Genomic DNA, 57,671 nt, shown 5'->3' on the forward strand with positions numbered 1-57,671 from the left:
TTTTTTATTTCGCATACTTCGTATGCTCAACTGACTTAAGTCTATATGTTCAAATAATATAATGAAAACGAAGGGAATTTTTCCTTCGTTTTCATTATATTTTTTATAATATTTCTATCAAATCATTCTATTATATAATTATTCTTAACACTAAATTTATAAGAAAATCAATAATTTATACAGCTTTATCAAACTGACTATTATAAAGCTCTGCATAGAAACCACCACGACTTAATAAATCTTCATGATTTCCACTTTCAATAATATCACCATCTTTCATTACTAGAATTAAATCTGCGTTTTTAATTGTTGAAAGACGATGCGCAATAACAAAGGAAGTTCGTCCCTCCATTAATTCATCCATGGCCTTTTGAATCTGTAACTCTGTTCTAGTATCTACTGAACTAGTAGCTTCATCAAGAATCAACATTGGTTTATCAGCAATCATCGCTCGAGCAATCGTCAACTGTTGTTTTTGTCCTTGTGATAAATTTACTTGATCATTAAGTACCGTATCATAACCATATGGAAGTGTTCTGATAAAATGATCTAAGCCTACTGCTTTACATGCTTCTTCAATTATCTGATTAGATATATTTTTAGTATTATAAACCAAATTCTCACGCACTGTTCCTTCAAAAAGCCACGTATCTTGAAGAACCATACAGAATTGTCCGTGGACATCTTCTCGACGTAAATCTTTAGTTGGAATATTATCAATTCTAATTTCGCCACGATCAACTTCGTAAAAACGCATCAATAAGTTGATTATCGTTGTTTTACCAGCTCCAGTTGGCCCAACAATAGCAATCTTTTGACCAGGTTCAGCACGAGCAGAAAAATCATTAATAATAATCTTATTGCTATCATAACCAAAATGAACATGTCTAAATTCTACTCCACCTTTGGCTTTGGACAAGCGTTTTACTTTATGACTCTCATCAGCCATTTCTTGAGCTTCTAAAAATTCAAATACACGCTCTCCTGCTGCAGCCGCTGACTGTAATGATTGAGCTGCTTGAGCTAACTGTGATAATGGCTGAGTAAAATATCTAATATACATCATAAATGCTACAATTACTCCAAATGATATATCTCCACTCATTGCTAATGCAGCGCCAATAATGCATACTGCTATGTATCCAAAGTTACCAATAAAACTCATGATTGGCATCATTAATCCAGATAAGCATTGGGCCTTAAAACCACTATTACGTAAATTATTATTCTGTCTTGTAAAAGCTTCTTTTGCCTTAACTTCATCATTATAAGCCTTAACAATCGTATGACCAGTATAAATTTCTTCAACATATCCATTGATTTCACCAAGATGTTTTTGCTGGCGAGCAAAATATTTTTGCGATTTAGACATAATTACCAGCATTAAAGCAAAACCTATAACCGTTGCTAGAACTGCAGTAAAAGTCATAATGAGATTAGTTTTTAACATCATTATAAGTGAACCAGCTAATAAAGTGACTGATGAAACTAATGTTCCAACACTCTGATTTAATGATTGTCCAATCATATCAATATCGTTGGTAACTCTCGATAATATATCACCAGTTGAAGTATGATTATAAAAACTAATTGGCAAGCGATTAATTTTACGCGAAATATCTCTTCTTAAATTTTTAGTAACCCACTGAGTTACTGTTGCCATGACAAATCCCTGAAATAAAGAAAAAAAAGCACTAGTAACATAAAATCCGACTAATGTAAGACCAATTTTACCAATCCTTGTCATATCAATTCCCGTCATTATTCCATTTGTAATTAAATCTGTTAATTCTGATAATCTGTCTGGACCTATCAAGGTTAATATTGTTCCAAATATGGCACTGATAATTGCCATAACCATTACAATCCAATACTTTCTACAATATTTTAACAATTTTAACCATGTTTCCTTAAAATCTTTAGATTTTTCTTTACTACCCATATTAACCCCAGGAGCTTTTAAATCATTTTTCTCTAAATACTTTCCTTCTGCCATTATTCTAATTCCTCCTTTGATAACTGTGAACGAGCTATTTGTTGGTAAACTTGACAATTCTTCATTAAGTCTTCATGTGTTCCCATCCCTACAATAACCCCTTCATCAAGAACAATAATTTTATCAGCATCTCGAATCGTACCAATTCGTTGAGCAACGATCAATTTGGTAGCATCGCAACAATCTTTCTTTAAAGCTTCTCGAAGTTTTTGATCTGTTTTATAGTCTAGTGCAGAAAACGAATCATCAAAAATCATAATTTCGGGTTGACGACATATTGCCCGGGCAATAGAAATCCGTTGCTTTTGCCCACCTGAGTAATTAGAACCGCCTTGGGCAACATAGCTATTATATCGGCGTGGTGAAGCCTCAACAAAATCAGAAGCTTGAGCTGTATAAATGGCATCAATGACATTGTTTTGAAGATTATTATTTCTACCATTATCACCATAGGCAACATTAGATTCAATAGTTCCACTAAAAAGAACTGCTTTTTGGGATACATAACCGATTTTGTTATGTAAGGCATATTGTGTATAAGCTTTAACATTAATCCCATCTACGAGTACTTCACCTTCTGTTACATCATAAAAACGTGGAACTAGATTAATCACTGTACTTTTACCGCATCCAGTTGAACCGATAAAAGCAACTGTTTCTCCTTGAGCAACAGTAAAAGTAATATTTTGTAAAACATAATCTTCAGCATCAGGATATTTAAAACTGACATTTTTAAATTCAATTTGTCCTTTAATACCCGGTTTAGCGACAGTTACTGTACCATCATTAATTATTGGTACTGTTTCTAATACTTCCATGATTCGCTTTGATGAAACCGATGCTCTTGGAAACATTATAAAAATCATAACAAGCATCATAAAAGCCATAACTACTTGCATTGCATATGTAGAAAATACCACCATATCTGAAAATAAGTTTAGTTTATCCATCATAGCAGCATTTTCAATCAGAATGGCTCCAATCCAATAAATGGCCAATGTCAGACCACTCATAATTCCTTGAATTCCTGGACTCATGATTGCCATAACTCGGTTTGCAAACAAGTTTGCTGAGGTTAACTCCTGATTGGCATTTTCAAATTTATTCTCTTGATAATTCTCAGCATTATAAGCCCGAACAACACTTATTCCCGTTAAATTTTCACGAGTAACCCGATTCAAATCATCTGTCAACTGTTGTAATTTTTTAAATTTTGGTAATGCAAAAATCATGCAACTTCCTACAATAACTAATAAAACGATTACAGCTACACCCGTTGAAGCTGTCCATTGCCAGCTTTTACCAGCAATCTTGAAAATTGCCCAAACAGCCATAATCGGTGCCTTAATAATAGCTTGTAATCCCATTACAACAAGTGTTTGAATTTGTGAAATATCATTAGTTGAACGTGTAATCAGACTTGCTGTTGAGAAACTACCAATTTCTTCCATTGAAAAAGCTTGTACTTTATCAAACAATCGCTCTCTTAAATTAGCAGCAAAATTTGTAGCTACCCTTGCTGCAAAGATTGCTACAACTACCGATGAAGCTAAACTTCCTAATGCACATCCTAACATCTTTACACCTGACTCAATTATTTCATCCATTGTACTTCCTGTTGTTTGGACTAGCATTGTTATTTTTGACATATAATCTGGGAGTTTAAGATCTAACCATACTTGTAAAATAATAAATGCTAGACAGATAATAATTAAGCTCCAATCTTTTTTAGTAAAGTTTTTAAATATTTTTATCATTCAAAATCTCCTTTCGCTTTATAAGTCCATCTTAAACAATAAAAATAAACCAAAACTAAACTAAAAGAACTAACTTTAATCTCGTTAGTTCTTTGCATATATATTTGTATTACAAATTGAGAGGCAATGTTACAATAAAAGTTGTTTCATTTTTATTGCTATCAACATCGATAGTACCACTATGAAGACTAACAATTTTCTTAACGATAGCAAGCCCGATTCCTGTTCCCTCAGTAGCATGTGAAGTATCTCCTTGATAAAATTTATTATAAAGATATTTTTTCTCTTCATCAGTAATTTTAGGTCCATTATTGCTAATTAAGATTTGATAATCACTTTGATTATGAATAATTTTAATTCCTAATTTACCATCTCTTGGGGCAAACTTAATTGCATTATCAAGTAAATTAATCCATACTTGATACAATAACTCTTGATTCCCAGCTATTTGATGTTCATCAAAATCAATAATTAGATTCAAATTTTTATTAGACCATTTCTTTTCTAATAAAAGAAGGCAATTACGAATTTGCTCCGATAAATTGAAACTAGTAATGTTACTTAGTATTGTCTGTTTTTCAATCTTATTTAGATTTAATACATTAGTAGCCATATCTGCTAAACGACTAGATTCAGTTTCAATAATTTGTAAATATTTATCATGCGTTTTTTGATCAAGATTATCTTTTTGTAATAATTTGGCAAATCCTTTAATTGATACAATCGGTGTCTTAAATTCATGTGAAAAATCATTAATAAAATTAGTTCGTAACATTTCAGTATTTTCTAGTTCCTCAGCCATTGTATTAAAACTGTCTGTTAATTCCTGTGAAATACGGTGCTTCCCTAAATTAATGCGAATATCATATTTTCCATGAGCTAACTGATTCATTGCTTCAATTAATGTATTTAATGGTCTGAGTGGAAAGTGACTCCCAAGTGCTGCAACTATTGTCCCAATAACAATACTTGTCATTGCAAAGATAATAATTTGAAAATGAATTGGAGCCGATGCAGTTTGTGATATTCCTAATACACCGATTTGTGTTAAGAAAAATATTACACATCCAACGATTATCATAGTAACTACTAAAATTATAAATACTACAATCGTAAATATTAAAGTTAGTAATGCTCGTGGCGGTGCTTTTTTACGATTCATCATTTCTTACCGCCTTATAGCCAAGTCCTCTAACTGAGATAATTTCAAACTCTGGCCAATCTTCAAATCGTTTTCGCAATCGAGCGACATGAACCGTGACAGTTTCCCATCCAGTATCGCTATCAACACCCCATATTTCATCCATTAATTGTATTCGCGTGAAAATTTTACCCGGATATGAAAGCAGCTTATATAAAAGCATAAATTCTTTTTGGGGTAATTCCTGACAGGTATTTTTTCGCTTCACTGTTAGTGAATCATAATCTAAAATAACTTCACCAATTATAATTCGATGCTCATTTACAATCTTAGCCCGCCGTAATAATGCCTTAACACGTAAGAGTAATTCCTCTTCGTCAAACGGCTTGGTCATAAAATCATCTGTTCCAACTATAAATCCCTTATTTCGATCAGCAGGTAATTGTTTTGCTGAAACCATTAAAATAGGTAGTTCATTTTGTACTCTACGTAATATTTCAGTAAACTCATAACCATCCATTTTGGGCATCATTACATCTAAAATTACCAAATCAATATGACTTCTATCCAAAACCTTTAAAGCATCTTCGCCATCAGTTGCACCTATAACAATATAATTTTCTGTTTCTAAAACAGCCTTGATCAATTGGCGAGTATTTTTATCGTCATCAACAACAAGAATATGAAACATAGCCTATCACCTCACTACTATATAGTATATCAGTTTTATAAACTCTAACTAAACTAAATTATATTGTATAAAAAAGTAATCTTATTTTGCCATCTCTAATTACATTATTTAAAAGTAATTTGAATAAAAGAGCCAATCAACTAATTTTAGTTAACTGACTCTTTTTCTTATTGTCTAGATTTTTTTCTAAACAATGATTTCAACCCTCGCTTGATTACTTGAAAAAAACTAAGTGATCGAACTAAATTTTCTGAGGGAATATATTTATTAATAGCACGTAATAATGCTTTATTATCGCGTGATGAGAAAGTAAAATTCCCATTATTTTTGGTAACAACGGCAAAGCGAGGAATCCATTTTCCTTTAAACATAACTGAAGCCATTACACAATTAACTTCTTCCCATGGAATTTGAATATAATCTCTAATATTTTTTTCATTATAGAATTCAAATGCTTTATCGCCTATCATGACTTCTCCGTAATTAGCAAGACCAAGATAAGAAGTTGCTTTGACTGTTAAATCTACTTTAGTATTTAAAGATTGTACCATATATTTCCTCCTTTACAGCTGCCATGTATTTTCTTTATTATATTACATTATTCCACCAAGACGTGCAAGAATTCCGATAATGAATAAAGCAACGATAATAACGATTGGTGATACTTTCTTTTTCAATAGCCAACAGCATAATAATGTTAATAATAATGCTGATAAACCTGGAATAAGTTGATCTAAATTTTGTTGTAGGGTCGTAACTTTCTCAACATTTAAACCATTAGATCCTAATGATGCAAACTGTTCTAATGCTGATTTGATCCCGTCTACACCAGAAGGCAAACTATTCCAATCAATATATGCGCCCTTTGACTGCGTAACAGTTGATACAACCGGAGTAAAAGTAATACTTACCCAACGTTGTACTAATGATCCGATAATGAACATCCCAAGAATTGAAGCACCTTGAGTAATTTTACCTAATAATCCACCAGATAAGTCTTGTGCAATTGAAGTACCAACTTTATATCCAAATTCCTGTGTATACCACAAAAATGCGATACGAATGATATTCCATGCAAAGAAAAAGATTAATGGACCAATAATATTACCACTTAATGCTAGAGAAGCACCTAATGCTCCTAAAATTGGTCTAAGAGTAAACCAGAAGACAGGATCTCCAACCCCAGCTAAAGGACCCATCATCCCAACTTTTACACCTTGGATTGCAGTATCATTGATTTCTGCTCCATTAGCACGTTCCTCTTCTAACGCTAATGTAACACCCATGACTGGTGCTGATACATATGGATGAGTATTGTAAAATTCCATATGTCTTTTTAAAGCCGCTACTTTATCTTCCTTATTTGGATATAATTTTTTGATTGCTGGGATAATTGAATAACACCAACCACCATTTTGCATACGTTCATAGTTCCAAGAACCTTGAAGGAACTGATGACGCCAAGCAACAGACATACGATCTTTTTTTGATAATTTAATTTTTTCTGCCATAATTTCTTTCCTCCTTCAAGATTTTAATAGTCATTTAAGATATCGCCTAATGGATCTCCAGAACCTGTTGAACCGCCACCATTAGAGCCACTGTTTTCTTTTAATCCTAAATAGATGATTGCTAAAGCAACACCAATTGCTCCTAATGCGATCAATGTTAATTCACCGATTGCAGCAAGAACAAAACCTAATGCAAAGAATGGCCATGTTTCTTTAGTAGACATCATATTGATTACCATTGCATAACCAACTGCCGCTACCATTCCACCACCAACAGTCATTCCGCCAGATAGCCATGGTGGCATTTGATTTAATGCATCAGTTACAACTGCCGCAGGAACAACACAAAGTGCTGCAGCAGGAATTGCAATTCGAATTCCTTGTAATAAGATTGCTAAAATTTGCCACATGTCGATTGCACGCATATTTCCTTGTTCGGCTGCCCCATCCATAAAGTGAACAATTGGGATTGTAAGAGTACGACAGATCATTGTTAAGAATAAACCTGCTACTGATAAAGGGATTGCAACTGCGATTGCAGTAGAAATAGCTGTTTGCACATCAGTTGCTCCACCTTCTAAACCTAATACCATAATAATTGATGAAGCTACAGAAGCTAATGCTGCATCTGGTGCTACAGCAGCTCCTACATTGGCCCACCCTAATGCAATCATTTGAAGCGAACCACCTAGAATAATCCCTTCAGTTAAGTGACCACTTACTAAACCGATTAAAGTACATGCCACTAACGGTTGGTGAAATTGGAACTCATCCAGAATTCCTTCCATCCCCGCTAGTAAGGCAATTATAATAATTAAGATTATTGTAATTAAAGACATTATAATTCCTCCCTACATTTTATTTTTAAACATTTTTCAATTCTGCTTTTGCTTTCTTTAAAAGCGTATCAATATTTTCATTTGAATCACTTGGTACTTTACGAACATTAAAAGTAATTCCTTTAGCTTTAATTTTTTCAATTGTTTCAATATCTTCCGGCCCCATTGCAATAGCTTTATTTACTACCACTTTACCAATTGAATGAGCCATTGAACCAATATTTAATTCTTTAATATCTACACCGCCTTCGATTGCCCGTAATGCATCTTGAGGTGTTTCAAATAATAACATTGCTTTGGTATTACCAAAACGTGGATCTTTAGCCACTTGAATCATTTTATCAATTGGAACAACATTAGCCTTAACTCCTGGTGGCGCGGCTTGTTCAATCATCTGTTTCCGTAATTTATCTTTTGAAACAGCATCAGAAACAACGATGATTCGATTTGGTTGTGTTGTTTTAGTCCAAGTAGTTGCAACTTGACCATGCAATAAACGCGTGTCAATTCGTGCCAGAACATATTTAATATGTCCATCCCCTAATACAGTTCCCTCAGGAATAGCTCCTTGTGACTGTGTATTAATAGCTTGAGCCGCTACTTTCGTTTCTGGTTCTAATTCTTCAGGTTTTACTTTTACCCCTTCTCTAGCAACTTCAGTAACATGTTTAGCAATTTCATGCGCTGTTTCCATCGTCATTCTAGAAGCATAAGTCTCAATCAGCATTGGTAAATTTAAACCCGTAACGATTGCCCACTTATCTTCATGACCAGCAATTAATCCATTAGCCTGATTAAATGGTGTACCACCCCATAAATCAACTAAAAATAGTACTTCGTCTTGGTTTTCAAAAGTAGCTATTGCCGCTTCCATTTTTGCTTTAAGATCATCAGGTCCTTCACTTGGTTGCAAAGTAACTGCTTTTACATCGACTTGATCTCCAAAGATCATTGCCCCGGATTGTAGAATCCCGTTAGCAAACTCACCATGACTAGCAAGAATAATTCCTACCATTATAAATTCCTCCCTTTCTTTTAAATACTTTATAACGCAAAAAAACAGGCAAACTATTATTAAAAGATACAAAAATACCATCTTTGTTCTTTTTTTAAATAGTTAATGCCTGCTTTATCAGTTACACACTATAAAATATTCAATTTATGAAACAATATTATCATTGTAAGCCTTTTCTGTCAAGAAATCATTTAAAAATTATTATTTCAAAATAATATATTTTTAAATACTTGACAATATTCTTTCCAAATGTAATGCCAGATATCCTACTTCTGTCTCTGGTAATTTCTTTTTTAAAACCTTTGATAATGCTTCACACATGTTACTTGCCTGTTCATATGCAAAAGGAAACTTATCTTTAGTAAATTCACTTATATCCATCTGCAATTCTTCATTTTTATTTAATCTTAAAATTAAAAATTTAATATGATTCATTAATCGAGCATATGAAACTGATTGAATATCAATAACAATATTAAGATCATTTTCTAATTTAATAATACTTTCATGAATAATTCGTGTTGCCTCCATTGACTCAGCAACTTGATTAGAAGAAATTGCTGAATGAATATGTAGTGTAATAAAGCCAACTTCATCATCATTGATCATTCGTGATATAAACTTATTAATTACTTCCCGTCCTTCTAATGCAACCTCATATTCATCAGGAAACAGCAAACGAATATCATTGATAAATGGATTTAAAGGCATTATATTTTCATCCATTCGCTTTATTGCAAAATAGATATGATCCGCTAATGGTAATAAGATATCATTATCAATTTTTCCAAATTTCTCTATTATCAGTCTAATAATCTCTGATGCTATTTCTAAATAAACTGGATCAATATAATTGATTATATCATTTGAACCACTTTTAGCTTTATATCCCTTTTGCATAAGAAATTTTTTAGCATTCCGTGGTACTTCAAAATAATCATCCACTTTCTTTGAAAATCCAATTCCTTTATACATAATAATAACTTCTTCAGTCTCATTACAAGCTAAAATAGTATTATTATTTAATACTTTAATGATCTTATACATATTTATTTTCCCTCTCCTAGTTGCAAATCTTCATAATTGTACTCCCGCTCTTTATTTTACCATATTCTTTTTCAATCTTTAAATCATTTGATAGATTTGTAAATATTAACAAAATACTTTCATCTAAAGCATTTTCTTTAATATACTCTAAATCTGCATTCCAAATTAAATCACCTTTTTGCACTCTTTGATTTAATTTAACTAATATTTCAAAACCAGTTCCATTTAAATTAACTGTATCAGTTCCAAAATGAATCAACAATTCATATCCGTTATCTAATTTCATTCCAATTGCATGTTTTGTTGGATAGATCATTGTTATCTCACCATCACAAGGGGCAACGATCAAACCGTGAAATGGCTTGATCATAACCCCATCACCTAACAGCTTATGTGAAAAAATTTGATCTGGAGCCTGTTCAATTGGCAAAACCTCACCATCAACAATATTGCCTAATTCAAGATTAGTATGATCAGTCTCTTTTTCCAGTTGATAATCATCTAATTCATCAGGAATATTTATTAAATACTCGTCCAGCTTTGATTTGATCGATGATGCTTTAGGACCATAAATTATCTGAACTCCATTTCCTTGCATAACAACTGCCGCTGCCCCTGATTGTTTCAATAAACCTTCATTTACTAATTGATTATCACTAACTGTTGCTCGTAATCTGGTAATACAACAATCTAAGTCAGTAAAATTATCACGACCACCTAGCCCTCGAACAATCAATTGTGACTGTTTGTCAATTTCAATTCCTTTATTTAACAATTTTCGATGACTTGCTTTAGGGTTCTTAAAGATAGATAACTTCATATTATCTATCTCTCTACCTGGAGTCTTCAAATCAAATTTTTTAATTAGATATTTAAAACTAAAATAATAGAGCATGAAATAAATTATTCCAATAGGGATAAGCAATACCCAGCTAGTCTTACTATTACCTTGCAATACACCAAAAACAATAAAGTCAAATAAACCTCCAGAAAAGGTCAATCCCACGGCAATATTAAAAATATGAGCAACCATATAAGCACTTCCTGCTAAGATAACTTGTACCCCAAATAACAGTGGAGCAGCAAACAAAAAAGTAAATTCGATTGGTTCCGTTATTCCCGTTAAGATGCTTGTTAAAGCCGCTGAGAACAACAAACTTCCAATCGCTTTTTTATTTTCCGGCTTAGCAGTCTGATACATTGCCAATGCTGCTCCCGGTAAACCAAAAATCATAAAAATAAATTCACCAGTAAAATATTTTGTAGCCTCGCTACTAAAATGCACAATATTTGGATCAGCTAACTGTGCGAAGAAAATATTCTGACCACCATAAATTACCGCCCCATTGACGACCATTGAACCTCCAATTGCAGTTTGCCAAAATGGTAAATAAAATACATGATGTAAGCCAAAAGGAACCAGTAACCGTTTAATTACACCGTAAACAAAGGTTCCAAAATAGCCTGAGGTTGAGATAAGTTTACCTAATTCATATATACCATTTTGAAAGAATGGCCAAACATAAAACATTACGATTCCCACAAACAAAAAAGTTATTGTTGAAATTATCGGAATAAACCGTTCTCCTTCAAAAAAAGATAACGCTCTTGGTAATTCAATTTGATAAAAGCGATTATGTATATAACTAACGCCAAGACCGACGATTATTCCACCAAATACCCCCATTTCCAATGACATGATCCCACAAACCGCTGTAATCGTTCCATCTAAAACATCAGGATTAATTATTTGATTATCTAAAATACTTCCATTTAATGAAAGCATCCCGCTAATTGTTGTATGCATAACAAAAAAAGCAATAATTGAAGATAAAACGGCTACTTCTTTCGCCTTTTTCGCCATTCCCAACGCTACTGCAGCAGCAAAAATAAGTGGAAGATTGTTAAAAAGGCCACTCCCCACTTTAGTTAAGATTATTAAAAAGTCATGTAAAAAAGTCCCGTTTCCTAAAACTCCCTCTAAATGTAGTGAAGAAATAGTTGTTTCATTAGTCAATGAACTACCAATTCCCAGAAATAAACCCGCAATTGGCAATACTGCAATCGGCAGCATAAAACTGCGACCAATCCTTTGTAAAATCCCAAAAACTCTAGTCTTCATAATCCCTCCGTTATTCCAACATAATTTATTATAACTAAATCGTTCGATCAAAAATTCTTTTTATAATTAAGACCATGATACTTATAATAATCATGATAAAGACTATCTGTCAACAAGAATAATTACTTATTTATACGATATTTACTACTTTTTTTGTCAATTTAAAGAGAAATAATTAAAAAAATAGAATTCTATTTTAATATGCTCCGCTTAAGTAAACAAGGAACATATCATTTTGAATTCTATTTCTTTAATTAAATCAGTTTCTAACATATGCTTTTAATACTTTTATTTCATTTTTATCAAACGGTTCAATAGTAAACTCACCTACTTGAGCTGGTACAATAAAAGTTTCCGCATAATGCACTGTATATGGCTCAAACTTATTTTTAGGACTTTTAATTACTGCACTTTCCCCAGCAACTAAATTCATCATTACCACACTTTTATTAGTTTGTTGATAAATCTTTTGTTTAGTTGTAATAACTCGTGTTTCAATAAATTCTAATTCATGTAATCCGGTTTTAACTTCTGTATATTCATCACTCTTTTCAATTTCTGTAAAATTATTTACCAAATTGGATTCTACCCAAGTAGTTGTTCTTTGATAATCAATTACCTTCTTTCCATCTTCAACATGAATCGGGCGTGGTTTACCATCTAATCCTACACGATCCCAATCCCATAATTTAAAAGTAAAAATATATGGTGTAGCACTTACTTCCAAGACTACACAATTAGCCGAAGAACAATGAATTGTTCCTGCTGGAATTAAGAAATGATCATGCTTTTTTGCTGGAAAAAAATTAATATACTTATCGGCATCAAAACTTTGATTACCCTCATTAGCTCTTTCTAAATCGTTAATAAATTCGTCTGAATTAATATTCTCTTTTAAACCTAAATATACTCCACCTCCATCACAATCAAGGATATAGTAGCTTTCATCTTGCGTATAAGGCATTCCAAAATGGCTCTTGATATATTCAGTTGTTGGGTGTACTTGTAAGCTTAAATTTCCTCCACCCATTGTATCAAGAAGATCAAATCTAATTGGAAACTCTGCCCCAAAACGAGCATAATTTTTTGCTCCTAAAAGCTCTATAGCTTGATACATAACAACATTTAAAGCTGGGGTTGCAATAACAATATCGCCAAACTTCAAATTAATACTATTCTCCTCTGGAACCCCATCAAAACTCCAAGCATAATTAGATTTACTTTTATCTAAATTACAAACCTCTTTCATCCATTGTCCTCCCCAAACCCCTGGATCAAAATATGGTACTAGACGAAATGGTTGATTGCAAACACTTTTTAATGCATTTCGAAACGCAATACCAGTAATCATTTTAGGTTTATTACTGCAATTAGTGTCTAGATATAAATCAATATCTTCAAAAATCTCTCGTTTATGCTTATCGGCAATTCGCCACTCAATAAAATAACCACGCTTATTTTTTATTAGAGGATCTTCATCATAATTACTTTGTTTAAAATTAGGTAATCCAGCCCGATATCTTAATTGAATTTCCCATCGTGTTAGGTCTGCATATATTAATAAATCACCTTTAGTAATTAGACTTGCCCCAAAACCGTATACAAGAACTATTCCTTCTTTATTTTTAACAAACTTTTGTATCTTAGCCAGCTTAGCTTCATCAACATAATCTCTAATAGTTCCATAATACATTACTCCCCTGACACGATCTTTAGTTAGATTCACCTGCATCATTTCTGTCAATTTTTTACCATCATAAAAGATATCTTCACTTAAAATTACGTGTGCTGGAGTCAATTTTTTTATCAATACATTTAATAATTCACGATCATTAATTCCCAAATAACAATCTACAACAACTATCTTTTTATTTCCTAAAGATTCTTTAATTTTCTTATCAATCTGCGCATATCCAGAATATGCATCGTTGTCATAGCCATTTATTTTGATATAGGGGCTATTATCATAATTACTCATTTGCTTTTTGCCTCCTACTCAATCTTATTTATACTCAGGTTCTGTATCTTCAGCTTCAAAACATCGTGTTCTCATTAATTCTTTTACCCAATCGCCTGATTTTTTAATTCTCCGATTCCGATTATTTTCCATATCAATTTCCACAAACCCATAACGATTTCTAAATGCATTAACAGGTGAAAGATTATCTGTAAACGTCCAATTCAAATAGCCCCGACAATCACAACCTTCGTCAATTGCTTTTAACATCCAAGCCATATGGTCACTTAAAAATTCAATTCGATAGCTGTCCTGAATTTGCCCGCTAGCATCCTTAAACTTATCTTCACCCATTACTCCCATACCATTTTCAGTAATCCAACATTCAATATTTCGATAATCATTTTGAATGATCTTCAGCATATTATAAATTCCTTTAGGATAAATTTCCCATCCTCTTGAAAAATTCATTTTAATTCCTCGTGGACTATATGTTTCATAATATGCAGTTGGAATAAATGGTTTATCTGGATTCCATGCCGTTTCTCTTTGTCGAACCCGTAACGGCTGATAATAGTTGATTCCAACAACTTCTATTTTATTATCATCAATCTTTTCAAAATCACCTTTAACATATTCAAACATACACTCATGTTTTTTTAATAATTCAAAATATGCTTCATCAAACTTTCCATTTATCAAAGGGTCAGTATATTGTTTAAATTAAAAAAAAGGCAGCTCAGTGCTATTCACTTTAACTACCTAATTTAGATTACGCTTTTATCGCCGGTTTACCATATTTTTTACAATATATATATCCTGCAATTCCAACGATTACAAAAACAATGGAAACTAATTGTGCCGTCCGTAGACCCATTACATATAAGCTATCAGTACGAAGTCCTTCAATAAAGAATCTAAAGATTCCATACCAAATAAAATAACTAAAGAATTGTACACCTTGTTTTGTTTGGATCTTCCTAATCACAAAATAGATTAATAAAAATCCTACGATATTAGCAATAGACTCATATAAAAAGGTTGGATGATAGTAATATCCATTGATATGCATTCCTTCAATAATAAAGTTTGGTAAATGCAATGATTTAAGGAAATCTAGACTAACCATTCCACCATATGCTTCCTGGTTGAAAAAGTTTCCCCACCGTCCCAGTGCCTGAGCAATTAAAACACCTGGCATAATTGCATCAGCTGCAACCATGAAATCAATTTTATGTTTCTTAAAATACCACCAGCTAAAAATCAAGCCAACAAAAATCCCACCTTGAATCGCTAAACCACCATGACGAAACATAATGATCTCAAGTGGATTTTCAGCATATAATTCGTTCCACATAAAGATTACATACCATAATCGAGCTCCTAAAACTCCAGTAATCATTAAACCAAAGAAATAGTCTGAAAGAATCTCTTTATTATAACCGATTTTTTTGAAATTATATTGTCCTAGTTTATATGCAATAAAAGCTCCGGTAATAATACAAATTGCATACCAAGCAATGGAAAAAGAACCGATTTGAACGAATGTCTTACCATCTGGAAAAAAAGTCATAACTTACCCCTTATTCTTATCGATATTCTTCAAAATACGATCAACGAATTCTTTGCTAGAATCAACACCGTATTCACGTAAACGCATATTCATTACGGCAGCTTCGATAATTACTGACATACTACGTCCACTTGATACAGGTACAACAATTTTAGGAATCTTAACACCTAAGATTTCTTCAGTTGAATCATTTTCTTCAACCCCTACTCGTGTATATTCACGAGATGGTACCCAACGATCTAATTGAATAATTAAATCAACTTTATCTTTATCGAGAATTGAGCTAATTCCAAACATCTTTGATACATCAATAACACCAATTCCACGAATTTCTAATAAATTAGTTAATACTTCTGGGGCTTTCCCCACAATACTTTGTCCTAAATGATATAATTCAACAGCATCATCAGCAACTAATAAATGTCCTCTTTTTACTAATTCTAGAGCAATCTCAGATTTACCGATACCACTATCACCTTTGATAATAACACCTTTACCGTAAATATTCAAAAAGACTCCATGAATCAGTGTTTCCGGTGCCAGTGCTTCGTCAAGAATATTTGTTAATTCAATTGAAACACGTCCTGTTGCTGATTCGGTAATAAAAATTGGAAAATCTTTTTTTCGAGCAATCTCAATTAAGATTGCTGGACATTCATTTCCTTTAGCAACAATGATACATGGTACTTCATCGTTAATTAAGAAAGGGAATATTTCACGTTGTCTTTCTTCCGACATCTCATTAATAAATGCAGACTCTTTATCTCCAAAAATTATAATTCGTCGAAAATCGCTGTGTTTAAAAAATCCTGCTAATTCAAATCCAGGTCGATTGATCTCAGCCACATAAATTGGCCGCTCTAAAGATTTCTCATCTCCAGTTACCTGAACATAATGCTCATTGTTTAATAATTCACCTACTGTAATTGACTTTGGCATCATTGTTTCCTCCCTATAACATCTTCTTTAAAAAACTTCCAGTATAACTTGCTTCACATTTAGCGACTTTTTCTGGTGTTCCAGCTACAACGATCGTACCACCACCATCGCCACCTTCAGGACCTAAATCAACAATATAATCAGCTACCTTAATAACGTCAAGATTATGTTCAATTATAATGACTGTATCCCCTTGATCAACAATTCTTTGTAATACCTCTATTAATTTAGCAACATCATTGCTATGTAGACCAGTTGTTGGTTCATCTAAAATATAAACTGTTTTCCCAGTTGCTTTTTTTTGTAATTCACTTGCTAGCTTAACCCGCTGAGCTTCCCCACCAGATAAAGTTGTTGCACTTTGACCAAGCTTAATATAGCCTAGTCCAACATCATTTAAAGTCTGTAATTTAGTTTTGATCTTTGGCAAGTTTCCAAAGAACTCCACTGCATCTTCAATAGTCATCTCTAAAACATCATAAATATTCTTATCTTTATAAGTAACTTGCAATGTTTCTTCATTATAGCGTTTACCGCCACATTGTTCACAAGGAACATAAACATCTGGTAAAAAGTGCATTGAAATACGTTTTAACCCATCACCTTGACAAGCTTCACACCGTCCACCTTTAACATTGAAACTAAAACGTCCTTTATCGTAGCCACGCATTTTAGCCTCATTTGTTTGGGCAAATAAATCACGGATATCATCAAACACTCCTGTATAAGTTACCGGATTGGAACGTGGTGTTCTCCCAATTGGATCTTGGCTCACCTCAATAACTTTATCAATATTTTCTAATCCTAAAATATCCTTATGTTTACCGGGCTTTTCTTTCGAGCGATAAATTCTTGCCATCATTGCTTTACCCATGATTTCATTTACAAGAGTACTTTTACCACTACCAGAAACCCCTGTAACCACAGACATACACCCTAACGGAAACTTAACATTGATATTCTTTAAGTTATTTGCAGCAGCACCTTTTACTTGAATAAAATTACCATTTCCTTTACGGCGTTTTTTAGGCACATCAATCTTTAAACGACCTGATAAATACTGCCCCGTAATTGACTTTTTACAATCCATTACTTCTTGTGGCGTTCCAGCTACAATTACTTCACCACCATGCACTCCTGCACCCGGTCCAATATCAACAATAAAATCACTTGCTCGCATCGTGTCTTCATCATGTTCAACAACTAGAACACTATTACCTAAATCACGAATATTTTGTAAAGTGGCAATTAACTTATCATTATCCCGCTGATGGAGTCCAATAGAGGGTTCATCTAGAACATATAAAACCCCAGTTAATCTTGAACCAATTTGTGTCGCTAAACGAATTCTTTGTGCTTCTCCACCAGATAATCCACCCGCTTTACGAGATAATGTTAAATATCCTAATCCAACATCATTTAAGAAACCTAAACGGTCTTTAATTTCTTTTAAAACAAGATTAGCAATCTTCGCTTCATATTCATTTAATTTTAATTCATCAACGAATTTTAAAGCTTTTTCAATTGACATATCGGTAAATTCACTGATATTTAAGCCACCTACTCGTACGCTTAAAACCTGATCATTTAATCTGCGTCCTCCACAAGTTGGACACGTATGTTCAGCCATAAATGAAGCATACCATTCTTTTGACCAAGAAGAAGTCGTTTCTTCAAAACGACGTTTAATCAATGTTTTAACACCTTCAATAGGACGATTAGTTTTAGAAACATTACCACTACTAGAAACAATCTCATAAGAAATTGGTTTATCTGAGCCTTCTAAGATAATTCTTAATTCTTTTTTAGTAAAGTCTTTCAATGGTTTATCTAAATCAATCTTATATGTTTTACATAGGATCAAAAAGCGCTGCCATTCAATTCGGTCAGTTCCTACTGAAGTTTTAAAATATCTAATTCCACCTTGATTTATGCTCAAATCCCAATTAGGAATCAATAAATCATCATCAACTTCATTTTTTATTCCCAAACCGCGACAATCAGGACAAGCTCCTAGTGGATTATTAAATGAGAATAATCTTGGTTCTAGTTTAGGAACACTAAAACCACACTCTGGACAAGCTAAATGCTCAGAAAATAAAGCTTCACTGCCATCACTTAAATTAGCTACAACTACTTCTCCACCTGTTAGTTTTAAACCTACTTCAAGTGAATCAATCAAACGACTACGATAACCTTCTTTTTTGATAATTCGGTCAATTACGACATCAATGTTATGTTTCTTATTTTTATCAAGTTCAATTCCTTCATCTAATAGTTTAACTTCACCATCAACTTGAACTCGAATATAACCATCTTTCAATAAATCCTCAAATAAATCCTTAAAAGTACCTTTTTGATTCTTTACTACTCGTGCTAATACTTGTAATTTACTACCATCTGGATATTTATCAATTGTATCAGCCATTTGTTTGATTGTCTGCGATTCAATCACGATTCCATGCTCTGGACAGTATGCCTTACCAATACGCGCATAAAGTAATCTTAAATAGTCAAAAATTTCAGTAACCGTCCCTACCGTTGAACGCGGATTATTTGATGTTGTTTTTTGATCAATTGCAATTGCCGGTGACAAACCTTCAATACTATCAACATCCGGTTTTTCCATGTTTCCTAAGAACTGGCGTGCATAAGCACTTAACGATTCCACATAACGCCGCTGTCCTTCGGCATAGATTGTATCAAATGCCAGCGATGTTTTTCCTGAACCAGATAATCCCGTCATAATAACTAATTTATTTTTTGGAATCTCGATATCAATATTTTTTAAGTTATTCTCTCTAGCCCCTTTAATGACTAGTTTATCATGTTCCATATTTTACCTACCTTCTACCATCTTTAAGATTGCTGCTTTACTGTGCCCCCGTAATTGAAGATCATAAGCCCAATCTAATAGCTCGCTATACTTGGATGACGGTTCAATCCCTAACGCCTTTAAATCATATCCGTCAACTAATGGCAACTGAGCTTTGGTTGATAGCCGTGCCATCTTTTCTTTCATAACATAATCAAAGCGATTAATATTTTCATGTTCATCTTTGTATCTACCAAGTTTATCACATTTTGTGATTAAAATTAAGTCTTCAATCGTAACTATTCCATCAATTCCTTTAAGAATTTTAAAATAGCTATAATCCTTTGCTTCATTTCTGACCATATTCATTAAATGCATATGATAGAAAATCATTGTTTTAATATATTTTTGTAACTGTTTATCTGGGATAAATGCTTTTACTTCTTGATTAAAAATCTTTACCCCCGCTTCATTATGACCCGGAGCATGACCGTCTTTAGTTGTTACTGTAGCTTTACCAATATCATGTAATAAAGCACTCCACATAAAACCTAATGGATTACTTGTTTTATGGCAGCATAAAGCCGCTAAATCAGTTACTAATAAAGTATGCCGCCATACATCTCCTTCAGGGTGGTAATCAAGCCGTTGCATAGTTTTCGATAATACATCTAAACATGGCCACAAAGCCTTGATCTCCTTTAAAAAAGTTAACCCAATTGAAGGCTGCTGGCTTAAGAGGAGCTTACTATATTCTTGAAATACCCGCTCTTTACTTAGTTTATCCAAACTTTTATTTTGAACCATTTTTTTACACATTAATTTAGTCGCCGTCTCAATACAGAAATCAAGACGTGAAGCAAATTGTGCTGTTCTCAAGACTCTTAACGGATCTTCAATAAAAGTTGTTTCACTAACCATTCGTAATGTTCTTTTTTCAATATCTTCTTGACCATGAAAAAAATCATAGATTTTTCCTGTCTTTATTTCATACATCAACGCATTGATTGTTAGATCACGTCGTGATGCCGCAACTTTTAAATCTAAATTTTGATTTACTGTAACATCAAAATCCTGATGACTCTCACCTGTCTTTATTTCCGTTCTCGGCAAAGCAAAATCAAAATTTGGTAAAACATCTAATTTTAAAATTCCGAATGATTTACCAATACTATTGACATTGCCATAATTAGCTAATAATTCTTCCAATTCATCGACACTAAGCCCATATACCTCAACATCTACATCATGATAATCAACCCTATTGTAGATCAACATATCCCGAACGATTCCTCCAACTAGAAAAGCTCTACCATGGTGCTCGTCTATATCCTTAAAGATCTTTTTAGCAAGTGGACTGAAAGTATACCTATTTTTCACCTTGAAGCTCCATGATGATATCGCGAAGTTCCATCGCACGTTCAAAGTCAAGTACCTTCGCTGCATCTTTCATTTGTTTTTCTAATTCTTGAATCATAACTTGTTTATCTTTCTTGCTTGCTTTCTTACCTTTTTTAACTAGACTTGCAGCATCATCGATGACCTCTTGACCACGAATTGCATCACGAATTTCCTTATGAATAGTTGTTGGGGTAATATTATGTTCTTTATTATAAGCATCTTGGATCTTACGACGACGATTAGTTTCTTCAATCGCATAAGCCATTGAATCAGTAATCTTATCACCATACATGATTACTTCACCATTACTGTTACGGGCAGCCCGACCAATCGTTTGAATCAATGAACGGTTACTTCTTAAGAACCCTTCTTTATCAGCATCAAGAATACATACTAAACTTACTTCTGGTAAATCTAAACCTTCTCGTAATAAATTAATTCCGACTAAAACATCATACTTGCCAAGTCGTAGATCCCTTAGTATCTCGGTTCGTTCCAAAGTCTTTGTGTCACTATGTAGATAAGCTACCTTGATTCCAAGTTCTTTCAAATAAGCACTTAAATCCTCAGCCATTCGTTTAGTCAATGTTGTTATTAGAACTCTCTCATTACGATCTTGACGAATTTTGATTTCACTGATAATATCATCAATTTGATCCTTTGTTGGTCGTACTTCAATAACCGGATCAAGTAGTCCAGTTGGCCTAATAATTTGTTCAACTACTTTATTTTCAACATGTTCTAACTCATAATCCCCAGGTGTTGCTGATACATAAATGACTTGATTTATAATTTTTTCAAACTCTTCGAAGCGTAATGGGCGGTTATCAAGCGCGCTTGGTAATCTAAAACCATATTCAACTAATGTCTCTTTACGTGAACGATCCCCATTATACATTCCTCGAACCTGAGGCAACATAACGTGACTTTCATCGACGATCATTAAAAAATCTTTAGGAAAATAATCAATCAACGTATAAGGGCGTTGTCCTTCATCACGACCATCAATATGCCGTGAATAGTTTTCAATTCCAGGACACATCCCCACTTCCCGCAGCATCTCAACATCATGGCGCGTTCGTTGTTCCAAACGTTCATGTTCTAGTAATTTAGTTTCTGCTTTGAATGTTTCTAAACGATTCTCTAATTCTGCCGTAATCGTATCACAAGCCTTTAAAATTTGTTCTTTTTTCGTTACATATCCATAAGCTGGATAGATCGTATATGTATTGTATACGCCCAAGACATGCCCAGTCAGAGGATCCACTTCACTGATTCTTTCAACTGTATCACCAAATAATTCAATTCTAATTAACCAGCTTTCAGTATGTCCTGGAACTATTTCAATGACATCCCCACGAACTCTAAATGTTCCTTTAGTCTGTTCAATATCATTGCGTTGATATTGCCGATCAACTAAATATGTTAGTAACTCTTTACGATCAATGTCTTGATCGACCCGCAGTGAAAAGATCATTTCTTTGTACTGTTCAGGATTTCCTAATCCATAAATTGAAGCAACTGAAGCAACAACAATGACATCTTCCCGTTCTATTAACGAATTCATTGCCGCACTGCGCAGCATCTCAATTTCATAGTTTGTTTTAGCATTTTTATCAATATATAAATCTCGCCCAGGAATATAAGCTTCCGGTTGATAGAAATCGAAGTTTGAAATAAAATATTCAACTCTATTTTCAGGAAAAAATTCTTTTAATTCCGAATATAATTGTCCTGCCAATGTTTTATTGTGAGCCAAGACAAGTGTCGGTTTATTCACAGCAGCAATAACATTAGAAACAGTGAAGGTTTTCCCAGTACCGGTCCCTCCCAGTAAGACCTGTTCTTTTTTTCCTTCTTTAATTCCTGCAACTAATTGTTTAATTGCTTCCTCTTGATCTCCCATTGGAGAAAACGGAGAAACAAGCTTAAATTTTTGCATTGTAACACCTCCTATAAGTCCTTTCTATTATACCAAGAAAACAGCGAAGTTAAAAGAATTATGCCCATGATGAAAATAACTATGCCAGGCATAGTTATTTTATCAATTCCATTAATTTTTTATACTGATAATCATTATTTTCACTATTAGCATACATGATTACCGCAGCCTCTAATTTCTGCCGATCACTATTAGTATAAATACCATCAACAGTTAAATTATTAGCTTGTTCAAATTGTTTTAAGGCTTCCACTGACTGTTGTGAAAAATATCCATCATTACGTCCACAGTCATAACCTAAAATACTTAACATTTTTTGCATTGAGGCAATTGCTGTACCAACACTATCATATCCCATATCAGTTTCCAGTGCTTTGGTATAAATACCACTTGTATCCGTATTACTTACAGAATAATCAGGTGTCAATCCTTTTCCATTTATCCATGTACCACTTGGTAATAACCATTTTGCATAAGTATATTTTAAGACTGATCCATCACTGAGCTGTTTTTGCGTCTGCGCCGTTCCCTTACCATAAGTTTGATCCCCAACTAATTTATAATTCATTTTTTCTTGTAATGCTCCTGCAACAACTTCTGATGCTGATGCAGTATTTCCATTTACAAGAATATATCCATTTATAAAATTATATTTTTGACAATCTTTAGCCTTATATTTCTCGATTGCACCGTTTTTAGTTTCCATTTGAAAAAGCAGTTTATCTTCTTTCATAAATAAACTTAATACATCAGTGGCAGCTGTAAGATATCCTCCGCCATTATCTCGCAGATCTAAGACCAAAGTATCAATTTTTTCAGCAGTAAAAGTCTGTAAAGCTGCTTCAATATCATCAGCTGTAGTACTTCCAAAAGTATTAATTTTTACATAACCAAATTTTTTACCATCATTATCTCTTATTTCACTAGTTACCGCACTATCTACATTGGCTCGCTCTACTTCAACTTCTTGTTGTTCAGTATTACGTATAATTGTCAACTTAACTTTAGTATTCGCTTCACCACGAATTAAATCAGAAATTTCATCAGCACTCTTACCAGCAACACTATTCCCGTCAACGCCTGTAATAATATCTCCAACTTGTAAACCACTTTTTTCTGCTGGCGAATTTTTATACACCTGCATTACCATTGTACCTTCACTAACAGTTCGCTGTGCTACACCAATACCTTCATAGTTCCCATCAACACTTTGGTTATATGTCTTAGATTCTTCATATGTAAAATATGAAGAATGCATATCCCCCAGCGATTCTACTAAAGCGGTAATAGTATTCCCTTTGATGTCAACATCCTTATCATTAGGATTTAACCAAGCTTCATCTAATATTTCATAAGCTTCATCAATAATTGATTCTGCATTTTTGCTAGTACTGTTAGTCGGAACTGTTTTTTTTGCTACATAACCAGATACAAAACCAACTGCCAAACAAACAATCATACAAACAATGAATAGGGTTTCTCTAATATGTTTTGTTTTCTTTGGCTTCAACTTTGGCTCCGGATTATGATTTGGGCGAATAAAGTCTTCCATGTCTACACCTCACATTACTACATTTTAGCATAAAAAATTAATAACTTTTAGTAAAACTTAAAAAACATTATAAAATATTATGTGACAAATTTTAATCATCCCCTGCTGCTCAACAATATTATTAGCACTATCAAGCACGGAATTATTGTATAGGAAAAGCAAAATATCTAGTTCACTGCAAATGATTTGATACTGTTTAATTACATTTTGATATAAATAATCATAAGTTTTTTACATCCTTTAGAATTCTTAATAACTTTATCATACATTCTCCAATTAGTTCTATTTTAAACTATATTTTATTACTATATTAAAAAAATATTATACAAAAAAGCTGAAAGTTTCGGAACTTTCCTAATACTTTCAACTCTAGTTTTTAAAATATTCATTTATTCCTAAAACAATTCCCGTAACAATTTTATCTTGATAAGTACTGTCTCCTAATAACCTATCCTCATCTGGATTAGACATAAATCCCATTTCTACTATTGTTACAGGTACTTGACACCAGTTTATTCCACTCATCACATCAGTAATAATAACGCCACGATTTTTGCTGCCTGTTTGATTACAAATACTATTTACAACCGTTTTTGACAATCGTTGAGAAGCTGTAGCAATTTGACTACAATATGGATTAGATTCCGATGGTGCCATAGTTAAAGTTCCATGAATACTACTACTGTCATCACTATTACAGTGCAGTCGAATAAATGCTCCAGCATTATTTTTATTAGCAATCTCCGCACGCTGCTGATTAGAAATATTCACATCTTGACTTGTCCGAACCATAATTACTTGATAACCCGAATCTTCTAATTTTTTTTGTAACTTTAATGCAACTTCAAGATTAATTGCTGATTCTAAATTACCTGTACTTATTCCCGTTGCTCCTGTTGTTACTTTAGCTTTTGTTTGACTAGCTCCAGGTCCAATTGGCTCTTTGTTGCTATCGCCACGTCGTTGATGTCCTGCGTCAATCACAATTACACGACTATCACCAACGATTGGTAATTGAACTGTTCGCAAAGATTCCGGAACAAGTACTTCGCCTTCTTTTTCAACAAATGCCGTTTGTTGAGCTTCAACTGCTTCAGTTTTGATTAATTCAGAATCATTATTTTGTTTACAGCCACTAAAACATAACATAATTAGGAAAATACTGAGTAATTTCTTCATTATTTCACCCACTCTTCCTCATTATATCATAGATTAGCTATTAATAATTGCCTCTAATTCACCATCAATCATCTCTTTTAAAGTTTCACAGCTACGATCAAATTTATGTTGATCTACATTATTTAAATGCAGTGTCATGATCTTACTAATCCCTTGACGATTAATGATTGCAGGTACCCCGATATATAGCCCTTCTTGCTTATATTCACCTTGTTGATATGCAGAAACTGTTAATACGGCATTTTCATCACTTAAAATTGCTGTAATTAAACGATTTAAAGATAGACCTATACCATAATAAGTTGCATTTTTACGTTTAATTATCTCATATGCAGCTTGTTGTACTTCTTTATAAATTTTATGCATCTCGTTCATATCGATATTCATTTCCACAATATATTCCATCATACTCTTGCAGCCAATATAAGTATTCATCCATGGTACAAATGAAGAATCACCATGTTCACCTAATATATACGCATGAATATTTGTTGAGGAAATATTCAAATATTCACTTAATAAATAACGTAATCTAGCTGTATCTAAAATAGTCCCACTACCAATTACACGGCTTGTTGGTAATCCTGATACTTTTTGGACTACATAACTCATCAAATCAACAGGATTACTTGCAACGATAATAATTCCATCAAATCCACTAGCCATAATTTGCTCAGTAATAGATTTCATAATTTTTGCATTAACACTAGCTAATTCCAATCTTGTTTGATTTGGTTTTTGAGCAGCTCCAGCAGTAATTACAACAATATCAGCATCTTTACATTCATCATAACCACCAGCTTTAACCTTTAAACTACTTTTACTATATGGTAGACCGTGGCTAATATCCATTGCCTCTCCAATTGCTTTTTCTTGATCCACATCTATTAATACAAGTTCATCAATACCACCAGTATTTAAAATAGAATATGCCATTGACATTCCTACAAAACCAGTCCCTACTAATACAACCTTTTTCAAATCATCATCTTGTCTCATTGTTAGTTCCTCCTTACAAAACCATAATAGTATTTATTACTAAAATTGTCATTTGATATGCTCTATTAATTTATTGTACTCATTTATTATAAAATTAAACCAGGATAACAATTCTTTAGTCATAAAATTTCTTACAAATTAATAAGTGGTAACGAATCTTTCTAAATCCATGATAGTATAATAAAAGGTTATAGTATTATTTAATAACATACTATAACCACTATCTTTTAAATAAATTCTTTTTCAACTATAAATAATTTATTTTGTAACCAAAAAGGGTTCTTACTAATTAAGAACCTCTTAATCTATAGCATTACTAATGAGGCTATATAACCAACCACTAAAGCAATAACATACGAAATAAATAATATTTTAAATGTGTCTTTTTTATTCTCATTATATTTTATTAAAGCTAATGTTCCTACACCGGCACTTGTCGTTAAACCTGTCAGTAATGCACCAAAACTTAAACCACCGGACACATATAATTGTGTCAGTATAACTGAACCAGCACAATTAGGGATAAAACCAATAACTCCCGCAATGATTGGCTGGAAGATCCAATTTGTTTTTAAAAGGTTGGTTACTGTTTCTTCACCAATCCCCGCAATAATTAATGTAAAGACGATATTTGTTAATAAAATAAAGATAAAAATATTGAGTGTATGTCGTAAAGCCGGTAACCAAATACCATTTTGACAACCACAATCACAAGGCTCTACTTGTAAATATTCATAATCATCATGACTTCGATGATTCAAACGATCTACTACATAACCGGTAACTGTACCTAAAACAATTTTTAAAACAATTAAAACAACTAACATTTCCCATAAATCAGGATGTACTACTAAAATAGCCAAAGCTTCATCACTTGTGGCAATAAAGATTGATAATAAAGTTCCCATTGTCAAGTAACGCATCGAATATAATCGGGCCGCAATAACTGAAAAACCACACTGAGGGATACTTCCTAAAATCGCTCCGATAAAAGGACCGACTTTTCCAAACTCCATTACCTTATTGACAACATCACGATTAGATATGTATTCTACTAATAAGCAGGCCAAAAATAATACTGGTACTGTCATCAGGGATTCTTGAATTGGTTCTAATAATATTTCCATTAAATCACTCCTATCTCAATTGTTAGACTAGCATAACTTTTATATAGACTTTGTTTAGTTTACCATATTCTTATATAATTTCAAACTTATTTCTCTATTATACGCTCAATTATACAAAAATAAAGCGCTGTTTTTGTCTTAACATAATATTTATAATCCTTATCTTGATGATTTAAGAAATATTAGCTAAAATGGAATCATTAAATAACAAAGGGATCGAGAATAATGAAAATAACAAAAAAGCAGTTAAATAAAATAAAAATGATTGTTTGTGATCTTGATGGCACACTGTTTAACCATAAAAAAGAAATATCATCAGCTACAATCACTTATTTAATTAAATTACAAGAAAATGGTTATACTCTTGTTCTTGCAACAGGTCGCTTCTTTTATGAATTAAAGCCATACATTGAACAATTACAGCTGGAAAAATATCATGGCTATGTGATTTGCTGTAATGGAATAGAGATTTATGATCTTACTCACAATAAGTGTAGATCTTTTTCTTTTTTAGAACAAATAGAAATTAACGAACTACTTCAATTAGCCCTTTATTACCGGTTAAATATACGTGCTAATTTTGATCATAAATATCAAATGATTTTAAATAATTGGCTATACTTTTTAATCCCCTTGATTCGAATATTTACTAAACGTTATCCCGACCTCACTTTTTATAAAAATACTGCTGTAGTACCTTGGAATAAACTTGGAAAAATTTGTTTACTTTCTTCACCTAGAAAATTAAAGCTTTTTGAAGCTGCTGCACAAACAAAATTTCCTGGACTATATCAATATTATTACACCAACCCTTACTGTGTTGAAGTTGTTAAAGCAGAAGTCAATAAATGTTATGCTGTAAAATATTTATGTCAGTTAAATAATTTAAATTTAGAAAATGTCTTAGCTTTTGGAGATAGTGGTAATGATGAAGAATTATTAAACAATGCCGGTATTGGGATTATTATGAAAAATGGTCTTTCCTCATTAAAGAAAAAAGCTACCTATCTTACTTTCAAAAATAATCGACATGAGGGTGTCTTAAATATGTTAGAATATTTATTTGATGATCTTATTAAAGATAAAAATTAGGCTAACAGCCTAATTTTTTATGACAACCGATTTTTAAAATCACAATAATTGAATTCTTTGATTATTTTAAGTTTTTCTTTTTGTTTTAAAACAATACTAGGTAAGTTCATCCCATTAAAAGTATTATTTTTTACCATTGAATAAATTGCCATATCTTTAAACCATAACTGTTGTCCTACCTGTAAAGGCTGGTCAAATGAATAATCACCAATAATATCTCCAGCTAAACAAGTTGGTCCTCCTAAGCGATATGTGTATGTTTTAACATTTGGTAGTGCACTATCGATAATTTCTGGTCGATACGGCATCTCTAATACATCTGGCATATGACAAGCTGCTGAAGTATCCATAATTGCGATAGCCATACCATTGTGGGTAATATCTAGAACACTGGAAACTAGAAAACCAGCATTTAAAGCCACAGCTTCACCTGGCTCTAAATATACTTGTACTTGATATTTTTCTTTTATTTCATTAATAATTTTTATTAATTTTTCAAGATCATAGTCTTTACGAGTAATATGATGACCACCACCAAAATTCAACCATTTCATTTGTCCTAAATACTTACCAAATTTTTCTTCAACAGCCCTAATAGTAGTTATTAAATCATCGCTGTTTTGTTCACATAGAGTATGAAAATGCAGTCCCTCTATTCCCTCAAGCAGTTCTTCCTTAAAGTTTTCTAATGTTACCCCCATTCGTGAAAACTTTGCGCAAGGATCATAGATTTCATGACCTATTTGAGTTGAACATTCAGGATTGATTCTAATTCCACATGAAGTACTTGTTTGTTTTGCTAGATTTTGATATTTTTGCCACTGATTAAATGAATTAAAGACTACATGGTCACATATATTCATGATTTCTTCAATTTCATCATCACGATAGGCGGTACTAAAAACATGATTTTCTTTATGCATCTCTTCATAGCCAAGCTTAGCTTCATATAGTCCACTAGCAGTTGTCCCATCTAAATATTCAGCTATTAGAGGGTAAACACTGAACATTGAAAAACATTTTTGAGCCAATAGAATTTTACAACCAGTTCGTTCTTTAACCGTATGAAGTATTTTTAAATTTTTTTCTAATAATTGTTCATCAATTAAATAATATGGTGTCTTCATTAATCTACTAATACCGGATTATGATCTTCAATCCATGGCAATCCCCATTTATTTAATGCTTCCATAAATGGGTCCGGGTCAAATTCTTCAACATTATAAACACCGGCTCTCTTCCATTGACCTTGTAATAACAGCATCGTTCCAATCATTGCCGGAACTCCTGTAGTATAACTAACGGCTTGAGACCCAACTTCCTTATAACATTCTTGATGGTCGCATACATTATATAAATAATATTTTTTTTCTTGACCGTCTTTTTTCCCTTGATAAATGCATCCAATATTTGTTTTGCCAACTGTTCGTGGTCCTAAGCTGGCAGGATCTGGTAGAACTGCTTTTAAAAATTGCAATGGAATAATCTGTTTACCTTCATATTCAATTGGTTCAATCGATGTCATTCCTACATTTTCTAAGCACTTTAGATGTGTTAAATAGCTTTCGCCAAAAGTCATAAAGAATCTAATTCGTTTGATTCCCGGAATATTTAAACCCAATGACTCCAGTTCTTCGTGATGCAACAAATACATATCTTTTTTACCAACTTGGGCAAAATCATATTCACGTTTAATTTCCATTGGTTTTGTCTCTACCCAATGTCCATCTTCCCAATAACTTCCGTTGGCAGATACTTCGCGAATATTAATTTCTGGATTAAAATTTGTTGCAAATGGATATCCATGATCCCCACCATTACAGTCTAAAATATCAATATAATTAATTTCATCAAATTCATGCTTTAAAGCGTAAGCACTAAATACACCTGTTACCCCAGGATCAAAACCACATCCAAGAATCGCTGTTAATCCCGCCTGTTCAAATTTTTCACGGTATGCCCATTGCCAGCTATACTCAAATTTTGCTGTATCTTCCGGCTCATAGTTAGCGGTGTCTACATAATGACAACCAGCTTCCAAACAAGCATCCATAATTTTTAAATCTTGGTATGGTAATGCAAGATTCAAAACTACCTCTGGTTGGAAATCTTTCATTAAAGCAACTAGCTCTTCAACATTATCAGCATCAACTTGTGCTGTATGAATAATTGTTTTTGTTTTCCCATCTAACTGCGCTTTTAGTTTATCACATTTACTTTTTGTTCTTGACGCAATCATAATTTCTTCAAATATCTCACTGTTTTGACAACATTTGTGAATCGCTACTGTTGCAACTCCACCACAACCAATAATTAACGTTCTTTTCATTTATTTTCTCCTTTATTCATTGCTAATAATAATTCCCTTAATACTTTGCAAGCGACTGCCGTTGATCCTCCACTTTGATCATAAACAGGTGATAATTCATTAATATCCATAGCTACTACATTTAGCTCACTTACAGCAATCATCGCCTCTAATAGTTCCATAAAAGTCACGCCTCCTGCTTCGGGCGTTCCTGTTCCTGGAAATACACTGGGATCCAAGACATCTAGATCAATTGTAAAATACACCGGATACCCGCGGCATGCCTCAATTGCTTTTGATAGTCCTGTAAAATTAAATTTATTTAAATTAGTATGTTCTCTAGCAAAGTAAAACTCTTCTCGTTCACCACTACGAATTCCAAATTGATATATTTTATTATCACCAATTAAATCATATATTCGTCTAATCACAGAAGCATGGGAAAGTTTTTCACCTAAATACTCATCACGTAGATCGGTATGAGCATCGAAATGAATAACACGTATCTCTGGATATTTCTCAAATACTGCCTCAAAAGCTCCTAACGTAACAAGATGTTCGCCACCAATCATACATGGTAATTTATTTGCTTTAATAATTGTTTTTGTTGTTACTTTGATTATATCTAATGCTTTGCGGGGATTTCCAAATGGTAATTCAAGATCACCACCATCAAAAACTTTAATATCTTCTAAATCTTTATCCTGATAGGGACTGTATGTCTCTAGACCAAATGACTCTTGGCGCATTGAAGATGAAGCAAAACGAGTTCCCGGTCGATATGAGGTGGTACTATCCATTGGGGCTCCAAAGATTACACACTCAGCTTCATCAAACGATGCCTCTAGTCCAATAAACGTCTGTATATTTTTATTCCACATCTCTTAATAACTCCTCTACATAATTTGGTAATGCAAACGAACCTACATGAATGCCGGTATTATAATACTTTGTTTTCATCCCTCGAGCATTCCATTTTGTTTTTTGAAAATCTTTGATGGGATGATATTTTTTTGAAGCAAAACCAAATAACCAATGCCCTGAAGGATAGGTAGGAATATGCGCTTGATAGACTCGAGAAATCGGAAAACTTTCAACAATTCGTTTATGAGCCCGTTGCATTGCAACAGCATCTTCTTGATAAAAAGGACTTTCATGTTGATTAACCATAATTCCTGTATCATTTAATGCTTTATAACAGTTACCATAAAATTCCTTTGTAAACAGTCCCTCACCCGGTCCAAAAGGATCTGTTGAATCAACAATGATCAAATCATATTCATTTTCTTTACCTCTAACAAACTTTAACCCATCTTGATAATAGATTTGTAATCGCGGATCATCAAAACAACATGCTGTCATCGGTAAATATTTTTTACTTACTTCAACAACTAACTCATCTATTTCAACCATATCAATCTTTTCAATCGTTTCATAACGGCATAATTCTCTAATTACACCCCCGTCTCCTGCTCCAATTACTAATACTTTTTTGACTTCAGGATGAACAGCCATAGGAACATGAACAATCATTTCATGATAAATGAACTCATCTTTTTCCGTTAGCATCATATAACCGTCTAGCGCTAAAAATCGTCCAAATTCTTTTGAGTCAAAAATATCAATTTTCTGGAATTCACTTTGACCACTAAATAACTGACAATCTACTTTAATCGAAAAATTCACACCATTTGTATGTCTCTCCGTAAACCATAATTCCATTTATTTCATCTCCCCTTTAAAACATTAAGTTTATTTATTGCCATATCTTCAGGACCAGTCATAAAGCACCCTTTTTCTTTAGCATATTGAATATAATCTAGAATTTCTTTCGTGATCCTTTCACCCGGTGCTAAAATTGGAATTCCCGGAGGATAACACATAACAAATTCACTGCAGACTCGATCAATACTTTGATAAAGCGGCAACGATTCTTTTTCTCCATAAAAAGCTGCTTGAGGAGAAATAACTACTTCAGGATTAATATATTCATGATCAAACATTCCTGTCCGATCCTTCTTAAACCGCCGGCGTATTTCCAAAAGTGCTCCGATTAAACGCTCAATATTTGCTTCACTATCACCGACCGAGATATAAGCAAGAATATTTCCAATATCACCAAATTCAATTTGAATCCCATACTCATCTCTTAATAAATCATATACTTCGATTCCAGCCAATCCGATATCAAGTGTAAATATTGATAATTTCGTTACATCAAAATCATAAACACTATCCCCATTGATCAATTCCTTACAATAAGCATAATAATCACCAATTTGATTGATTTCTGTGCGTGCGTATCCCGCAAGGCGACGAACCCTGTTAAAAATCTCATTACCATGTATAGCTAAATTTTTACGTGACATATCTAGACTCGCCATCAATAAATACGAACCGCTTGTTGTTTGTGTCAAATTAACAACCTGACGTACATAATCAGCATTTACATTTTCTCCTAACAGTAAGAAAGAGCTTTGCGTCAAGCTTCCACCTGATTTATGCATACTGACACTCGCCATGTCTGCTCCAGCCTCCATCGCTGACATCGGTAAATCATCATTGAAATAAAAGTGTGTTCCATGTGCTTCATCTACCAAAGCAAGCATATTATGCTTATGTGCCAATGCAACAATCGCTTTTAAATTTGAACATATCCCATAATACGTAGGATTATTTACTAAGATTGCTTTTGCATCGGGATTATCTTTGATTACTTGCTCTACTTGATCAAGTGACATACCTAGAGATATTCCTAATCGTTTATCAACATCAGGATTTACATAAATCGGAACCGCCCCAGTCAAGATCATCGCATTAATGGCACTACGATGGACATTACGTGGCATAATAATTTTTTCTCCTGCTTTAACACTTGCCATAATCATACTTTGAACTGCTGAAGTCGTTCCGCCTACCATAAAAAAAGCATGAGCGGCACTAAAAGCATCAGCTGCTAATTCTTCTGCTTCTTTGATTACCGAAACTGGATGACATAAATTATCCAATGGCTTCATTGAATTAACATCGATACTCATACACTTTTCACCTAAAAAATCTGTCAATTCTGGATTTCCTTTACCATGTTTATGGCCAGGAACATCAAAGGGAACTAAACGTTCTCTTTTCATTTGCTGTAAAGCTTCATAAATAGGCATTCTACTTTGATCTAATTTCATATTGCCTCCTAAAAAATATTACTTCCACTGTAAATCTCAATCATTTCTTGTCGTAAATTATTCGTTATCTCAAGTCTTACCTTTGGCGGCAATTCATAGATATCTGTTTTAAATAAGTAATTTTGTAAATCAATTTCTTTGATTAACATCTTCGTATGGTACAAATTAGCCTGATATACATTAATATCTGTAGCATCATAGTTAAGTAATGTTTTAACATCAATAAACTGTTGAATCGAAGTCATTGGGCTATCCATAAAAAGTTTCTTTCCTTTAATATCCCGAGTAAAACCGCGGACCCGATAATCCATTGTAATGATATCAGAGTCAAAGCTGCTAATTAAAAAATCTAACGTTGACAACGGTGATATTTCTCCACAAGTAGCCACATCAATATCTACCCTAAATGTCGCAATACTTGTTTCTGGATGATATTCAGGATACGTATGAACAGTAATATGACTCTTATCTAAATGCCCTAAAATAACTCGATCATCAACTTCTTCCATTTTTCCTTGACGACTTTCTAACATCTCTTCTTCCGCTAATAACATTGTTACACTGGCGCCTTGGGGATCATAATCTTGTTTTGAAACATTTAATACATGGGCTCCGATCATATTAGCTACTTCATAAAGAATATCAGTCAATCGCTTTGAATTATACTGCTCATCAATGTAAGCAATATAATCTTTTTGTTCCCTCTGACCTTTAGCATAGCAAACATCGTAAATATTAAAACTTAATGATTTAGTTAGGTTATTAAAACCATATAATTTTAATTTCTCATTCATACCAGTTTCCCCTTCTCCATAAAAAAAACTCAAGCAGGTACAATCCCACTTGAGTATCAATACGACATATTATTAGAACATCAAAAAATATCCTATATTATTAGCGTCAGAGTCTATATAGCAAGAATTACTTTTACTACTCTTATTGATTGTTTCACAAGTGTGATGTGCCTAAGCACACGGTTGTATAGTCACCAACTCAATGCTAAGGAATTTAGCATCAACTTATAAAATTCGAACTTTCGTTCTATCAATAAGGCAACAAAGTTGCCGGTCCGGCCTTTGACCTAGCTGTCCGTATGGCTTTAACTCCTAAGAGTGGTCAAAAGATTCCCGCAAAATAGATAACTCCTTTTGCAATATCTAAATTATAAATCATTAGTTTTTAAAAAGCAATCCTAATTTTATAAAATAAAATTTATTGTTTAATATACTAAATATTTTTGATAAAAATATAATTATAATAAATTTCTTTAAAAAGAATAATTAAATTAATAAAACTAGGATATTCAACATATTTATAAAAAAATCCAGGCTCTCACCTGAATCATTTTATAAACCTTTTGTATTATATTTTAAACAAAACAATATAAAATAAAATTGTTATAAGGACACTATAAAGTGTCCCAATCAGATAATATTCGGCAAAATCACTATCTTCTGCAATCTTATTATAACATGCAATCGACTTTGCTGTTAATACTAGTTCTTAGAATCAATTATATCCCCAATAATTACTGTATACATATTAATCACTTTCTTGATATTATTGTAACTTAATCAGTTTAATTTATCAATCAAATATAATTTATAATTAATTAAATACCGTTTATATTAAAAAGTCTAACCTAAGTCAGACTTTTATAATTATAATTCTTTAACATTTATTCTAGTAATTGCCTTTTTAAGTGCAATTTCAGCCCGCAATAAGTCAGTTTTTTCGGTTACTTCCTTAATTCTTTGTTCCGCCCGACGTTTAGCTTCTTTAGCACGGTTCAAATCAATTTCCTCTTTAGATTCAATTGAATTAGCAATTATTTTTGTTTCATCATCATTAACATATATAAATCCACCACCGATGGCAAATATATGACGTTGTTTATCAATGATATAACTCATCTCCGAGATTTCAATCCCGCTTGCTAAAGGCATATGATGAGCTAAGATTCCTACCTGTCCTGCTGTTGTGCGAAGATTTAACTGATTAACTTCCACTTCTTGGTAGATACCACTTGGTGTTACTATCTTAAGCTTAAATTTAGTCATTTGCTAATGTCTTCGCTTTTTCAATAGCTTCTTCAATTGTACCTACATTGTGGAATGCTTGCTCTGGTAAATCATCATGCTTACCTTCCAGGATTTCTTTAAATCCTTTGATTGTATCAGCAACACGGACATATTTACCATCCATACCAGTAAACTGACTAGCTACTGTAAATGGTTGTGATAAGTAGTTACGGACACGACGAGCCCGAGCTACTGTTAATTTATCTTCTTCACCTAACTCATCCATTCCTAAAATAGCAATAATATCTTGTAATTCTTGGAACCGTTGTAAGATTTGTTGAACCCCATGGGCTACCTCATAGTGTTCAGTCCCTACAACTAATGGATCAAGGGCTCTTGATGAAGAATTTAATGGATCTACGGCAGGATAAATTCCTAAAGCCGCAATTGAACGATCTAATACTACTTTAGCATCAAGATGAGCAAATGTTGTTGCTGGAGCAGGATCAGTTAAGTCATCAGCAGGTACATATACCGCTTGAACTGAAGTAATAGATCCTTTTTTAGTTGATGTAATCCGTTCTTGTAAAGCACCCATTTCGGTTGCTAAAGTTGGCTGATACCCAGCTTGTGATGGTACCCGTCCAAGTAAGGCAGATACTTCAGATCCAGCTTGAGTAAAACGGAAAATATTATCGATGAATAATAAGACATCCTGACCTTGTTCATCACGGAATTCTTCTGCCATAGTAAGACCCGTTAAAGCAACTCTTAAACGAGCTCCTGGGGGTTCATTCATCTGTCCAAATACTAGTGTTGTTTTAGATAAAACACCACTTTCCTTCATTTCATAATATAAATCATTACCTTCACGGCTACGTTCACCAACTCCAGCAAAAACTGATAAACCACCATGTTCTGTAGCAATGTTATTAATGAATTCTTGAATCAATACTGTTTTACCTACTCCGGCACCACCGAATAATCCAATCTTTCCACCTTTGATAAATGGGCAGATCAAATCAACTACTTTAATTCCCGTTTCAAGAATTTCAGTTTCTGTTCTTTGTTCGGCATATGTCGGTGCAGATCGGTGAATTGGCATTTTCTTAGTGCTATCACCTAATGCTTCTTTACCATCGATTGGTTGTCCTAAAACGTTGAACATTCTTCCTAGAGTTTCATTTCCGACAGGTACAGAAATTGGATTTCCCGTATTAAGAGCATCCATTCCTCGTTTTACCCCATCAGTTGGTCCCATTGCAACACAACGAACTACATCATCTCCGATATGTTGAGCGACTTCAACTACTAGAAGTTCATCACCATTTTGGATTTCAATCGCCGTATTTAATGCTGGTAAATTGTTATCACCATCAAATTGGATATCAATTACTGGCCCTTTGGCACTAATTATTTTACCAATATTTTGTGACATACGGCACCTCCTTATTGTGCATTAGCTCCTGCTACGATTTCACTAATTTCATTAGTAATCGCAGTTTGACGAGCTTGATTGTATTTTAATAATAATTGTTCTGTAAGTTCATCGGCATTATCATTAGCATTTTCCATTGATGTTCTTCGTGCGGCATTTTCACTTGTAGCTGATTCAATGATATAACCATAAATCACTGCTTGAAGATACATTGGAATCAAACTGTCTAATACTTCCTCTGGACTTGGTTCAAATAATGTTGATTTCTTTGAGATTTCAATATGATCAAAATCACTTGGATCAACAGGTAATAACGTAACAATTCTTGGTCTAAATGTTAAGTTATTAACAAACTCCGTATAAACAATCTTAATTTTACTAATTTCTTTTTCACGATACATTTTAGTTAATTCAGCAACTAACTTAGTTACATCTTTAAAATCAAAAGTTGTATTTAAATCATCAAACTTATGATCCGTTACCCCTTGATGATTTTTTAATAAATAACTAGTTGCCTTTGAACCAATACTATAAACATAATCACCTGGTTTGATTGCACCTTTAATTTCTTTAAAGATATTGGCATTATATCCACCACATAGTCCTAGACTTGAAGCAATAACAATAAATACTTCTTTTTCAATATCTTTATTTTCAACTAAATAGATACTATCATTATTACCCTTACAATTAGCTAAGATCTCCGCTACAGTTTGAGCAACATTAGTATAATAAGGTTTCGACTGTTCTAATTGATTTCTTGTTTTACGAAGTTTAGAAGTTGCGACTAATTCCATTGCTTTAGTAATTTTTTTAGTCGATTCAACTGATTTAATTCTCCGCTTAATTTCTTGCATTCCTCCAGGCATAGTTAACTACCCCTTTGTTTGAGTTTTTTCGAATTGTGTTACAAAAGCACTCATAACATCTTTCATGCGTTTTTCTAAATCAGCAGAAATTGCTTTTTGTTCATTGATTTCATCAATAATATCTCTTTGCGTCATATTGATATGTTCAACTAACTGATCCATAAAAGCAGACACCTGTTCCACTTCTAATGTCTTAGTAAATCCATATTTTAAAGCAAATAATGTAATTACTTGCGTTGATACAGTTCGTGGTGAATATTGTGCTTGTTTTAAAACCTCACGCACTTTTGCACCATGATCTAAAGTTGCTTTCGTAGCAGCATCTAAGTCTGAACCAAATTGAGCAAATGCTTGCATTTCAGCATACTGCGCTAATTCAAGTTTTAGTGAACCTGATACTTGCTTCATTGCTTTGATTTGTGCAGCTGAACCAACCCGACTTACCGAAAGTCCAGTATCAATTGCTGGTCTAAATCCAGCATTGAATAATTCTTGTTGTAAGAAAATTTGTCCATCTGTAATTGAAATTACGTTAGTTGGAATATATGCTGAGATATCACCTGCTTGTGTTTCAATAATTGGTAAGGCTGTGATTGAACCCCCACCATTCTCTTCATTTAAGCGGCATGCTCTTTCTAATAATCTCGAATGTAAATAGAAGACATCTCCAGGATAAGCTTCACGCCCTGGTGGTCTTTTTAATAATAATGATACCGTACGATAAGCAACGGCATGCTTAGATAGATCATCATAAACAATTAAAACATCTTTACCTTGATCTAACCATTCTTCAGCAATTGCACACCCTGCATACGGTGCAATATATTGCACTGGTGCAAGTTCACTAGCAGATGCTGACACAACTGTTGTATATTCCATTGCGCCACCTTTACGTAACTTTTCAACAATTTGGGCAACAGTTGAATTCTTTTGTCCAATTGCTACGTAAACACAATAAATATCTTGATCTTTTTGATTTAAAATAGTATCGATTGCAATCGCAGTCTTTCCTGTTTGACGATCTCCAATAATCAACTCACGTTGACCCCGACCGATTGGAATAATTGCATCAATCGAAGTAATTCCTGTTTGTAACGGTTGGTCAACTGACTTTCTTGTCATAACCCCGCTGGCAACTCTTTCAATTGGGCGAGTATGTGCTGTAATGATTTCTCCATTACCATCAATTGCTTGTCCTAAAGGATTTACAACTCGACCTAACATCTCATCCCCAACTGGTATTTCCATAATCTTTCCAGTACGTTTAACTTCGTCTCCTTCTTTAATCGTACTTTCAGATCCAAGTAGTACGGCTCCGACGCAATCTTCATCTAAGTTCATTACCATTCCATAAACATCATTAGGGAAGGCAAGTAATTCACCTAGCATGGCATTATCTAAACCATGAATTAAACTAACACCATCGCCAACAGTCATGACTGTTCCAACGTCTTTAAGTTCGATTACATCATCAAAGTGCTTAATTTGTTCTTTAATTAAAGCACTAATTTCATCTGGTCTAAGCCCCACTATTTTCACCTACTTTCTTAATAGTTCTTTTTTCAATAATGCAACTTTGTTTTTGATAGAGCCATCAAAAACACGATTATTTATTTCGACTTTAATTCCACCAATCAGTGATGGATCATTAACTACTCTTAAACGAATCGTTTTATTTTCCTTTTTACTTAAAGCATCTTCCACTTCTTTAACTTCTTGCACACTGATATCATAGTTAGTATATAAAATACCTTCTAAGATTCCAAAATGCTCATTCGTTAACGCTTTAAATGCTTCAATTATTTCCATAACGTAACGCATTCTTCTTTTTCTAACTAAAAGTTTTAGAAAATTAACGACATAATCATTAACCTGTCCTTTAAAACTCTTATCTAATAATGCACATTTAGCTTCATCTTCTATTAAAACATGACTAAAGAACGGAACAAAACTTGGATCACTTTCAAAAACAGTTCTAATTAAATCAATATCTTTAGAATATGCTTCAACTTGATTCATCTCTTTAGCTAAATCAAATAGTGATTCTGCATATCTTACTGCTACTGCATCCATTAGTTAACCACTTCTTCAACAAAGTCTTCAACCAAAGCTTTGTTAGTCTTTGTATCCATTTCTTTGTTCATAACTTTAGTCGCTACATCAATCGCAACCTCAACAATTTCTTGTTTCATCGCTGCTTTTGCCTGCGCTTTTTCAGCCTCAATCTCACGACGTGCTTGATCTAGTTTAGCTTTATATTCCTGATTAGCTTGTTCTTGAATCGTTGCCTTTGTTTTTAAAGCATCTTCTTTAGCTAAATTAACAATTTCACGATATTGAACTGCCGCTTGGCGTGCTTGTTCTTCACTTTCTTCCATCAGTGCTCTAGCTTTTTCATTCATATCTTTAGCTTCGTTTACAGTTCCTTCAATAAATTCTGCCCGTTTAGCAAAATAATTTTGAACGGGAACCCATAAATACTTTTTAAAGACAAGAAGTAAAACTCCTGTTGAAAGTAATTGAATAATAATTGTAGTTACATTAGGGAATAATTTCGATGCTATATCTGGCATACGTATTCCTCCTTAGCTAATATTAGTATACAAATAATAAAATTAATGAAATTAATAAACCATAGATAGCTGCAGTTTCAGTTAATGCAATCCCTAGAATCATTAACGTTCTAATTTTACCTTCCATTTCAGGATTTCTACCTAAAGCTTCTACCGCCTTACTCGCACAAATTCCTTCTCCGATACCTGTTCCTAAACCAGCACATACTGCAATACCTGCACCAATTGCAATTAAACCTACATCTGTCATAATTTAAATTTCCTCCAATATTTTCTATATATTTTTTTGTAATTTATATCTAACTAGGATACCTAGATTAGAGCTTACTCGTCGTCTTCGTTTTCCATCATAATTAAGATTGATGATAAAGTTACGAAAACTAATGTTTGGATACACCCTGCAAAAATATCAAAATAACAATGGAATACAGGGGCAATAATTGGACCTAAAAAGTTAAAGTTGATTACATGGAATGAAATCCATGCTGTAAATTGATAAATCAACGTCATTAAAATAGATCCACTCAAAATATTTCCAAATAAACGCATTGAAATTGAAATTAATGGTGATAAGACACTTAAAATATTAGTTGGGGGCCACACAGTATCCCACACATATTTAAAAAATCCCTTTTTCTTCAATGCATTATATTGAATCAATATAAAAGTAATAAATGTCATCGCAAAGGTAATAGAGTAGTTTGAGGTTGGTGATTCAAACCCAATCAAACTTGATAAGTTACTGACCAATATGTAACAAAATACCATTGCAAAATATGGATAATAGTTCTTGGCAAATTTCTTAGGCATGATTGATTTCATATAATCATCAATAGCTTTAACTCCCGTTTCAACAACCAATACAATTCCTTTTGGTTTGACAGTTGGATCCGCCAATGCTACTTTTTTTCCAGCATAGACAAAGAACACGCCTAAACAAACCATAATGACTAGTGAATAAATTAATTCTACTTGAATTGTCACTCATTTCACCTCCTTAAAATATTTAGCGTTTTATATATCCTAAAATATTGATCGTAATCTTGGTCACAAAATATCCAAAGAAAACACTGATCAAATTAAAGATATCATCAAATTTGATTGCTAGCATGAAACCTGCAATATACAATAACATCTTAGCTATAAACATCATTACAACAAATCGAATCGCCTGACCCATTTTTAAGATCACATCACTCATTACAATGATAATATAGAATGATAAAACGCTGACCGCATATCCTAAGATAAATCCTAGTGGAAAACTAATTTGTTTTAGGACAAATCCTACGATAGAAAAGATAACTAATCCGCCAATAAATACTTTTACGGATTGTTTTAAAACATCTTTTTCGTTCATTCTTTACCTGCTCCTAAAAGTATTTTAATAACGTAGCCAAAGGCTAAAAACAATAAAATTAGTAGAATCGTGGGATGGGTATTAAAATACTTATCTAAGCGCAGCCCAACAATCACAGCTAATAGAAATGCTCCAATTACCTGAAAACCCAATTGTAGGCAAAAGAATAAATCTTTTAACATTTTCTTCTTATCTTGATCCATAATCCCTCTTGTATTCTACTATAGTCTTTTGGTTATGTAAACTTCTTATAAAAATTTGTAATAATTATTTAACACTATGATAATTTATTTATAGAACAAGTATTTCAGTACTAAACACTATAATTAATTTCATAATTAGACGTTTTAACCACTTTTGAAGTATCTCAAATATTAATCAGTACCAAATAAACGATCACCGGCATCACCTAAACCAGGCACAATATAGCCTTTTTCATTAAGTTTCTCATCAAGCGTCGCTAAAATCAATTCAACATCAGGATGATCTTCTTCAATTACTTTAACACCTTCAGGGGCACCTACTAAACAGACTAAACGAATATCTTTAGCACCACGGGCTTTAATATTTGTAATCGCTGCACTAGCACTACCACCAGTTGCTAACATCGGATCAACAATGATTACGATAGAATCTTCTAAACCACTAGGAAATTTAGCATAATACTCTTCGGGAATTAAAGTTTCCTCGTTCCGAGCCATTCCTATATGACCAATCTTAGCAGTCGGTATAATTCTTCTAAAACCATCGACTAAACCAATCCCCGCTCTTAAGATTGGAACAAGAATAATTTGTTTTTTCAATTCTTTTCCAATCATTGGACAAATTGGTGTGACGATTTCCTTATCAACTAATGGTAATTCTTTAGTTACCTCATAAGCCATTAACATTGCAATTTCGTCTAGGTTATCTTTAAATACGATTGTTTTCGTATCTTTATCACGCATAATCGTTAATTTATGATCAATTAATGCATGATTGAGGATGGTCGTTGCCATATAAATTCACTCCTTAAATGTATTTTATATCATGATACATTTCTACTTTATCAGTTAATGCTCTAACTCTCTTTAAGCATTCTTCTTTGATTTCATCAGTTTCTTCATTTTTTAAGCGATAAGCAATAATCTTACCTACTTCTCTAAAATCTTCTTCTGTAAATCCTTTAGTAGTCATTGCAGGGGTCCCAACCCGAATACCACTTGCTTTAAATGGTTTTTCTGTATCAAATGGGATAGCATTTTTATTTGCAGTAATATTAATTTCATCTAATAAACGTTCTGCTTTTTTACCTGAAATACCGCAACTTGCTTTTACATCAATTAAAATCAGATGATTATCAGTTCCGTCAGCAACTAATCTGAATCCCTCTTCTTTTAATGCTGTTTCTAATGCTTTAGCATTTTTAATTACTTGAGCTGCATATTCTTTAAATTCTGGTTGCATTGCTTCATAAAAACAAGCGGCTTTAGCAGCAATAATATGCATCAATGGACCACCTTGCATTCCTGGGAACACCGCACGATCAATATCAGCTGCATATTTTTCTTTACACATAATTACCCCACCACGAGGTCCACGTAAAGTTTTGTGAGTCGTTGTTGTTACAATATCAGCATGAGGAAATGGTGATGGATGCAGTCCCGCTGCCACTAACCCTGCGATATGTGCCATATCAACCATAAACATCGCCCCAACTTCATGCGCGCATTTTGCCATGTATTCAAAATCAATCGTTCTAGAATATGCACTAGCACCAGCTACTACTAATTTTGGTTTGACCTCTTGGCATTTTTTCTTAAAATCTTCATAATCAATAGTTTCAGTTTCTTTAGTTACCCCGTAACTGTGGAATTCATAATTGATTCCTGAATAATTTAATGGATGTCCATGTGTTAAATGTCCACCATCAGCAAGAGACATTCCTAATACCTTATCACCATGATTTAATAACGCCATATATACCGCTGTGTTTGCTTGCGCTCCACTATGAGGCTGAACATTAGCATACTCAGCACCATAAATCTTACATAGTCTTTCTTTAGCTAGTGTTTCCACTTCATCAACAAATTTACATCCACCATAATATCTTTTTCCTGGATAACCTTCTGCATATTTATTAGTTAATACAGTTCCTGCCAATTCTAAGATTTCTGGTGAAACAAAGTTTTCAGAAGCAATTAACTCAATATTGTTTCTTTGACGATTTAATTCTCTCTCTACACTTTCAAATACTGCGATGTCTTTCATTTTACTCTTCCCCCTCGTAAGCCATCATTTTTGCAATCCGCTGGTCATGTCGACCACCTTCATATTTGCCTTCTAACCAGGCTGTTAAAATTTCTAAAGCTAAACCTTCACCAATAACTCGTTGCCCCATAGCAATCATGTTAGTATCATTATGTGCTCGAGTTGCTTTGGCGCTAAATACATCGTGGCATAACGCACAGCGAATTCCTTTCACTTTATTAGCAGTAATACTTACACCGATACCAGTTCCACATACGACAACCCCTCTATCGCACGATCCACTAGCAACCGCTTTAGCTGCTTTTCCTGCATAATCAGGATAATCACAACTATCTTCGCTGTATGTTCCGAAATCTTCTACTATGTAACCATTAGCTTCTAAATAATCTTTTAAAACATTTTTTAGTCTTAAGCCACCATGGTCACAAGCCATTGCAATTTTCATTCAATTACCTCCGCTATTTGTTCCTTAGAAATATCACCTAATCTTAATATTTCCACTTTACCCTTACTTAAGTCAACAATTGTACTTGCCTTCTTACTGATGCTTTCACCTTTAACAATTAAAGGAATCTTTCCATGAAATACTTTCATTACTGCTTTGTCGTCAACAAGACTATTTTCTCCAGAAAGATTGGCGCTAGTTACTAACATTGGTCCTGTTTTATCTAATAATGATAAAACAAATGGATCATCTGGTATCCTGATTCCAATAGTATCTAGTGAAGCCGTAAAATAATCATCAATATGTGGGCGTTTCTTTAAAATGATAGTGATCATTCCCGGCATAAAAGCCGCAATAAGTTTTTTTGCAGTTTCATCAACATAAGCATATTTTTCAATATCCTCTGCCTTACTAATCATCATAGAAATTGCTTTTCCTTTATCGCGGTGCTTTAATTCATATAGTGCATCCAATGCCTGATGTGAGCCAAACTTAACTCCTAACCCAAAAACAGTCTCAGTTGGAAAAGCCACAACTCGACTATCGCTAACTAACTTAGCGACTTCTTCAATGGCATTTTTTTCGACTGAAACTGTATTCATGGAATCACCTCATTTGCCCCATTATACAATAAATAATTGAAAATTTGTAGATATTTCGTAGATATTTTCACGACAAAAAAAGTTTTTTAAAAAAAACATCTTTACATTATCTTAACATTGCTAATTTCCTTCATTTTTATAGTTTGATAAGACAATTTCTTACAAAAAAACAATTAGATCTAATCTAACTGCCATTTACATTTTTTCATATCAACATTGCCATTATCTTTAAAACATACATCTTCTTCTAAAAGTAAATCACGTTGTTCGTACCATTCAGGTACAAGTCTTCCTGCGCTATTTACAACTCGATGACATGGATAATCTCCATACATAGAAGCATGACTTAAAATTTTTCCCACTAATCGCGCATTCTTGGGTCGTCCTGCCAACGATGCTATTTGTTTATAGCTGGCAACTTTCCCCCAAGGTATTTCAGACACGATTGCTAATACTTGAAAAATTAAATCCTCATCCATATAATCACCTCCTATATTTTTATTTTATCTAATTATCGAAAAAATGCAAAAAAATTTATTTTTTTGTATTTTATTATACTTTTTTGTATAATTATTTTATTAGCTTGGGAAAGGAGATTTATGAAACAGTTTAAAAAATCTTTATTAATAATCGGATTATGCTTTTTAATGATTGGCTGCACTAATGATGCCATGAGTAAAGTAACTAAAAAGCTTCAAGATGCTGGATATGATATTTCTTATTTAACCGATGATTTCACAGCTGTAAATATTACTAAGACAGAAAAGGATAAAGACCGCATTCAATTTTGTGCTTATTTAGAAAAGAAGGTTGTTACTTCTATTTCATATATTGTCTTACCTGCCGATAATAGTAATATCGATAAAACGATTATTGGTTTTATCTATGTCGACAAAAATGATGATAATATTATTAGTGAAAGTGCCCAAAAGGAAGCTAAAAAAATATTAAAAAAATTAGATTTATCTATAGATGATCTAGTAAACTATGCCCTTCAAGTCCATGAAGATAAAGGAAAATCTTTAAATTCATAGTCTGAAAGACACTTTTTAAGTGTCTTTTATTATTTTTAAAATATAAAACGATCTCACTTTCATGAGATCATTTTACACTATGGATGACATCTACTGCAAGGGCGATATCCTGTATTTATTGCAGTAGATTTTGAGATAGCTATTTTACTACGTGATAAATAGCCACAACCACTTGAATGATAGCAGTCTCCTGTCTTAGTAATATAAACAGTTGTAGAAATATTATCATCTGCCACAGGCGTTCGAATAGAGGATGTTTCTACCGGTTTTCCTTTTACGGTCACATTACATGTAACTGATTTATTTTTAATTGCTGCTGTTATTTTTACCGTTCCTGATTTTAATGCTTTAATATTTCCACTTTGATCAACTGTCGCAATCGTTTCATCACTAGATGTATAAACTACCGGTTGAGTACTATTTGTTTTTATATTTATAGTATTATTTTGATTTTCTTCTAGATTTAATGTAGTAGTTGAAAGCTCTAATTCTAATGCCTTAATACTTACTGGCATGATCAAGGTAGATGTATTTCCGTATTTATCACTTGCCTTAATACTAGCATTATAATTTCCAGCTGCTAAATAACTTACACCACTATCATCAATTTCAAGCTCATATTTTGATAGTTCTTTTATTTCTAAATAATCACGATAATCTATTTCATCATTTTCGATAATATCAATTTCTTTTGTTTGGATTAATTGCGGTGCTGTCGTATCTTTGATATTAAGCGTTAATTTCTTTTTACTATTACCATATTTATAAGTGATAGTATATTTACCTACTGCTGGATTATCTTCATCAAAACCATCACAGCTATATGAAATATCTTCTTCATCAAATTTATTCTTATCAACATAATCTAAATAATTAAAATTTTCTCCATATTCTAGATTAACAGTATTCTGTTTAAGTATTAATTTCGGTTGCTCTTTCCCCAATGCACCAATAATACCTAATAAAATAATAATTATGATCGTTACCTTGATCTTATGAGCTAAAATATAGTCTTTTATTTTCTTCATTTTATCTTTACTCTCCCATAAATTCACATAATCATTATACTATTACTTATGAAAATTCACGATATTTTTGTCGTAAAGATACGGTTTATTACGTAAAACAAGATAAAAAGATAGGATATTAATGAAACGAACCTATCTTTCTTATCTTAATTATTTTTATACTGTTTTATATAATTTTGATACCAGGCAAAACTATCTTTCTTATATCTTTGATAACTTCCTTTACCCTCATTATCACCATCAACATAAATTACACCATAACGTTTTTCCATTTCACAACTGCCTGCTGAGACTATATCAATGATTCCCCACATAATATAGCCAATGACATCAACACCATCTCTGATGGCTTCATCAATTTGTTGGAAATGCTGGTTTAGATAATCTATTCTATATTGATCATGAATAGAGCCATCTTCTTCAAACTTATCATGAGCCCCAAAACCATTTTCAGAAATAAATACGGGCTTGCGGGTGCGATCATACATTTTATTTAACATGATTCGTAATCCAATTGGATCAATTTGCCAACCCCAGTCACTTGCTTTCAAATAAGGATTTTTAGTTGAAACAACTAAGTTACCTGCTGTTTGCTCACTGCTCTCTTCAACCGTTGCGACGGCACTAGAATAATATGAAAAGCTTACAAAATCACAGGTATTATCTCTTAGCAGCTTACGTTCTTCCTCAGTTATTATGATATTAATCTTATTTTCTTGAAAAAAACGATTCATATAACTAGGATAATAGCCATTAGCCAAAACATCTACTGCGAACCATTGATGAATTTGTTCATCTCTCACTGCTTTAAGATTGTCTTCTGGGCGCGGTGTTAACGGATAGTAACAAAAACAAGCTACCATACAGCCAGATTGACTTTGAGAACTTATTTTATGCCCTAATTCAATAACCTTAGCACTAGCAACGAATTGATGATGCAATGATTGAAATACTAGACTTTGATCGTATGGTCGATCTTTCTCTTTTACTAAACCAACTCCATTATATGGACTAAAATAACCAGCATTTATTTCATTGAATGGTAAATAATAATCAATATATTCTCCCCAATGTTCAAATACAGTTTTAGCGAATCTTAAGTAAAAATCGACTAAGATATTGTTTGTCCAACCACCATAGGTTTCAACTAAATACAATGGTACAGCATAATGATTCATGGTTAGAAAAATCTTCATTCCTGCTTGATGAACCTTTTTAAAAATATGGTCATAAAAACGTATTCCTTCTTCATTTGGCATTTCTTCATCACCATGTGGATACAATCTTGCCCAGCTGATAGAAAAGCGATAAATATCAATTCCTAATTCTTTCAATAACTGAATATCTTCATCAATGTGATGATAGCCATCTGATCCTTGGCGGAATGGATAATTACCAACTTCTTTACATGATTTTGCTTCATCAATTATATCTTGGGTCAATAACCTTGTTGAAGTTGTAGCATTAGACGTTCTTTTTAAATAAGGTCGACAGTCCTGAGTATCTAAACCTTTACCACCCAAATTATAGCCACCTTCATATTGACTACTTGCAGTAGCTCCACCCCATAGTATTTTTCTTTTTTTATTCATTTGTCCTCCTCCTTCTAAAAATAAAGGTGATAAAAATCACCTTTATTTTTTACCTAACAAGTATGCTCCATATTCTGGACTGTATAAAGGGGCAACAAGCTGACATGATAGTGGCTGGAGATAATTATTCAATGGCTTTAATACATAATCTTCTCCATATTCAAAAACTCCACCAATATACGATACTTTAAAGGGAGAAGTAAAGTTTTTGGCCAATGTTTTAATTAGAACAGCAATTTCATAAGCTGCCTCTTTATATATTTGTAAAGCATATTTATCATTATCTTTAGCTGCTATACCGTTTAGTTTTGCTAATGAAGCAATTGATGTTCGATCATGATTAAGCTTATTAATAAAAGTGATAATATCGTAATCATTTTCTAGTTTACATTTTTCTTTAATTAAATAGTATAACTGTGTCTTTTCTAGTCGACCATCAACTTGTTGGCAATAGAGGGCTAACATGCGCTTGGCAATCCAATAAGCACTTCCTTCATCACCTAGCTGGTAGCCCCATCCTCCACATCTAGTAATATGGTTATTTTTAGATGATAATGCGATTGAACCTGTTCCAGCTACAACTACAATCCCATCACCACCACCTAAAGCTCCAGTAATAGCAATCCTAACATCACTGTATAAGGAGAATTCTCGATTTCCAAATGCTTCCTTACAAATAGTCGCAATTTTATTTCTAACTTCTTTTTGTTCTCCATATCCAGCCAGCCCTGCAATCACTTTTGCTTGAAAATTTGCATCTAATTCCATCACACCATCTTTTAAAATTTGAATACATATTTCTCTTGGTTGTGTTAAAACATGTACTGATGGCTTTATTATTTCTTTTAATTTTCTTCCTGCATCATCAAAGAGTGCCATCTTTGTTTTAGTTCCACCACCATCAATACCGATATACAACATAAATAACTCCCTATTTTCTATGCACTTACTGCTTCTTTAGATTTTTCCTCTGCTAATAATTCATTATCGTACATTTTAAAGAACGGATAATAAATAATCACTGATATAATAATTAAGATAATATTTAATACCGCAGCTCGCCAGTCACCACCGCAAGCCAAGTATGCACCAATTGGTCCTGGTAATGTCCATGGAGCTATTGTAACAGCACAATTGACTAAATGCATAGAAGTTGCAATCCAGGCAATAGTTGCACAAATTAGCGGAATAATAATAAATGGAATTAGTAGCATTGGGTTTAAAACGATTGGAGCCCCAAAAATCATCGGCTCATTGATATTAAATATTGACGGTAAAATCGTTGTTCTTCCTAATGTTTTACCATATTTAGATTTTGCTTTTACACAGAATAGTATTGCTAATCCCAATGTTGCTCCTGAACCACCGATATGAACAAACCATTGTAAGAATGGTTCTACACCAATATGAGTAGCCGCTTTACCAGCTGCAATTGCAGCTGTATTTTGATCTAATAAAATTAACCAGATTGGTCTTGCTAGCGAAGAAACAATCGAATCTCCATGAATACCAAATGACCAGAAAAACATAATTAAAAATATGATTAGTAATGTTGATGGTAAGGTATCTGTTGCATTTATCAATGGCTTGATTAAGTTACCAACGATAGTATGCACATTGATACCTAACCACATTGTAATTGTAGAAACTCCTAAAATAATAATAACCGTAGGAGTTAACGATTCAAAAGATCTTGCTACTGCAGGGGGTACTGCCGCCGGCATTGAGATTTTCAAACCTTTAACTTGTGTAAAACGATAAATTTCTACCCCGATAAAAGCCGAGATAATTCCAATAAACATTCCCGCCGAACCAAGATTTTCTGCTGGAATAACATAGCCTGAAGGCAAACCTAGTAAAAAAGCATTTAATTCGGCATTTTTACTAGCTAATGCACTAATTGACTCTGTAATATCTGGCATCGAAACTGGTACAATTGTCAATAAAAAAGTTAATTCAGCTAAAATCGCACCACTCAAGCCATCCAAATTATATGATTTAGCAAGTGAATAACCTATTCCAAACACTGCATATAGCGTCATAATATACATTGACATTCTATATGGCAATAAAATTGCTACTGCGTTATTTTTAATAAATTGGGTAATGCCCCAATCTGCGGGCATTTGATTATATGAAAATGCTACAACCATTAATAATGAACTAACAATAATTAATGGCAAGGTTGCTATAATTCCATCACGGATAGCCCGTAAATGTCTTTGATTAGAAAGTTTTTCAAGTGGTCCTGCTAGTTTTCCTTCTATCAAATTAGATATTTTTGTAAACATCTTATTTTCCTCCTATTTAATCATGAATATAACCATAAAAGCAATCAAACTAAATATAGTTCCAACAATCCAAAAGTTTTTGCATACTCCTTTTTTTCGCTCAATAAAAAATTGTGAATAAGCTACGCTAAAGCCACAAACAATACCAGAAATTAAAGCATTAGGAATACGAAAATCTATTTTTAAATAATTTAATATGTTTATACAAATCAATAATGACAACATAGTCGTCATTAGAATGAATAAAGCACTTTTAAATCCAAACATTGGGATATCATAATCTGTTTTGCCAAATATATTTTTATATTCTTTTTTGGTATTGTTTTTGACTACATACTTATTCATATACTTATTCTCCTTTAGTTATCGTTCTTATAGTTTGACTAATATTTTCATCACTATCTTTCAATGCTTTTAGGCATTCTTCTTTACTCATATTAGTTAGACCCTTTAAAATTGCTATTTTTACATTGTTATCTGCTTCAATTAATAATTCTTTTGCAGTTCCCTCATCAACACTAATAGCTTGCTGAACAATATTTATAGCTCGAATTCTTAGTTTTTCATTTGTTGGCTGTACATCAACCATCAAATTTTTATAAACTTTTCCTTTTTTTATCATTACAGATGTTGATAACATATTAAGGATTAGTTTTTGTGCTGTACCAGCCTTCATTCTCGTCGACCCTGTAATAACTTCAGGGCCAACAACTGCTTCGATTGGGAAATGGGCATGTTGAGATATTGCTCCGTTTTTAACACAACATATTGATATTGTTGAACATCCTAGTTTGCGCGCATACGCTAGAGCGCCAACAACATATGGTGTTCTTCCCGAAGCAGCTATTCCACAAACAACATCCAATGGACTAAGTTCTATTTTTTTTAAATCATCAACTGCTATTTCTTTAGAATCTTCAGCACCTTCAATTGCGGTTGTAAATGCTTCCTTACCACCAGCGATTAGACCTTGGACAAGAGTAGGATCAACTCCATATGTTGGCGGGCATTCCGATGCATCTAGCACCCCTAAACGTCCTGATGTTCCGGCACCCATATAAATCAATCTACCACCCATACACATTTTTTCATAGATACAGTCAACAGCTTTTGCAATTTGTGGTATGACGTCCTTTACCGCAATTGCTACTTTTTGATCTTCTTGATTAATAACCGTTAAAATTTCCTCTGTTGTCATTTCATCAATGTGCAAAGAATTGCTGTTAATTTGTTCTGTATCTAATTGACTTAATTTCATCCATTCCACTCCTTCCATATTTATTATATATCTATTGAAATATTGTTTCAATATAAATGTTAAATTATTTAAAATATTATTTCATTATAAACAAAAAAAAGAAAAGCCTATATTTTAGAAACAATTCTTTTTGTTTCAATAAGCTTATCTTTATTTCCTGTTAGATCATTTTTAAATACACCATAATATAATAAATCTGTCATTACTAGTGATGAGATTCTTGATGAAATAGCTCCCATTCTTATTTCCTTTTCTTCATTAGGAACTTGTAAAATAATATCACTTAATTTCGAAAGTGGATTGGGCTTAAATTGAGTAATTGATATAATTGGTACATTTTTGTTTTTTATCATTTTAGCAATTTCAACAAGTCCCTTTGTAGTACCCGAATAACTAATAAATAATGCTGCATCCTCTTTATTCATACTTTCACTAAATGTTAGTTGAACATGTAAGTCTTTATTATAGATTACCTTTTTTCCAATTCTTGTTAACTTTTGTTCCACATCTTGTGCGACAATCGCCGAGCCACCGACACCAAATAAATATATTGTATTAGCAGCAATCAATTTTTTGATTGCATTGTCTAATTGATTAGTATCGATCAACTGGTATGTCTTTAAAACAGTATTCATATTTAAACGACAACATTTATCAGCTAAAGTTACGATATCGTCATTTTCATCAATAATAAAATCTATTTTTTCTTCAGGAGCACGTTTAGACTGCGCTAAACTCATTTTCAATTCACTAAAACCGTTATAACCTAATTTTTTTGAAAATCTAATAATTGCAGCAGCAGAGGTACCCGTTTTCTCCCCCAGAGATTGCGCTGAACACTTTAAAACATCAGCAGCATTTTCCAAAATATACTTAGCAATAACCTTTTCAGTTGATGTATAGCTGCTTTGTGCCTCTTTTATTTTAGCATAACTATTCATAATAATCTTAGCCCCTTTCTAATTAATTATATCAATCCACTAGTAAAATTACTAGATTTTTCAAAGTATTCATAACTTAGTTTTAATTTATTCTATTTTACTATATTCAAATAAAAACCATCTATTTAACAAAATAGATGGCTAATTGTAATATTTTGATTAAATAACTTAGACACATAAAGGTTATTTAATTAATTGTAAGATTTCTGTCTTAGTGGAGAATTGGTTTAAAAATTCATCATACCAATTTTTTATATTCTTCATTTCAGCATATTGTTCAAGTGTCGGCTCGCCTTTTAAGAATGTATTATCAGAATACTGATAAATAAATTGTGTTGCCCCATTTATTGAGTAACCACAAGTTCCTTGTTCTGGAAGATACATATATCCAGTTTTTGCTTCAAGATCGAAAGCAGCATCAATTACCATACATTTTTTATTAGAAATGACAATCTTATAGGCTTCGGTTGAACTTATTATCTGTCTTCCCTTATTATCCTTTTCATAATTATAGCCATTTTCTTTAATTTTCGTGAGGACTGTATCAGCATCTTTTTGTATATTTTTTATCAAATCAGTTCGAGTATTTTGGTTAAATTGAATTATTGTCCATTTAGCTAATAACTCAGAAGTTAATCCCAATTTTTCAAATTTTTTTTGATATGCTTCATAAGCTTCTTTTCTTCCCTTATCATTATAAGTTTTAATATCTTCTTCATCTACAACAAATTCTCCATTTACTGGTCGTAGATATATCCATTGACTCCCTATATCTTTATCTGGATTTATTTTAATACGATCAATATTAGCAAGCGTTAATGTATTAGTTACATAGTAGAACTTTGGATCATCTCCAACATTAAATGCCACACTAAACTCCATTCCAGCAAAACTAAATTTCCAAAACAAACCTGAATTGTCAAAGCCTTCATCATTTAAATCATTATCTTCGGCAATCTTAGCAACATCATCAGTAGTTTCTGCTTTAGCTGCTTTCTTTTCACCACAAGCTGTTAAACCCAAGCAGATCATTGATACCATTAAAATTTTTATAAGTTTTTTCATATTTTTTCCCTTTCCCTGCTTAACTTATGAATTTATTTTAATCTTATTACTATCACTTCCAATCGATAAAATTTTACTGCTACTAATCACATAATAATTATGGCATGCTTTATTTAGTAAAACAAACAATGTTATAATATTTGTTCAATCAATTTGGGAAATATAATTATTTAAAGCAAAAAAAGAGACTTACTATTTATTTCAGTTCTTATCCGGCTTAGGGTAAGAACCTTTATTTCTAGTTAAGTCTCTTATATAAGAATTAATTTGTTGGATATGTTATTGCTAATCTAGTTAAAATACCCTTTTGATTTTCTGTAACAAACTCATATTTGTATCCTTGGTCATCTGTATAATGCCAATGTCCATCTGTATTTTGTTGCGGGCTACCAATCCATTTTAACAAATTACTACTTGTTGTTTTCCCATTCATTGGTATTTCTTGGTCATCCTTAGTAATAAATACTGTTGTCTTTATACCGTAATGATTCTCTTCTTCCGTAATTGTATCATAATCTAAAGTAATTTGCGTTACTTTACAGTCCGCAACTGATTGCTTTTTATCTGTATCATTTTTATAACGAATTCCAAACCATTGCCAATCAGAATCATCTAAATAAACTTTTAAGTAAGCTACCATAGATGAAATACCACCAGCATCTACCTTAGGCGCCTCATCAACTGATTTACCAGTATCACCCAATTCTACTTTAGTTCCAATTTTTTCTAAATATTTAACATACTCGCCGACTGTTTCAGGCAAACATATCTTTTCATCATTAATAGTAAAGTACTTAATTAATCCATTTGATTCCGTAAAAGGTCTCTCTTGTTTTGTGTTATCAGAAGTATTATTATCATTTGGTTTGTCTGAATCAGAATCCTTAGAACTACACGCTGTTACAGCAAACATCATTGTTAGTGCTAAACCAACCGTTAATAATTTTTTTAGCATAGACTTTCTCCTTTTTTATTTATACATATACAGATTTTATTATAAATACTTTTTTCGATTTAATCTACTATTTTTTAAATTTAAATCTTATATTTTCTTAACTATTGCTATTTTCTGCTTTTACATAAAACTTATTAATTAGATTTGATATAAACTTAGGCCAGAATTTTTGAAACATTACTAGATCTTCCTTTGTTCTAATTCGATCATTAATGATTTCTGTAGTCGTAGATTCTTCATGAACACGATGTCCCATTAACGGATTATTCACAAAAGTAAATTTACCATCTTTTAATGACAGCTTTTCCCATGCAAACCAATCAACATCACAAACAAAGTCACATTTAAAAATATCTTTGGATTTAATATTATCAATAACAAAAGTTACCGCTGGACAGCATATTGAATTACCGAAACGCAATGATAATCGTTTACCGAACTTTGTGGATGATATCTTTTTACTTCTCATCGGCAATAAAAGAATTCGTTTTATTTTCAAATTAATATTGCTATATACGTTCCCTTTATCCCTAATTTCATAGTAATCACTAAATACAATTAACGAATTAGGATTTTTAAGGTATGCTTTTACTATGCAATCAGAATATTCGTAATCATAAATATCATCCTGATGAGCAACAGTAGTCAGTTCTGTTTCGCCACATGAAACAGCAAAATCAAAATCATAGCCTATTCCTTTTCCAGGATTGGGATTAACTTTAATAGCTAATGAATATTTATCTGCAATATTTTCAATATATTGATTAGGGGTAGAAGTTGCTATAACAACTTTACTAGGATATTTTTGATTCAAAACAGATTTAATACATTCTTCTAAATATGATGATTCTTTATAAGCTAAAACCACAAAAGTGTGCATAAATTACCTCCTAAAGGGTATTGATAAAATCTGTTATTTCATCAATAATTCCCTGCTTATCTGCTACATATTCTTTCGGTTCGAAATTATAAGCATTATTAACAGTTTCGTCAAGCTTACTTAAATCAGTACATGGTATAATATACCCCTGCTTATCAAACCTCTCCATAATTTGTACTTGATGATCATTATTTTGTTCCTTATATTGTCCAAGACGAGGTACAACAATAACTCTTTTTTTTAGCTTAAGTGCAGATACTATCGCCCCTACTCCAGCATGGGTAATAATTAAATCCGCAATTTCAATTTGATGATTTAATTCATCTTCAGTATAGTACTCTTGACCATTAATTCCTGAATAATCACCTTTTGTATATCCCAGCTGGACATACACTTCATTCTCATTAACAAAGTTAGAGTTAAGAATTGCATTTAAGAGACGATCAAATCTTTTATCTTGAGTTCCAAACATGACAAATATTCTCATTATTTTAGACCTCCTCGATATTTAGCTTTTGGATATAATTCCAACATTTCTTCCCATTGAACCAAAAATAAATCTGCAATTGGATAAACAAGCTTTCCAGATAAAGTTTTAGTAGTGATATTCGCAAACGTTTCGATAAAAATTACTTTTTTGCCAAATAATTTCGCAATGTAACAGATTGGTACAGTCGTATGCGCCCCTGTTGCAATAATAACATCTGGTTTAACTTTTAAATAAGCCTTAAAACTTTTAAAAATATTTATGGGGAAATTACACAAAAACTTAAATAAATGCTCCTTAGTTCCTGCTGGCATATACCAAGAACGAGATTTATTAGTTTTTTTGTACTCCTTCATCATCTCATGATCTTCCGTAATCAAAAATGAGTTGTACCGCTCCA

The 57,671-nt window shown here is 32.8% G+C and carries 55 protein-coding genes and 1 pseudogene (1 of these 56 running past the window's edge); 2 read left to right on the forward strand and 54 right to left on the reverse strand.

Going from position 1 to position 57,671, the window contains the following annotated elements; genetic code table 11:
• Positions 1 to 175 precede the first annotated feature (175 nt).
• The 21 genes and pseudogenes from KTF99_RS11070 to KTF99_RS11170 form a co-directional block, all read right to left on the reverse strand.
• Positions 176 to 1,996 (reverse strand): ABC transporter ATP-binding protein, encoded by a 1,821-nt coding sequence (locus tag KTF99_RS11070; protein ID WP_217215571.1) that lies wholly within the window; start codon positions 1,994 to 1,996, stop codon positions 176 to 178.
• The gene (locus KTF99_RS11075; RefSeq protein WP_003535237.1) at positions 1,996 to 3,753 is read right to left on the reverse strand and encodes an ABC transporter ATP-binding protein; all 1,758 of its coding nucleotides are present in this window, start codon (positions 3,751 to 3,753) and stop codon (positions 1,996 to 1,998) included. Before KTF99_RS11075 ends, KTF99_RS11070 begins: the two co-directional genes overlap by 1 nt.
• A 109-nt stretch (positions 3,754 to 3,862) precedes the next feature.
• The gene (locus KTF99_RS11080) at positions 3,863 to 4,915 is read right to left on the reverse strand and encodes a sensor histidine kinase (RefSeq protein WP_227141151.1); all 1,053 of its coding nucleotides are present in this window, start codon (positions 4,913 to 4,915) and stop codon (positions 3,863 to 3,865) included.
• Complete coding sequence (locus tag KTF99_RS11085) at positions 4,905 to 5,585, reverse strand: response regulator transcription factor (RefSeq protein WP_003535239.1); 681 nt, start codon at positions 5,583 to 5,585, stop codon at positions 4,905 to 4,907. Before KTF99_RS11085 ends, KTF99_RS11080 begins: the two co-directional genes overlap by 11 nt.
• Positions 5,586 to 5,752: 167 nt before the next feature.
• Complete coding sequence (locus tag KTF99_RS11090) at positions 5,753 to 6,136, reverse strand: DUF956 family protein (protein WP_029482014.1); 384 nt, start codon at positions 6,134 to 6,136, stop codon at positions 5,753 to 5,755.
• Positions 6,137 to 6,178: 42 nt separating this feature from the next.
• Positions 6,179 to 7,096 (reverse strand): PTS system mannose/fructose/sorbose family transporter subunit IID, encoded by a 918-nt coding sequence (locus tag KTF99_RS11095; RefSeq protein ID WP_003535241.1) that lies wholly within the window; start codon positions 7,094 to 7,096, stop codon positions 6,179 to 6,181.
• Between the two features lie 23 nt (positions 7,097 to 7,119).
• The gene (locus KTF99_RS11100; RefSeq protein WP_003535242.1) at positions 7,120 to 7,935 is read right to left on the reverse strand and encodes a PTS mannose/fructose/sorbose transporter subunit IIC; all 816 of its coding nucleotides are present in this window, start codon (positions 7,933 to 7,935) and stop codon (positions 7,120 to 7,122) included.
• 25 nt (positions 7,936 to 7,960) lie between these two features.
• The gene (locus tag KTF99_RS11105; protein ID WP_029482016.1) at positions 7,961 to 8,950 is read right to left on the reverse strand and encodes a mannose/fructose/sorbose PTS transporter subunit IIA; all 990 of its coding nucleotides are present in this window, start codon (positions 8,948 to 8,950) and stop codon (positions 7,961 to 7,963) included.
• Between the two features lie 222 nt (positions 8,951 to 9,172).
• On the reverse strand, positions 9,173 to 9,997 hold the full coding sequence (locus tag KTF99_RS11110) for a PRD domain-containing protein (protein ID WP_003535245.1): 825 nt from the start codon (positions 9,995 to 9,997) through the stop codon (positions 9,173 to 9,175).
• 16 nt (positions 9,998 to 10,013) lie between these two features.
• Positions 10,014 to 12,119 carry a PTS transporter subunit IIABC gene (locus KTF99_RS11115; RefSeq protein WP_003535247.1) on the reverse strand — a complete coding sequence of 702 codons (2,106 nt, stop codon included), beginning with the start codon at positions 12,117 to 12,119 and terminating at the stop codon, positions 10,014 to 10,016.
• A gap of 259 nt (positions 12,120 to 12,378) precedes the next feature.
• On the reverse strand, positions 12,379 to 14,097 hold the full coding sequence (locus tag KTF99_RS11120) for a class I mannose-6-phosphate isomerase (RefSeq protein ID WP_029482018.1): 1,719 nt from the start codon (positions 14,095 to 14,097) through the stop codon (positions 12,379 to 12,381).
• A 24-nt stretch (positions 14,098 to 14,121) separates the two neighbouring features.
• Positions 14,122 to 14,781, reverse strand: a pseudogene (locus KTF99_RS11125) (family 1 glycosylhydrolase); the annotation flags it as partial.
• Between the two features lie 67 nt (positions 14,782 to 14,848).
• Complete coding sequence (gene lgt / locus KTF99_RS11130) at positions 14,849 to 15,649, reverse strand: prolipoprotein diacylglyceryl transferase (protein ID WP_029482020.1); 801 nt, start codon at positions 15,647 to 15,649, stop codon at positions 14,849 to 14,851.
• A 3-nt stretch (positions 15,650 to 15,652) separates the two neighbouring features.
• Entirely contained in the window at positions 15,653 to 16,588 is a 936-nt protein-coding gene (hprK, locus tag KTF99_RS11135) for an HPr(Ser) kinase/phosphatase (RefSeq protein WP_008792461.1), read from the reverse strand.
• A gap of 13 nt (positions 16,589 to 16,601) precedes the next feature.
• Positions 16,602 to 19,424, reverse strand: a complete 2,823-nt coding sequence (gene uvrA, locus KTF99_RS11140) for an excinuclease ABC subunit UvrA (protein ID WP_003535262.1) — start codon at positions 19,422 to 19,424, stop codon at positions 16,602 to 16,604.
• A 3-nt stretch (positions 19,425 to 19,427) separates the two neighbouring features.
• The gene (locus KTF99_RS11145; protein ID WP_003535263.1) at positions 19,428 to 20,783 is read right to left on the reverse strand and encodes a CCA tRNA nucleotidyltransferase; all 1,356 of its coding nucleotides are present in this window, start codon (positions 20,781 to 20,783) and stop codon (positions 19,428 to 19,430) included.
• The gene (gene uvrB / locus KTF99_RS11150; RefSeq protein WP_003535266.1) at positions 20,773 to 22,746 is read right to left on the reverse strand and encodes an excinuclease ABC subunit UvrB; all 1,974 of its coding nucleotides are present in this window, start codon (positions 22,744 to 22,746) and stop codon (positions 20,773 to 20,775) included. The genes KTF99_RS11145 and uvrB overlap by 11 nt, the downstream gene beginning before the upstream one ends.
• Positions 22,747 to 22,840: 94 nt before the next feature.
• Positions 22,841 to 24,298, reverse strand: a complete 1,458-nt coding sequence (locus KTF99_RS11155; protein WP_003535268.1) for a S41 family peptidase — start codon at positions 24,296 to 24,298, stop codon at positions 22,841 to 22,843.
• A 369-nt stretch (positions 24,299 to 24,667) separates the two neighbouring features.
• Positions 24,668 to 25,477 (reverse strand): N-acetylmuramoyl-L-alanine amidase family protein, encoded by an 810-nt coding sequence (locus tag KTF99_RS11160; RefSeq protein ID WP_008792462.1) that lies wholly within the window; start codon positions 25,475 to 25,477, stop codon positions 24,668 to 24,670.
• Between the two features lie 33 nt (positions 25,478 to 25,510).
• Entirely contained in the window at positions 25,511 to 26,476 is a 966-nt protein-coding gene (locus KTF99_RS11165; protein ID WP_003535272.1) for an L-lactate dehydrogenase, read from the reverse strand.
• Positions 26,477 to 26,781: 305 nt separating this feature from the next.
• Positions 26,782 to 27,603, reverse strand: coding sequence for a putative manganese transporter (locus KTF99_RS11170; RefSeq protein ID WP_003535275.1), 822 nt, complete (start codon positions 27,601 to 27,603; stop codon positions 26,782 to 26,784).
• Positions 27,604 to 27,828: 225 nt separating this feature from the next.
• Here KTF99_RS11170 and KTF99_RS11175 point away from each other — a divergent pair, with 225 nt between their 5' ends.
• Positions 27,829 to 28,695, forward strand: a complete 867-nt coding sequence (locus KTF99_RS11175; protein WP_008792463.1) for a Cof-type HAD-IIB family hydrolase — start codon at positions 27,829 to 27,831, stop codon at positions 28,693 to 28,695.
• A gap of 17 nt (positions 28,696 to 28,712) precedes the next feature.
• Here KTF99_RS11175 and nspC read toward each other — a convergent pair whose 3' ends face one another.
• From nspC to KTF99_RS11280, 21 genes are all read right to left on the reverse strand, one after another.
• Positions 28,713 to 29,822 (reverse strand): carboxynorspermidine decarboxylase, encoded by a 1,110-nt coding sequence (gene nspC, locus KTF99_RS11180; protein ID WP_008792464.1) that lies wholly within the window; start codon positions 29,820 to 29,822, stop codon positions 28,713 to 28,715.
• A complete protein-coding gene (locus KTF99_RS11185; RefSeq protein WP_003535281.1) occupies positions 29,822 to 31,024 on the reverse strand; it encodes a saccharopine dehydrogenase family protein in 1,203 nt (400 codons plus the stop codon). The genes nspC and KTF99_RS11185 overlap by 1 nt, the downstream gene beginning before the upstream one ends.
• A complete protein-coding gene (gene speB, locus KTF99_RS11190; RefSeq protein WP_029482023.1) occupies positions 31,021 to 31,884 on the reverse strand; it encodes an agmatinase in 864 nt (287 codons plus the stop codon). The genes KTF99_RS11185 and speB overlap by 4 nt, the downstream gene beginning before the upstream one ends.
• Positions 31,874 to 32,725, reverse strand: a complete 852-nt coding sequence (gene speE, locus KTF99_RS11195) for a polyamine aminopropyltransferase (RefSeq protein WP_003535286.1) — start codon at positions 32,723 to 32,725, stop codon at positions 31,874 to 31,876. Before speE ends, speB begins: the two co-directional genes overlap by 11 nt.
• 5 nt (positions 32,726 to 32,730) lie before the next feature.
• Positions 32,731 to 34,182, reverse strand: coding sequence for an aminotransferase class I/II-fold pyridoxal phosphate-dependent enzyme (locus KTF99_RS11200; RefSeq protein WP_008792465.1), 1,452 nt, complete (start codon positions 34,180 to 34,182; stop codon positions 32,731 to 32,733).
• An 8-nt stretch (positions 34,183 to 34,190) separates the two neighbouring features.
• Positions 34,191 to 34,976 carry an adenosylmethionine decarboxylase gene (speD, locus tag KTF99_RS11205; RefSeq protein WP_008792466.1) on the reverse strand — a complete coding sequence of 262 codons (786 nt, stop codon included), beginning with the start codon at positions 34,974 to 34,976 and terminating at the stop codon, positions 34,191 to 34,193.
• 867 nt (positions 34,977 to 35,843) lie between these two features.
• On the reverse strand, positions 35,844 to 36,242 hold the full coding sequence (gene atpC / locus KTF99_RS11210; protein ID WP_003535290.1) for an ATP synthase F1 subunit epsilon: 399 nt from the start codon (positions 36,240 to 36,242) through the stop codon (positions 35,844 to 35,846).
• Positions 36,235 to 37,641, reverse strand: a complete 1,407-nt coding sequence (gene atpD / locus KTF99_RS11215; protein WP_003535291.1) for a F0F1 ATP synthase subunit beta — start codon at positions 37,639 to 37,641, stop codon at positions 36,235 to 36,237. Before atpD ends, atpC begins: the two co-directional genes overlap by 8 nt.
• A gap of 11 nt (positions 37,642 to 37,652) precedes the next feature.
• On the reverse strand, positions 37,653 to 38,510 hold the full coding sequence (atpG, locus tag KTF99_RS11220) for an ATP synthase F1 subunit gamma (protein ID WP_003535292.1): 858 nt from the start codon (positions 38,508 to 38,510) through the stop codon (positions 37,653 to 37,655).
• Positions 38,511 to 38,516: 6 nt separating this feature from the next.
• Positions 38,517 to 40,040 (reverse strand): F0F1 ATP synthase subunit alpha, encoded by a 1,524-nt coding sequence (atpA, locus tag KTF99_RS11225; protein WP_008792468.1) that lies wholly within the window; start codon positions 40,038 to 40,040, stop codon positions 38,517 to 38,519.
• A 9-nt stretch (positions 40,041 to 40,049) separates the two neighbouring features.
• Positions 40,050 to 40,583 carry a F0F1 ATP synthase subunit delta gene (locus tag KTF99_RS11230; RefSeq protein ID WP_022007375.1) on the reverse strand — a complete coding sequence of 178 codons (534 nt, stop codon included), beginning with the start codon at positions 40,581 to 40,583 and terminating at the stop codon, positions 40,050 to 40,052.
• The gene (gene atpF / locus KTF99_RS11235) at positions 40,583 to 41,083 is read right to left on the reverse strand and encodes a F0F1 ATP synthase subunit B (RefSeq protein WP_008792469.1); all 501 of its coding nucleotides are present in this window, start codon (positions 41,081 to 41,083) and stop codon (positions 40,583 to 40,585) included. Before atpF ends, KTF99_RS11230 begins: the two co-directional genes overlap by 1 nt.
• Positions 41,084 to 41,105: 22 nt before the next feature.
• Positions 41,106 to 41,333: an ATP synthase F0 subunit C gene (atpE, locus tag KTF99_RS11240; protein ID WP_003535296.1), complete on the reverse strand. Its 228-nt coding sequence runs from the start codon at positions 41,331 to 41,333 to the stop codon at positions 41,106 to 41,108.
• A gap of 74 nt (positions 41,334 to 41,407) precedes the next feature.
• Positions 41,408 to 42,067: a F0F1 ATP synthase subunit A gene (locus tag KTF99_RS11245; protein WP_008792470.1), complete on the reverse strand. Its 660-nt coding sequence runs from the start codon at positions 42,065 to 42,067 to the stop codon at positions 41,408 to 41,410.
• A 22-nt stretch (positions 42,068 to 42,089) separates the two neighbouring features.
• A complete protein-coding gene (locus KTF99_RS11250) occupies positions 42,090 to 42,443 on the reverse strand; it encodes an ATP synthase subunit I (RefSeq protein ID WP_003535298.1) in 354 nt (117 codons plus the stop codon).
• Positions 42,440 to 42,646 carry an AtpZ/AtpI family protein gene (locus KTF99_RS11255; protein ID WP_003535299.1) on the reverse strand — a complete coding sequence of 69 codons (207 nt, stop codon included), beginning with the start codon at positions 42,644 to 42,646 and terminating at the stop codon, positions 42,440 to 42,442. The genes KTF99_RS11250 and KTF99_RS11255 overlap by 4 nt, the downstream gene beginning before the upstream one ends.
• Before the next feature lie 171 nt (positions 42,647 to 42,817).
• Positions 42,818 to 43,441 carry a uracil phosphoribosyltransferase gene (gene upp / locus KTF99_RS11260; RefSeq protein WP_003535302.1) on the reverse strand — a complete coding sequence of 208 codons (624 nt, stop codon included), beginning with the start codon at positions 43,439 to 43,441 and terminating at the stop codon, positions 42,818 to 42,820.
• A 13-nt stretch (positions 43,442 to 43,454) separates the two neighbouring features.
• The gene (gene glyA, locus KTF99_RS11265) at positions 43,455 to 44,693 is read right to left on the reverse strand and encodes a serine hydroxymethyltransferase (protein WP_003535304.1); all 1,239 of its coding nucleotides are present in this window, start codon (positions 44,691 to 44,693) and stop codon (positions 43,455 to 43,457) included.
• A 1-nt stretch (position 44,694) separates the two neighbouring features.
• Complete coding sequence (gene rpiB, locus KTF99_RS11270; protein WP_003535306.1) at positions 44,695 to 45,138, reverse strand: ribose 5-phosphate isomerase B; 444 nt, start codon at positions 45,136 to 45,138, stop codon at positions 44,695 to 44,697.
• Positions 45,135 to 45,740 (reverse strand): L-threonylcarbamoyladenylate synthase, encoded by a 606-nt coding sequence (locus KTF99_RS11275; protein ID WP_008792473.1) that lies wholly within the window; start codon positions 45,738 to 45,740, stop codon positions 45,135 to 45,137. The genes rpiB and KTF99_RS11275 overlap by 4 nt, the downstream gene beginning before the upstream one ends.
• 179 nt (positions 45,741 to 45,919) lie before the next feature.
• Positions 45,920 to 46,219 carry an MGMT family protein gene (locus KTF99_RS11280; protein WP_003535310.1) on the reverse strand — a complete coding sequence of 100 codons (300 nt, stop codon included), beginning with the start codon at positions 46,217 to 46,219 and terminating at the stop codon, positions 45,920 to 45,922.
• Positions 46,220 to 46,339: 120 nt separating this feature from the next.
• On the opposite strand from KTF99_RS11280, the gene KTF99_RS11285 reads away from it, so the two are divergent.
• The gene (locus tag KTF99_RS11285; protein WP_022007376.1) at positions 46,340 to 46,774 is read left to right on the forward strand and encodes a hypothetical protein; all 435 of its coding nucleotides are present in this window, start codon (positions 46,340 to 46,342) and stop codon (positions 46,772 to 46,774) included.
• Between the two features lie 77 nt (positions 46,775 to 46,851).
• Here KTF99_RS11285 and KTF99_RS11290 read toward each other — a convergent pair whose 3' ends face one another.
• From KTF99_RS11290 to pssD, 12 genes are all read right to left on the reverse strand, one after another.
• Positions 46,852 to 47,802, reverse strand: a complete 951-nt coding sequence (locus KTF99_RS11290; protein ID WP_009008472.1) for an Ig-like domain-containing protein — start codon at positions 47,800 to 47,802, stop codon at positions 46,852 to 46,854.
• A gap of 146 nt (positions 47,803 to 47,948) precedes the next feature.
• Positions 47,949 to 49,394 carry a glycoside hydrolase family 1 protein gene (locus KTF99_RS11295; RefSeq protein ID WP_009008471.1) on the reverse strand — a complete coding sequence of 482 codons (1,446 nt, stop codon included), beginning with the start codon at positions 49,392 to 49,394 and terminating at the stop codon, positions 47,949 to 47,951.
• A gap of 42 nt (positions 49,395 to 49,436) precedes the next feature.
• On the reverse strand, positions 49,437 to 50,315 hold the full coding sequence (locus KTF99_RS11300; protein WP_008792477.1) for an N-acetylglucosamine kinase: 879 nt from the start codon (positions 50,313 to 50,315) through the stop codon (positions 49,437 to 49,439).
• Between the two features lie 17 nt (positions 50,316 to 50,332).
• Complete coding sequence (locus KTF99_RS11305) at positions 50,333 to 51,685, reverse strand: PTS sugar transporter subunit IIC (protein ID WP_029482026.1); 1,353 nt, start codon at positions 51,683 to 51,685, stop codon at positions 50,333 to 50,335.
• Between the two features lie 12 nt (positions 51,686 to 51,697).
• Positions 51,698 to 52,030, reverse strand: a complete 333-nt coding sequence (locus tag KTF99_RS11310; RefSeq protein WP_003535322.1) for a hypothetical protein — start codon at positions 52,028 to 52,030, stop codon at positions 51,698 to 51,700.
• Between the two features lie 4 nt (positions 52,031 to 52,034).
• Positions 52,035 to 52,943: an N-acetylmuramic acid 6-phosphate etherase gene (gene murQ / locus KTF99_RS11315; protein ID WP_008792478.1), complete on the reverse strand. Its 909-nt coding sequence runs from the start codon at positions 52,941 to 52,943 to the stop codon at positions 52,035 to 52,037.
• 107 nt (positions 52,944 to 53,050) lie between these two features.
• Positions 53,051 to 53,884, reverse strand: coding sequence for a MurR/RpiR family transcriptional regulator (locus KTF99_RS11320; protein WP_003535326.1), 834 nt, complete (start codon positions 53,882 to 53,884; stop codon positions 53,051 to 53,053).
• Between the two features lie 183 nt (positions 53,885 to 54,067).
• Positions 54,068 to 54,949, reverse strand: a complete 882-nt coding sequence (locus tag KTF99_RS11325; RefSeq protein WP_003535328.1) for an LptM family lipoprotein — start codon at positions 54,947 to 54,949, stop codon at positions 54,068 to 54,070.
• Positions 54,950 to 55,211: 262 nt separating this feature from the next.
• On the reverse strand, positions 55,212 to 55,904 hold the full coding sequence (locus tag KTF99_RS11330) for a hypothetical protein (protein ID WP_008792479.1): 693 nt from the start codon (positions 55,902 to 55,904) through the stop codon (positions 55,212 to 55,214).
• Positions 55,905 to 56,001: 97 nt separating this feature from the next.
• Positions 56,002 to 56,784 (reverse strand): glycosyltransferase, encoded by a 783-nt coding sequence (locus KTF99_RS11335; protein WP_003535332.1) that lies wholly within the window; start codon positions 56,782 to 56,784, stop codon positions 56,002 to 56,004.
• Positions 56,785 to 56,794: 10 nt separating this feature from the next.
• The gene (gene pssE / locus KTF99_RS11340) at positions 56,795 to 57,271 is read right to left on the reverse strand and encodes a PssE/Cps14G family polysaccharide biosynthesis glycosyltransferase (protein WP_009300456.1); all 477 of its coding nucleotides are present in this window, start codon (positions 57,269 to 57,271) and stop codon (positions 56,795 to 56,797) included.
• Positions 57,271 to 57,671 carry the 3' end of a PssD/Cps14F family polysaccharide biosynthesis glycosyltransferase gene (gene pssD / locus KTF99_RS11345; RefSeq protein ID WP_003535336.1) on the reverse strand. It continues 2,062 nt past the right edge of the window, so the window shows 401 of its 2,463 coding nt (coding positions 2,063-2,463); the start codon falls outside the window, past its right edge; the stop codon is at positions 57,271 to 57,273. Before pssD ends, pssE begins: the two co-directional genes overlap by 1 nt.

Origin of the sequence: Erysipelatoclostridium sp. MSK.7.34 (assembly GCF_019041935.1) — a bacterium.
GTDB lineage: Bacteria > Bacillota_I > Bacilli_A > Erysipelotrichales > Coprobacillaceae > Thomasclavelia > Thomasclavelia ramosa.

Excerpts from the sequence above, each read along its gene's own strand:
- KTF99_RS11070 (WP_217215571.1), bottom strand. The coding sequence starts at position 1,996 with ATGGCAGAAGGAAAGTATTTAGAGAAAAATGATTTAAAAGCTCCTGGG.
- KTF99_RS11075 (WP_003535237.1), bottom strand. The coding sequence starts at position 3,753 with ATGATAAAAATATTTAAAAACTTTACTAAAAAAGATTGGAGCTTAATT.
- KTF99_RS11080 (WP_227141151.1), bottom strand. The coding sequence starts at position 4,915 with ATGAATCGTAAAAAAGCACCGCCACGAGCATTACTAACTTTAATATTT.
- KTF99_RS11085 (WP_003535239.1), bottom strand. The coding sequence starts at position 5,585 with ATGTTTCATATTCTTGTTGTTGATGACGATAAAAATACTCGCCAATTG.
- KTF99_RS11090 (WP_029482014.1), bottom strand. The coding sequence starts at position 6,136 with ATGGTACAATCTTTAAATACTAAAGTAGATTTAACAGTCAAAGCAACT.
- KTF99_RS11095 (WP_003535241.1), bottom strand. The coding sequence starts at position 7,096 with ATGGCAGAAAAAATTAAATTATCAAAAAAAGATCGTATGTCTGTTGCT.
- KTF99_RS11100 (WP_003535242.1), bottom strand. The coding sequence starts at position 7,935 with ATGTCTTTAATTACAATAATCTTAATTATTATAATTGCCTTACTAGCG.
- KTF99_RS11105 (WP_029482016.1), bottom strand. The coding sequence starts at position 8,950 with ATGGTAGGAATTATTCTTGCTAGTCATGGTGAGTTTGCTAACGGGATT.
- KTF99_RS11110 (WP_003535245.1), bottom strand. The coding sequence starts at position 9,997 with ATGTATAAGATCATTAAAGTATTAAATAATAATACTATTTTAGCTTGT.
- KTF99_RS11115 (WP_003535247.1), bottom strand. The coding sequence starts at position 12,119 with ATGAAGACTAGAGTTTTTGGGATTTTACAAAGGATTGGTCGCAGTTTT.
- KTF99_RS11120 (WP_029482018.1), bottom strand. The coding sequence starts at position 14,097 with ATGAGTAATTATGATAATAGCCCCTATATCAAAATAAATGGCTATGAC.
- lgt (WP_029482020.1), bottom strand. The coding sequence starts at position 15,649 with ATGACTTTTTTTCCAGATGGTAAGACATTCGTTCAAATCGGTTCTTTT.
- hprK (WP_008792461.1), bottom strand. The coding sequence starts at position 16,588 with ATGCCAAAGTCAATTACAGTAGGTGAATTATTAAACAATGAGCATTAT.
- uvrA (WP_003535262.1), bottom strand. The coding sequence starts at position 19,424 with ATGGAACATGATAAACTAGTCATTAAAGGGGCTAGAGAGAATAACTTA.
- uvrB (WP_003535266.1), bottom strand. The coding sequence starts at position 22,746 with ATGCAAAAATTTAAGCTTGTTTCTCCGTTTTCTCCAATGGGAGATCAA.
- KTF99_RS11155 (WP_003535268.1), bottom strand. The coding sequence starts at position 24,298 with ATGGAAGACTTTATTCGCCCAAATCATAATCCGGAGCCAAAGTTGAAG.
- KTF99_RS11160 (WP_008792462.1), bottom strand. The coding sequence starts at position 25,477 with ATGAAGAAATTACTCAGTATTTTCCTAATTATGTTATGTTTTAGTGGC.
- KTF99_RS11165 (WP_003535272.1), bottom strand. The coding sequence starts at position 26,476 with ATGAGACAAGATGATGATTTGAAAAAGGTTGTATTAGTAGGGACTGGT.
- KTF99_RS11170 (WP_003535275.1), bottom strand. The coding sequence starts at position 27,603 with ATGGAAATATTATTAGAACCAATTCAAGAATCCCTGATGACAGTACCA.
- KTF99_RS11175 (WP_008792463.1), top strand. The coding sequence starts at position 27,829 with ATGAAAATAACAAAAAAGCAGTTAAATAAAATAAAAATGATTGTTTGT.
- nspC (WP_008792464.1), bottom strand. The coding sequence starts at position 29,822 with ATGAAGACACCATATTATTTAATTGATGAACAATTATTAGAAAAAAAT.
- KTF99_RS11185 (WP_003535281.1), bottom strand. The coding sequence starts at position 31,024 with ATGAAAAGAACGTTAATTATTGGTTGTGGTGGAGTTGCAACAGTAGCG.
- speB (WP_029482023.1), bottom strand. The coding sequence starts at position 31,884 with ATGTGGAATAAAAATATACAGACGTTTATTGGACTAGAGGCATCGTTT.
- speE (WP_003535286.1), bottom strand. The coding sequence starts at position 32,725 with ATGGAATTATGGTTTACGGAGAGACATACAAATGGTGTGAATTTTTCG.
- KTF99_RS11200 (WP_008792465.1), bottom strand. The coding sequence starts at position 34,182 with ATGAAATTAGATCAAAGTAGAATGCCTATTTATGAAGCTTTACAGCAA.
- speD (WP_008792466.1), bottom strand. The coding sequence starts at position 34,976 with ATGAATGAGAAATTAAAATTATATGGTTTTAATAACCTAACTAAATCA.
- atpC (WP_003535290.1), bottom strand. The coding sequence starts at position 36,242 with ATGACTAAATTTAAGCTTAAGATAGTAACACCAAGTGGTATCTACCAA.
- atpD (WP_003535291.1), bottom strand. The coding sequence starts at position 37,641 with ATGTCACAAAATATTGGTAAAATAATTAGTGCCAAAGGGCCAGTAATT.
- atpG (WP_003535292.1), bottom strand. The coding sequence starts at position 38,510 with ATGCCTGGAGGAATGCAAGAAATTAAGCGGAGAATTAAATCAGTTGAA.
- KTF99_RS11230 (WP_022007375.1), bottom strand. The coding sequence starts at position 40,583 with ATGGATGCAGTAGCAGTAAGATATGCAGAATCACTATTTGATTTAGCT.
- atpF (WP_008792469.1), bottom strand. The coding sequence starts at position 41,083 with ATGCCAGATATAGCATCGAAATTATTCCCTAATGTAACTACAATTATT.
- atpE (WP_003535296.1), bottom strand. The coding sequence starts at position 41,333 with ATGACAGATGTAGGTTTAATTGCAATTGGTGCAGGTATTGCAGTATGT.
- KTF99_RS11250 (WP_003535298.1), bottom strand. The coding sequence starts at position 42,443 with ATGAACGAAAAAGATGTTTTAAAACAATCCGTAAAAGTATTTATTGGC.
- KTF99_RS11255 (WP_003535299.1), bottom strand. The coding sequence starts at position 42,646 with ATGGATCAAGATAAGAAGAAAATGTTAAAAGATTTATTCTTTTGCCTA.
- upp (WP_003535302.1), bottom strand. The coding sequence starts at position 43,441 with ATGGCAACGACCATCCTCAATCATGCATTAATTGATCATAAATTAACG.
- glyA (WP_003535304.1), bottom strand. The coding sequence starts at position 44,693 with ATGAAAGACATCGCAGTATTTGAAAGTGTAGAGAGAGAATTAAATCGT.
- rpiB (WP_003535306.1), bottom strand. The coding sequence starts at position 45,138 with ATGAAAATTGCAATGGCTTGTGACCATGGTGGCTTAAGACTAAAAAAT.
- KTF99_RS11275 (WP_008792473.1), bottom strand. The coding sequence starts at position 45,740 with ATGAATACAGTTTCAGTCGAAAAAAATGCCATTGAAGAAGTCGCTAAG.
- KTF99_RS11280 (WP_003535310.1), bottom strand. The coding sequence starts at position 46,219 with ATGGATGAGGATTTAATTTTTCAAGTATTAGCAATCGTGTCTGAAATA.
- KTF99_RS11285 (WP_022007376.1), top strand. The coding sequence starts at position 46,340 with ATGAAACAGTTTAAAAAATCTTTATTAATAATCGGATTATGCTTTTTA.
- KTF99_RS11290 (WP_009008472.1), bottom strand. The coding sequence starts at position 47,802 with ATGAAGAAAATAAAAGACTATATTTTAGCTCATAAGATCAAGGTAACG.
- KTF99_RS11295 (WP_009008471.1), bottom strand. The coding sequence starts at position 49,394 with ATGAATAAAAAAAGAAAAATACTATGGGGTGGAGCTACTGCAAGTAGT.
- KTF99_RS11300 (WP_008792477.1), bottom strand. The coding sequence starts at position 50,315 with ATGTTGTATATCGGTATTGATGGTGGTGGAACTAAAACAAAGATGGCA.
- KTF99_RS11305 (WP_029482026.1), bottom strand. The coding sequence starts at position 51,685 with ATGTTTACAAAAATATCTAATTTGATAGAAGGAAAACTAGCAGGACCA.
- KTF99_RS11310 (WP_003535322.1), bottom strand. The coding sequence starts at position 52,030 with ATGAATAAGTATGTAGTCAAAAACAATACCAAAAAAGAATATAAAAAT.
- murQ (WP_008792478.1), bottom strand. The coding sequence starts at position 52,943 with ATGAAATTAAGTCAATTAGATACAGAACAAATTAACAGCAATTCTTTG.
- KTF99_RS11320 (WP_003535326.1), bottom strand. The coding sequence starts at position 53,884 with ATGAATAGTTATGCTAAAATAAAAGAGGCACAAAGCAGCTATACATCA.
- KTF99_RS11325 (WP_003535328.1), bottom strand. The coding sequence starts at position 54,949 with ATGAAAAAACTTATAAAAATTTTAATGGTATCAATGATCTGCTTGGGT.
- KTF99_RS11330 (WP_008792479.1), bottom strand. The coding sequence starts at position 55,904 with ATGCTAAAAAAATTATTAACGGTTGGTTTAGCACTAACAATGATGTTT.
- KTF99_RS11335 (WP_003535332.1), bottom strand. The coding sequence starts at position 56,784 with ATGCACACTTTTGTGGTTTTAGCTTATAAAGAATCATCATATTTAGAA.
- pssE (WP_009300456.1), bottom strand. The coding sequence starts at position 57,271 with ATGAGAATATTTGTCATGTTTGGAACTCAAGATAAAAGATTTGATCGT.